Raw genomic sequence first — 57,390 nt, forward strand, 5'->3', positions numbered from 1 at the left:
TCTCCAATAAAGTTTGTTACTGGTTCAAAGCTGGCAAATCATTTAATGATAGACTCATTAACGCTTTCGCTGTTCAGTTTTCAAAGAGCATTTTGCGCTATCAAGCGCTCCGTTTCTTACTACATAATATGTAGTGGTGCCGGCGATAGGACTTGAACCCACAACCCCCTGATTACAAGTCAGGTGCTCTACCAATTGAGCTACACCGGCATTTGATTTGTTTTCGCTGTGTGCGTTTCGTGTGTGTCCCGCTCACGAGATTTAATATAGCATGTATAATTTTTAAATGCAATAGAAAATCTAAAATAATTTCATTCAGAATAAAAATAAACGTAAAAAAGAGCAGTGGAACTAATCACCACCGCTCTTTTCTTCTATAATATTATCCCGCCCGAAAGCCCTCTCCCAACACTTCTTGAGCAGGGCACAAAATAATGAATGCATCTGGGTCCACCGAGCGAACCATGATTTTCAGCTTGCTCACTTCACTTTGACTGACAACTACCATGAGCACCTTACGCGCGTCTCCGGTATATCCACCAGCACCATCCAGCAAAGTGACACCACGGTCCAAATCATACAAGATGGTTTCTCTCAGCGTCTCGGTTTCATTTGAAATGATATAAGCGACTTTGGATGTATTCCAGCCCATCTGAACAATATCAATCGTCTTGCTGGTCACAAACAATGCGATAAGTGCATACAATGCTTTTTCCGGATCGAATACGATTCCCGCAAACAAGATTACTAGCCCATCAAACACAGCAACACATGCACCCAAGCTAAAACCTGAATATTTGTGGAGGATCTGCGATGCAATCGAAAAACCGCCGGTCGACCCTCTCCCCCGAAACACGATACCAATCCCAAGCCCTACCCCGATTCCTCCATAAATACTGGCCAATAGGAGATTCGTCGTTAACGGCTGTAGGTGACTGGTCAGCATAACGCACAAAGGGAGAATGATCGAACCAACCGCCGCCTTCATACTGTATTGCCGATCAAGAAGTTTAAATCCTAATAGAAACAAAGGGATATTCATTGCCCATTGCACCACTGCCGGAGAAAAACCAAACAAGTTATGCAAAATCGTAGACAGGCCAGAAACGCCTCCGGAAGCAATTTGGTTTGGATTCAGAAACAGATTGAAACTAGTTGCCAATATTAGCGATCCTAGAACCAGCATGCCATATTCGAGCACTTTTCGCTGAGGACTGTTCATCTGGATTGCGGTTCGTCTTTTTCGTGCCACATGGTTCCACTCCTGACATTTTCACGTAAGCAAAATCCGCACATACACTACCATGTTTTGGTGGAAAAGAAAACCCCTATTTCCTCATCCCTCTTATGTAAGATTTACGCATCCTTCCGAAACATGCACACTCACGCCATGAACCGGATAAGATATGGAAGAAAAAGTTGACTGCACACAAAATAAAAAGGATAATTATAATATAGTAATAATTATAATCTAAGAACGGAGTGACCTGTAATGGATCATCATATTGTCAGTGTCACACAACAAGTAAAGCATCTAGGAAAAAGGTTAACCATCCAAAGAAGAGCCGTACTCCTGCTTATGCTTACCACTCGGAAACATCATACAGCCAAAGACGTTTACCATACTTTAAAAAACGAAATGCCAAACATCACACTCTCAACCGTCTACACCAGCCTGCGCTTTTTCGTGAAAATGGGTATTCTCAAGGAGCATGTTCACCACGACTCCCCCAATCAATTTGAATGTATCGTAACCATTGACGACATTCCGTTGCCAAAAGTCATTTAAACGATAAACAAAGAGGTAGCCACCATCTGCGTGGGCTACCTCTTTCATTTGTGCTCAATATTCGTTACTGCGCTGTACTCGTCAGCATTTTTTGTATGACTTCAGCTATTAAAAATCAAAGTTATCCGGGTCTGGACCAACTCGAAGATTTTGGTTCAACGTATGAATCATTTCCATGTCTTCCTTGGACAGTTCAAAATCAAATACGGATGCATTCTCGATGATTCGATGCTCCTTGGTCGATTTTGGAATGGTCACGACTCCATTTTGCAAATCCCAGCGTAAAATGACTTGGGCAACGGACTTCTCGTATTTTTCTGCAATGCCTTTTAGTACTGGATCGTCCAATAGCTGTCCTTGCATAAGCGGAGACCATGCTTCAAATTGAATTTCTTGCTCCTTGCAGTAGGCACGCAGTTCATCTTGGGACAGGCGGGGATGGAATTCCACTTGGTTCACCATCGGCTTAATCTCAGCGTCTTTCAACAGTTCCTCTACATGATGAATGTGGAAATTGCTTACCCCGATAGCTTTTACCAACCCTTTTTTGTACAGCGTCTCCAATGCTCTCCATGCTTCTTTGAACTTTCCTTCTACCGGCCAGTGAATGAGGTACAAGTCCAAGTATTCCAGCCCAAGTTTTTTCAGGCTCGTCTCAAATGCATCCAACGTGGACTCGTACCCCAAATCCGCATTCCATACTTTCGAGGTAACAAAAAGATCTTCTCGAGTGATGCCCGCTTCCTGCAAACCTGCACGGATTCCACGTCCGACACCTTCTTCGTTGTTATAAATGGCGGCTGTATCGATACTGCGGTAGCCGTGCTTGATTGCTGTTTTCACAGCTAGCTCGAGCTCCTGACCTTCCTCTACTTTAAAAACACCCAGACCCAACCAAGGCATTTTTACTCCGTTGTACAGCGTAGTCGTATCTTGCAAATGTTGTGGCATAGCTTGTCTCCTCCATCCTTGTACTCTATGTTAGTATGACTGTCTCCAGTCGCCCAATGTGCTTCATGTCGTTTGACAAGTGTTATTATGAGAGAGACTAACCAAAAGTAAAAGTACGCACTTTTTTGTGTGATAGGCACCAAAAAGTACCTATCATTCAGGAGGAACTCAACAATGAAGAAGAAGTATAACATATCAGTGGAAGCCACACTCGAGGTCATCGGCGGTAAATGGAAATGCGTTATTTTGTGTCACCTGACTCACGGAAAAAAACGGACGAGTGAGTTGAAACGACTAATGCCTGGCATTACGCAGAAGATGCTGACTCAACAACTCAGAGAGCTAGAGGAAGATGGCATCATCAACCGGATCATTTACAATCAGGTTCCGCCAAAAGTGGAGTATGAACTCAGCGAGTACGGCTGGACCTTGAAAAGTATTCTCGATTCGCTCTGCTTATGGGGCGAAAAGCATATCATTAAGGAATACGGCGACAAGTATGCTGTATTGGAAGAAAGTATTTTAAATCAATAACAGAATGAGAGTAGGTGAAGTGGCTTGGGAGCATTCGAAACACCTGTCTTGCGTAAATTGGGGAGCTCAGACCTGATGCTTTCTCCTCTAGGTCTCGGCTGCTGGCAGTTCAGCAATGGACACGGAATGGTCGGGAGGTTTTGGCCTGTCATTGAACCCCACGATGTAGGAAAAATTGTGCAGACGAGTTTGCAAGGGGGCATAAACTGGTTTGATACTGCGGAAGTATACGGCAGAGGTCAATCAGAACAAATGCTAGCGAAGGCCCTAAAAGACGCTGGGACATTAGCTGATTCTGCTTATACTGCGACCAAATGGTGGCCCGTCCTGCGCACCGCAAAGAGCATCGGGAACACGATCGACGAGCGCATTCGTTTGCTCGACAACCGCACCATCCATTTGCATCAAGTCCACCAGCCCTACTCCTTGTCTTCTGTCGCAAGCCAAATGAAAGAAATGGCCAAGCTCGTCAAGCAAGGCAAGATTCAGAACGTGGGCGTCAGTAATTTTTCCGCCAATAGCATGCGAGAAGCCGATCGCGTATTGCGTGAGCATGGTCTGCGTCTCATCTCCAATCAAGTGAAATACAGTCTGCTGGACAGAAGGATCGAACAGAATGGGATTCTGGATACGGCAAAAGAGTTGGGCATTGCCATTATCGCCTACTCTCCGCTTGAGCAAGGGATTCTAAGCGGCAAATTCCATGCAAATCCAGCCCTTGTCCAGTCCATAACAGGTCCCCGAAAATGGACATCAGCCTTTCGTTCCGCTGGGCTAAAAAAGTCTCAGCCGCTCATCACGGTCCTAGAGGAGCTGGCGCACAGATACAATGCATCCGCTACACAAATCGCCCTAAACTGGCTGATTCACGCTCATGGTGAAACGGTCTTTGCGATTCCAGGCGCTTCCAAAGTCCATCATGCAGAGGAAAATGTCAAAGCCATGCGCTTTTCTCTCACATCTTCAGAATTGCAAGAGATCGATATTGTTTCCAAACAAGTCCTAGCCATTCGCAATTAAAAAAGCTGCCGACTTAATCGACAGCCTGAATGGCGTAATCATACACAGCTCTTCCCAGTAATCCTAATGTATTCAGCGCGGCTTGAGCATTTACATCTTTGGATAAGGCCGTAATGGAAAAGCAGCGATTATTCGTATACAGCAAGCCTACATCATGCTGTCTTCCCGTATCCCAGCCCGATTTACACGGCAGCTCCCATGCAGGATGATTGGATTCTTCCTGACTCGGCAATCGGGACGGAAGACCATTACGGACTTGCTGCTTTTTCATGATGCCGATCATCTCTTTACAGGCACGCTGAGATAGATAACTGCCTGTTGCCATTTTACCTAGCATACTCGCAACATCCCCAGCGGTTATCCGATTGTTTTCTGTGATGTCGAGTGGATAAATCATCAGCTTGCGAGAATAATAGCTTCGTCGCATACCCAAATCAATCATTGTCTGGTCGACCTGCGCTTTTCCTACCAAATCAATCAGCATATTCGTCGCCGTATTGTCGCTCTGAATAATCATGAGAGTCACCAAGTCGCGAATCGTAAGCTTCAAGCCAGGAGAGAGCGCGTACAAAATGCCCGAGCCTCCCACCAAATCCTCTTGGCGTAGAGCAAGCTGATCATCCAATCGAAACTGCCCCTGCTCACTTGCCGCGAAAACGGCTGCCATGATTGGCACTTTAATCACACTCTCCGCAATAAACAGCTCGTCTGGTACATGTTCAAAACGGGTCCCTTTAGCTGAACCCTGTTCCTCCACAACGACTCCCCAAGTCCCCTCCGCTTGTCCGATAATGGCCGACAACCTTTTTTCCAACTCCACAGCTTTCCTTCCCTTCTTCCGTTGGCTCGTAGTTTCTTGCCGCTCTCCCTTTATCATACAATTCCGAAAATGAATCAGACAAGAGAGGGTAGCTGTCCAAGAATCGTTTATCCATCCTGAACTTGGCAATAATACGTAAGATAAACCTGCAGACAAGGTGAGAAATCATGCAGAACTCCGATAAGATTGGCACCCGCCAATTTGTCATCCTCGTAACATTCATCACCATAGGAGATTCCATCCTGATCTTACCTTCCGTACCAGCGACTGAAGCGAGTCACGATGGATGGCTATCAGGAATGATAGGCATAGTGCTGGGGCTAGCCATCGTATACCTGTTCTGTGTAATCGGTCGTATTTATCCCGAACAAACGCTGATTGAAAAGAACAGGCTCATTTTTGGACGTTGGCTCGGCACCTTCTTTTCCCTCTTCTTTTTGGGGGCTGTGTTAATTAACGGCGCTATCTATATACGGACGATTGGGGAATTCATGACCACGCATATCATGAAAGCAACACCCATCGAAGCTGTCATGTTTTTACTCGTTGCCTGTGCAATATTCGCTGTTCGATTAGGCCTTGAAACTATCGCACGGACTAGCGAAATCTTTTTCCTCTGGTTTGTCTTTACGTTCGTTTCGTTTTTTCTTTTGTTAAGCCCTCAGTTCCAATTCGAGAACCTTTTACCCTTTTTGGAAAATGGCATAAAGCCCGTTATAAGAGGAGTATTTTCAGTCACCGCTTTTCCCTTCTCGGAGCTGGTTATTTTTCTCATGATTACTCCACTCCTCGATGTACACCAAAAGCTCACGTCTGCTTTTTTGCGTGGAGCCATTTATGGTGGCGTTTGTTTACTTGCCATTATTTTCATGTCGCTTTTGGTACTCGGCCCGGAAATGGTTTCCCGTGAGACCTTCCCGAGCTACTCCCTCGCCAAACGAGTCCATGTAGGAGAATTCTTTCAAAGGCAGGAAGCGATGATGGCTCTCATGTGGTTTGTCTCCATCTATTTCAAAGTGGTTCTGTACATGTATGGCTTCTGCGTGGGTATAAAGCAGCTTCTCCATTTAAAGGAGCATCAGGTGCTCACCTTGCCCATTTGCATCTTATTTGTCGCCATCGCGATTATCATCATTCCAAACGGAGCTTATTTATATGAGACATATACATTTTGGCCATTCTTTGATCTAACAAAAGGCTTCTTGTATCCGCTACTCCTCGTCGTGGGCTACTGGATACGGAAGCAAATGAACAACAAGCCGACCACCCTACAAAAGTAAGGTGTCGGCTTGTTGTAAGCTTACAGTAATTGTTTGATAGCAGTCACTCGCTCTACATCCACGTACCGAAGAGCCTGTCCCTCTTCTCGTACCGCCGATCCAAAATGGACTTCTTTGACACCTGTACGTTTCACGAGGTCTCCCACGTTTGCCAGTGATAATCCGCTGCCTGCCAAAATGGTAAGCTGTGTGTTCTCTGTCAGCTTGACGAGTTGCTCGATGCAATCAGCTCCATCGATGGCCGTTTTTTTGCCCCCAGAAGTAAGGATGGTACGGACCTGGGGATATTCCAGAAGAATACGCGCTGCTTCCATTTGATCGACAGCATCATCAAAAGCACGGTGGAACGTCACATTCAATGCACCTGACTCGCCAAGCAACAGCTCCAATCCCCGCTGATCGAGCCGATTTTCTGGAGTCAGCATGCCAAAAACTACTCCTGCTGCCCCAAGCTCACGAATGATCCGTACATCCTGCCGCATGACCGCAAGTTCCTCTGCTGTATAGCAAAACGATTGACTATGCGGTCGCACCATGACGTTTACCGGGATGGAAACCGCCTTAACCACTGCTTCAATCAATCCCCAACTCGGAGTAATGCCGCCCTCCAAAATTCCCGAGATGAGCTCCAGCCTATCAGCTCCGCCTTGCTCCGCACGTTTTGCATCCTCTACTGACGTCGCAATCACTTCCACTAGCATGATTCTTCGCCTCCGTTTATTAGCATTTGTTCAAGACAAAAACCGGTCGTTTCTCCCCTACCACCAACTGATTGTCATTTTTAATAGCTTTTGGTGCCAACGCATGCAGTCGGTCGATGGTTTCTTGGTTATCATACTGAATCTGCTCCAAGATCGAGGCGATAATAAGCGGCCATACTAATTCAGAACCATTGAGTACCTTAAGCGAGAAGCTGAGTCTCTCTTTTTTCAAAGCAAAGCCGTATACGCCCATCGCTCCGCCTTTTGCGATAATATTTTCATCCATTAAAAGCGCTGTGCAGATGAAGTTGTGACTGGCAATGATCTCGGGACTTCCCGTCATCCAGCCTGTCACTCTCACTACTGCCTCACGCGTCTTGTGAGCCTCGATCAAATCCGGGCAAGCGAGCTTCAGATATGCTATCGCCAGGTTCTTGAGCGGCAGCGCAAAAACTGGGAAGCCACAGCCATCGACGCTTAGCTGAATCTGTTCTTTTGGATAGTCAGCCAGGTTGGCAAACACCTCCACTGCCTCCTGTTGCGCTGGATGCTCAGCTTTGTAGTAATCATGAGTGGAATATCCTTGATCCTTCGACAGTGCCAAATATCCCAAATGCTTCCCCGCACAGTTGTGAAAAAGCCTGCGTTTTTCTATGCCTTGGGACAAGCAAGCAAACTTCGGCTCCTCGTTTAGCGGATAAGTCGGGCAAGTGAGCAATTCGTCTTCCTGGATGCCCGTCTTTCGTAAAATCGACTCCAAGCTTTCCATATGATAGACTTCACCACGATGTGAGGCCGCAAAGAGTGCTGCTTCCCTGTTATTCAGTCCGAATTTTTCATCAATTTTACGTTTGGCGATGGGAATGGCTTGAAAGGGCTTAGCTGCGGAGCGCAATAAGGTGATATGGTTCTCATCTCCTGCCCGATAAACCACCTCTCCTTTTTCATTCACGCCGCACACGATGCCGTTATGTACGTTCTCCAGAATGCCGCCACGATATTCTTCCACGAATGGGACATCTCTCATCAAAATCACCCACTCCACTCCATGTTGATCGATTATGAAAAAACACTAGCAGTAGCACCCGCCATCCGTCAATCATTTTCCAAACGATAATCCCCCACTTCGGTGCTGAGTATTGTATAATGTCTCAAGGTGCCCATTTGGGTGCCGTAAAATAAGAAATCCGTGCATCTGCACGGGAGAGGTTCGCGAACTCCCTCTATAAAAAACTAAGCCAGATAACAGTACCTTTCTTTGGTATTGTTATTGTTTTTTGCAGGAAAGTTCAAGAACTCTCTTTCTTCCAATTCAATCAAGAGGAGATGGAGAGCAATGAAAAAGGAAAAAGCCGTTGTTGTCTTTAGCGGAGGTCAGGACAGCACTACCTGCCTGTTTTGGGCGAAAGAGCAATTCGGCGAAGTAGAAACCCTCACGTTTGATTACGGGCAGCGACACAAGCTGGAGATCGAGTGCGCCGAGCAAATTGCCGCAGAACTCGGCGTCAACAACACCGTATTGGACATGAGCCTGTTAAACCAGCTCGCGCCCAATGCACTCACCCGCACAGATATTGACATTACCCAGGAAGAAGGCCAAATGCCATCCACATTCGTCGACGGACGCAACTTGTTGTTCCTTTCCTTTGCGGGCGTTTTCGCCAAGCAACGAGGAGCACGTCACTTGGTTACCGGTGTATGCGAAACGGATTTTAGCGGCTATCCCGACTGCCGTGACGCCTTTATCAAATCATTGAATGTGACATTGAATCTGTCGATGGACTATCCGTTTGTGATTCACACGCCGCTCATGTGGCTGAACAAAGCACAAACGTGGAAGCTGGCGGACGATCTGGGTGCCTTCACCTACATTCGCGAAAATACCCTCACCTGCTATAACGGTATCAAAGGAGACGGCTGCGGCGAATGCCCTGCCTGCCACCTGCGAAAAGCCGGACTGGACACTTATCTTTCCGAAAAAAATCAACCTGGAGAACAAGCCTGATGAGCGCGAACTTTGATTTTCGTATCGTTGATCGCATGCAGGCACTGGGTACCCATATTCAAAAATCACAGCTTCGCTACCATAACAAACGCGTTTTGGTGAGCAAGGAATTTACTTTTGACGCTGCACATCATCTGCACGCGTATGAAGGAAAGTGCAAAAACCTCCACGGCCATACGTATACCGTCGTATTTGGCATCAGTGGCTTTCCGGACGAGATCGGACTCGTCATCGATTTTGGTGACATCAAGCAAATCTGGAAGGAACACATCGAACTTTATTTGGATCACCGCTATCTGAATGAAATGCTCCCTCCGATGAATACCACCGCCGAAAACATGGTCGTGTGGATTTTCGAAGAGATGGAAGAACAATTGCAGTCGGATGCCTACCGTGATCGCTACAACGGCGCTCGGGTGGAGTTTGTTCGCCTGTTCGAGACACCGACCAGCTATGCTGAGGCAAGACGGGAGTGGATGATAGAATGATCCCGGTCTTGGAAATATTCGGCCCTACGATTCAGGGCGAAGGAATGGTTATCGGACAAAAAACGATGTTTGTGCGAACAGCTGGCTGTGACTATCGTTGCAACTGGTGTGATTCCGCTTTTACATGGGATGGATCTGCCCGTGATGAAATCCAGCAAATGTCGCCCGAGGCCATCTGGGAGGAGCTCACTCGTTTGGGCGGGAACCGTTTTTCCCATGTCACGATCTCTGGAGGCAATCCTGCGCTTTTGGCTGGCATCGGCGACTTACTCGCCCTATTGAAGGAACATGGCATTCGCACAGCAGTCGAAACACAAGGCAGCAAGTGGCAAGCATGGCTTCCACTGATTGACGACATTACGATCTCACCGAAGCCGCCTAGTTCCGGGATGGAAACAGATTTTCAAGCGCTTGATCGAATTGTACACGAGCTTTTGGAACAAAAACATCCAGGACTTAGCCTGAAAGTGGTTGTTTTCGACGACGCCGATTTTGCCTATGCACGCAACATTCATCAGCGTTTTCCAGAGGTACCTTTCTACTTGCAGCCAGGAAACAGTGATCTGTCGGACGCTGATACACCTCGGCTTCGGGATAAGCTTTTAGAGAGCTTTGAATGGCTGATCGATCAGACGATGGCGACACCTGACATGAATGACGCGAAGGTTCTTCCCCAACTACATGCGCTTGTCTGGGGCAATAAACGAGGCGTCTAAACGATATTTTACTCTCATCGAAGAAAAGAGGACTGTACTATATGGCACACCAACAAGAACGCGATTTATCCTCCCTCACTCTTTTGGGGAATCAAGGAACGACGTACAACTACTCCTATGACCCGAGCGTACTGGAGTCTTTTGACAACAAGCATCCGTACCGCGATTATTTCGTAAAATTCAACTGCCCGGAATTCACCAGCCTGTGCCCGATAACTGGCCAGCCAGACTTTGCGACGATTTATATCAGCTACATTCCCGACATCAAAATGGTAGAAAGCAAATCGCTCAAGCTGTATCTGTTCAGCTTCCGCAATCACGGCGATTTCCACGAGGATTGCGTCAATGTCATCATGAACGACTTGATCAAGCTGATGGACCCGCGCTACATCGAGGTATGGGGCAAGTTCACTCCGCGCGGCGGTATCTCGATCGATCCATATTGCAACTACGGGAAACCGGGGACGAAGTACGAGGAGATGGCGAGCCATCGGATGATGAATCATGATATGTATCCGGAAAAAGTGGATAATCGGTAGAGAATGATGAGTGAAAAACCCTTATTTTATAAGGGTTTTCTTTTTTACATCGTTCGGTTTTGGGCAAACGCACAGATTCACACTTCAATGCTCCATATATTTCTAGTTCCGCACGTGATATTCCCAGTCCCCTTAACCTTTGCGTTCATCTCAGACAGGTGTTGTTTTTACATGCAAGTCGCCTATAATTCTTGTAAAATCATCAAAATTCGTCATATTATATGAAATTTTTACATTTTTCTCCTTGTAAGATATTTACTTTTCTAAATTTATCTATTAATATTTTCTTGTGGTTAAAATATCAAATATTGGGAGGTTTTGAGATGAAGAAATTATTCACAGGTTTATTTGCTCTAACCCTAGTTTTTGGTTCAACAACCGGAGCTTTTGCAGCTACTATTTCAGAAAAAGAACCTAACGATTCCTGGGAACAAGCACAATCTATCACAATTGGCTCAACAGTCAAAGGTGTTGGAGATGAAGATAGATTTTCATTTGTTGCTAGTAAATCTGGTACTGTTACCCTTAAAACAACATTCAATGGCGAACCTCATACTCATTTCTCAGGAGTTTACGACGACCAAATGAATAGCATAGGCCAGTCTTCTTTTGGAGGCAGCATAACTTTCAATGTTGTGGCTGGAAAGACCTATAAGTTAGTTCAATTCGAAATGTTCTCTAATACCCCATATACTTTCACACTCAGCTATAATTAATTTAACGCAAATTTGATTATAAAAATTCCTGAGCTTGGTAAATGCCATTCTCAGGAATTTTTTTGTCGGCATTACTAAATGCTTCCCTTCACTGGCATCAGATCATTTCGTTCATACCAAACAAATTTCATTTTTACTTTCCTGCTAGTATGTCTAGCAAGTGGTCCACCCCTCCACGGTATCATTTACATATAACCCCCTCATTATATTAAGGGAGGTTCTAGTGGATATTTCCCTTTACTTATTTGTTGCCTTCGCTTTGGCTCAACTTACGAATAGAATCTACAGATACAAACTCACTCGGTACAACCTTGATTGCTTTGGAAAACACTGTTGTGATTTTATTCACTGTATTGGCCATTCTTTTTCTGTGTGGCTATCTTCAAAGTGGCATATGTGCATAATTACTGCTGTTCCAAACATGCTGCCCTCTCCTCAAACACCTAATTATCCTTCTTTCCTCTGTAACTATCCTATCCAGGTGAAGTCGGTTTAATCGCCAGATAGGAGCTGTATCAGTTGTAGGTGGAATGGGGTGCACCAAGATTCATTGCGGCGCATGCGGATTGTGCTATGGTTGAGGCAGGCACAGAGTTGACCGTACTGAAGAACGGTGACGGTCGCTTCGATTCATCCGGTTACATCGATGTGACTACTCGGAGAAAGTCGTGTGAGACACGAAAAACCCTTATTTGATAAGGGTTTTTCTTATTTTTCAACTTGGAAATCAAGGTCATGATTGTTGGTGTGATTCTACTCCTTCTGCTACGTTTTAGTGCGGAAGGAGGTGATTACCATGACCAAGCATCTGTATTTCTACGCAAGTTTCGAAGATGCAGCGCGACTCAATCGGGAGTTGATTCAGCTCGGCTACAGAAATTACTATCTGGAACCACATGAACACCTAGTAGCTTTTGTTTTCGAACCAGTGACCGAAATAAGTCAAGCGATCTTGAAACACTTGTTTCATGCTGATGGTCCGTCACAACTAGAAAACTAACTTTTCAGTACTGGTGCTCCTCATTTGAGGGGCATCGGTACCTCCATTTACACTATCGTTCATCTTATGTTCATGTTCAACGATTACACTTACAAACGTAGTCAAAAGAAATGAACAGGAGATGATCTTACGTGTTAGCAGCAGCCGTGATTTTTATAAATCTTGCTCTCATTGCCTATACGATTGGGGTATGGAGCGAAAAACGTACAGGAGAGCTAAAGTTAAAACACCTTATCTTTTTTGGTCTTGGCTTAGCATTCGATACGATCGGAACTACGTTTATGAAATTGCTTGCTGAGAACTCCAGTTTAAATTTGCATGGCATTACTGGGTTGATCGCTCTGATCTTGATGTTTTTCCATACAGTGTGGGCCTGTGTCGTCCTATGGAAAAAGAAAGAACATCAAATCAAGCAGTTCCATAAATTTAGCTTGATCGTATGGATTTTATGGCTTGTGCCTTATTCCATTGGCGTCGCTTTAAGCTTTATGAAATAGGAATGCTCTCTATTACGCACCGAGCGAAGGGGCAGCGCTCCCTACACAGGAAAAGGCAACCACCTACGCTTCCAATAAAAAAATCAGAAACGCCACGTATGGTGAAGAAATCTGGGTGTCGCTTACCTCACCTATTCCAGCCGGATGGGTTATCGTTAGAAGTTTAGGAACGCAGAATCTAATCAGGAATGTGAACGGTGCTTCTTATGGTACGGAGATAGAGGTGATGCTCGCCTCGCCTATTCCAATCGGATGGGTCATGGTTCGAGCCTTTGGAGGATCGAATGTAATCAGAAATGTTAATAATGCTTCGTACGGCACGGAGGTAGAAGTGATGCTCGCTTCGCCTATCCCAAAAGGATGGATCATTGTCAGTTCAGGTGGAAATTCGAAAGTGATCAGGAAAGTTGGCTAAAACAAAGCGCACATGGCATGCATCTAGTCCGCAGGCTGACGTCGAATTGCAATCGGCATCAGCTTGGGGCTTTTCTTTATTTCAATTACCGTTTTGTTCCATCATCGAAACCCATCATAAATTTCCATCAATCGTGGAATTATAAGGGAAGCAAACGTTCTAAGGAGGCCATTGATGAGCACGTTTTACGAGAAATATGGTGGGGAAGATACCGTCGCAAAAGTAGTGGACTACTTTTATGATTTAGTTTTAGCTGATGATACCGTGAACCACTTTTTCAAAAACACGGATATGGAAAAGCAGCGTAGACACCAAACAAAGTTCATCAGCTATGCCCTCGGTGGTCCGAATCAATATACGGGACTGTCCATGGCAAAGGTTCACGAAGGGATGAATCTGCAACCCATTCATTTTGATGCCATCGTTACGCATTTGCGTGCTGCCCTGACTCACTTTGGTGTCAGCGAAGAAGATATTGCCGATGCTCTCGGCAAAGTAGAGTCACTACGAGATGATATTTTGTATAAATAACGGAGTATCAAAACGCCTGTTGTAATGGTTCAGGGAACCCTTTCCGTTCCCGGACCAGAGCCAACAAACAGACTGACACCTCGACCAAGTAGAATTCGTTTCTCTCAGTGGCCCTTCGTTTTCGATTGGCCATTTTTGGTTTTTTCCTACACATTTTGTAAAAAGAGTAGCAACTCTATTTCCTTCCATACGTATATGATACGAGTAACATTTGAACACTGGAGGAAGATTCGAAAATGGATAATCAATATTTTGTTGGTTGGGGTACATTGGCCCTCATCAACGCTGGACTAGCTCAAGGAAAAAATCGTAGCGGTCTTAATTGGTTTTTTCTCTCTTTATTGCTCGGCCCTATCGCAACGCTAATCATTGTAGTTTGGGAAAAATTGCCTGAGCAGAAAGACTTGTCACAGTGAGCATTTGATAAGGAGGCACGCATGATGCAAATCCGAAATGTACAAGAGCAAGACTACCTCAAAGTTATTACGGTCCTCAACGACTGGTGGGGTGGGCGACAAATGTCTGATATGTTACCCAAGCTGTTTTTTGTCCATTTTCAGTCAACGAGCTTTATTGTTGAGGAGAATGGAGAAGTTATCGCTTTCCTCATCGGCTTCTTGTCCCAGACGTACCCTGGAGAAGCTTACATTCACTTCGTTGGGGTACATCCGGACAAACGAAAGGATGGGTGGGGCCGCGATTTATACCACCATTTCTTTCAAACTGTAAAACAAAAAGGATGCGATACGATTCGATGCATTACCTCTCCTGTTAATAAAGGCTCAATCTCCTTCCACACGAAGCTAGGTTTTGCGGTTGAAAAAGGGGATGCATTGGTGGATGGAATTGCTGTGACTTCTAATTATGCTGGAAAAGGAAACGACCGGGTTTCGTTTGTTAAAAAGATTTAATCTTATTGAAACGTTTTATCCTTTTAAACGTAATTACAGTTAAATTATCCAACAAATACCAGGTGGTTCTCATGCTTAAAGCACTTGGTTTTGGCGCTGCTTTGCAGTTTCTCTGTATGATCATAGCAATAACGACGGGGAACATCGATCAAGCTGGCAATTATGCTGAGTACCTTGCATTTCACTAGCTGGATTAATGGTTTATAACGCCCTTAGCGCCCCCTCAGCCTATTACAAAGAACATGAAGTGCAAGATTATAAAAGCAGATGGAAATGGACCTTTTATTTCCTGCTCGCCTCTGTTCCCAGTGGCATGTTTGCTGTCATCTTTTTCAGCTTCTTTGCTTAATTCCTTTTGCTTCACAAGCTTCTCTTTTCATTTACGTAACCAACAAGCACCATTTCACGTACTAATCAATAGCCACACAAAAGTAATCTTTCACGTGGAAGGATGCGGTCTGATTTGAAAAGCGTAAAAGAAATATGGGGCTGGACCAAAACGTTGGGCATCTCCCTTTCACTCGCAATGCTGGTAAACATATTTGTTCTCCAACCATTTAAAGTGAATGGACAATCGATGGAGCCCACTTTGCAAAACGAAGAACGCATCTATGTGTCGAAATTGTCCCACACCTTCTCTTATCTCCCTGAGTACAACGATATTGTCGTGATCGACAGCCGTGTAGACCGGGATCGTTCGTTAGAAGATGACATCCTTGAAAATCCTCTACTCATGCTCGCCATTGGGAAAAACGATGCCAAAACATTCTGGGTAAAACGAGTCATTGGTAAACCTGGCGATACTCTGGAGTTTAAGAACGAGATCGTGTATCGGAATGGACAGCCGTTAAACGAGCCGTACATAAAAGAAAAGATGGTCAACGTACCTGATGGCAAAATCGTCATACCGGAAAATCATGTGTTTGTAATGGGAGATAATCGTAACAATAGCGATGATAGTAGAGTCATTGGCGTGATTCCTCTCGATCATATCATGGGGAAACAACTGTTTTAATCAGATGAGAGCCATCTACTTTGGCAAGTTATTGAGCTCATAGACGAATGTCCGTTTCGAAACGCCTGGCAACCGCATTTACTAGTGATAAATGAAGGCAAAGGGGCGTTTCTTGATGAGCTCTCAGCACTCTCATTCATTACGCTTTATACGATTTGCCGATCGGCCCGGGCATTTTCATGGGTATGACACACTGACAAGCATTTCGGGTCGTCATCGTCACCGAATACGTGGCAGAACTTCGCCCCCAGAAGGAATGAGAGATCAGCATGTCCATTATTACGAAGGAACCACTACGTTTAATGATGGACATGTGCATCACTACATGGGATGGACGGGTCCACCTATTCCGCTGCCGGACGGAAGTCATTACCACGAGTTTTCAGGGCAAACCACTTATGATGACAGGCACACTCATTACTACCGAGGTGTAACCAGTGAAGCTCTATCTTAAGTGAAAACGGCTGTTCCTCTCCGGAGCAGCCGTTTTTCTTCTTCTTATTTTTCCAACTCTGACGCCAACGGACAGTCCAATGTATACAGGTTGCGATATCTTGGATTGTCCTGATACAACTGCTCATGTGTCCCTCGCATTGAGATGCTTCCCTGCTCCATAAAAATGACCTCGTCCATTTGCTCTACACCGCTCAAGTGGTGAGTCACCCAAATCAATGTTTTCCCGTGCAAGACACGGAAGACCGTTGCCATCAGATCGCGTTCAGTCAACGGATCTAATCCCACCGTCGGCTCATCAAGGAGAACAATTGGCTTGTTCTGCAGCAAAATCCGGGCAAGGGCTATACGCTGCCTTTCTCCGCCAGAGAAGCGCAGACCGGTTTCCTGCATCCTTGTTTGATAACCGTCTGGTAGGGATTCAATCAACTGATCCAGACCGACTTGAGCTGTCACAGCACGAACTTCTTCATCGGACGCATCGGATCGACCGAGTCTGATGTTATTGGCTACGGTTGTGTCAAACAAATACGGCTGTTGATTCAACACGGAAAACAAACCAGCAGAAGCCTCTTCTGACTGGACAGGCTGCCCATTTACAGTCACCTGACCTGCTTCTGGCTGTATGGCACCTCGAATCAAGTTCAGTATCGTGGATTTACCAGCTCCACTGCGACCGAGCAACGCAATTTCCCCCCCTTGAGGCACCTCAAAAGACACGTCCTGCACACTCCAATTGCTGGCTTGTGAGTAGCGAAAATGAACATGATCCAGCTTCAAACTGCCTCCAGCTTGATCTGCCACCTTTTCCGTCTGAGCTTCTACAATGGATGGACGACTGTCCTCGATCTCCCGAAGCCGCCCCAGAGACTCCCTGTATTCTGGCATACGCACAACAGCGTCAGAAATCCGAGCAAACGCATCCATCAACGGAAATGCGACCAGCCCAATCGCAGCAATCAACGTAACAGGAATCTGATTCGCAGTGGCAAGTCCGCCTGCCCAGATGACCAGTAAGACAATGGCTCCCCCGATTGCACACTGGGACATCCACTGTACTCGCCATTCTCCGCGTCGAATGGAGTTTTCAATCTGGGCAGTGGACTTTTGTCGTCTTGTAAACAACTGGAGAAACTGCTGCGTACGACCACTGAGAATCCAGTCACTCATACCAAAAACAGTATCAGTCAGCTCACGGTACGCTGCCTGTCTCTCTTGTTTGAACCGACGACTCTTGGCAATGGATGCCCACAAGACGAATGCGGGTGCAACAAACAGCAGAAAACCACAGTACAACGCCATTAATAGCGCGAACATCCCGTCCATTCTTCCCAGGGCCACAATACCTGCCGCGTAGAGGAGTACCGCCGAGACGGCTGGCAGCACAAAGCGCAGATAGACGTTCTGTATTTGTTCGATATCATCCGCTAGTACACCAAGCAAATCTCCCGTACGAAAACGAGTGCCCAGGAGCTGCGCTTGCGGCTCGATAGCCTTGTACAAACGCACACGCATACGCGACAACACACGCAATGCTGCATCGTGTCCAACCAAGCGCTCCAGGTATTGAATGACTGCTTTGCTAAAGCCAAAAGCCCGGACCAGTACGATAGGAACATAGACCATTAAGACGTTTTCAGGCTTGAGTGCGGAACGGGAGATCAGATAGCCGGACGTATAAAGCAAAGCGCCCGCACATGCCACTGCCAAGGTTCCCAGCAAAGCCGCTGCGGCAAACTGCCAGAAAAACTGGCGAAAGTATGGAAGAAACCACCCCTGATTGCCTTCTCGCGCTTCCTTCATCCTTTCTCCCCCTTGGCACCAGCTGTCAACAGCCGATAAAATACGCCTTTTTGTGCAACGAGCTGTTCATAGGTGCCCGCTTCTACCAGTTGTCCCTGATCAATTACCCAAATCCAATCCATGTCTCGCATCCAATGCAAACGATGTGTGGCCAAAAATACACGTCTGTCCCCCAACACTGAGAGCATGATTTGTTTTAGCTCCCATTCCGTTTCAATATCTAAGTGAGCAGTCGGCTCGTCGAGCAAAATCACTAGTCGGTTGCCAAGCAGCGCACGTCCCAATGCAACCCGCTGTGCCTGTCCGCCGCTTAACGTGCGGCCCCCTTCGCCAATGATCTCGTCACAGCCATTTGGCAAGCTGTCTACCAGCTCTCCCAGACCGACATCACGAATCACCTGCTCCACCAGTTCCTGCGTCGCTTCAGGCTCATAGAAGCGAATGTTATCCGCCAACGATTGACTGAATAAATACGGGTGCTGTGGAATGTAAGCGATTTGCCGCTGCCACTCCTGTTTCGCATCCCCCGTAATGGGTTGCCCATCTACTTGTAGCACGCCAGCTTCAGGATCAGAAAAGCCGCCTAGCACTCCGAGAAGAGTTGATTTTCCAGCTCCGCTCGCCCCAACAATGCCTACTCTTTTCATGTTGCTGTCCAATTCCGCAGATACCTCACCCAGTACCTGTCTTCCATCCTCACCGACGACACGAATATGGGACAAAGTAATCGTTCCATCCAATACGCCTGTCAGAGATGCCCGGTTATCCGTTGCTTGTTTTTCCTCCCTGTGTTCATCCGGAGCGCCATGATCAATAATGGTACGAATAGTCCCCAACGCTTCCTTGCCATCCAATGAGGCATGATAGTCCGATCCCAGCATCCGCACAGGCAAAAAGTATTCCGGCGCAAGAATCAGGATGACCAATGCCGTTTCAAATCCAAAGTTCCCTTCGATCAGCCGCAACCCAAGACCGACTGCCACAAACGCAACCGACAGCATGCTGAAAAAGTCGAGTGCCAAAGATGACAAGAAGGCGACACGCAACGTACGCATCGTAGCAGATCGATATTGATCGCTCACTCTTCCGACGGTCTCCCCATGGTCTTTGCTGCGTCCCAAAAACCGGAGCGTTTCCAGCCCGCGAAGCGAATCGGTGAAATGATGGGATAGCATTCGATACGAACGCCATTGTTTGTCTGCTTGTTTACGCGCCGCCAGACCGAGTACAATAAAAAATCCGATGAGAACAGGCATCGTTACCGTCAGGATCAGTCCAGAAATAACATCTTGCATGTAGACAAATACCAGAAGTGGAAACGTAACAAAAACCATATCCAGCGTGCGCGGAACAGACAACTCTAGGTAGGTACGTACACGATCAACACCTTCCAGGACAAGCGTAACAAGCTTTCCGCTTCCTTCGCTGGCGGCAAAACGTGGACCATGCTCGAACAATCGGGATAAAACTCGTTGTTGCAAAGACTCACTGGAAGCTTCGGCAAAACCGCCAGCGACTTTCTTTTGAAGCCAAACGATGGTATGACGAGCAGCTATCATGACCAAAAACAGTGCAAGCGGCTGGTACGCCATCTGGACCGCTTGACCTTCAAACAATATCGCGATTGATCTCGCCAAAAGCAGTGCCTGACCGATAATCGCCGCGCTTTGCAGGAAGGAAAGACCGGCTAGCAGCAGCATAACCGGTCGGATTCCCTGTAAGCGGAACAATTCCTTGTCCATTAGTACTCCAAATGATCCTTTTCAGTGACTCGTTTGTGGAAAACGAAGTAGCTCCAAGCCTGATAGGCTAGTACAAACGGTAAAAGCACTGCTGCAACAATGGTCATTGCTTTTAACGTATATGGACTCGAAGCTGCATTATAGAGGGTCAAATCAAACGCACTATCAATCGTGCTGACCATCACCCGTGGGAACAAACCAATGAACATCGAGACGAACGTCAACAGGATCATCGCACCTGTCATCCCGAAAGCCCATCCTTCCCTGCCTTGTCTCAAGAAGTGACGAGCCAGTACAAAAGCGATCACACCTAAGAGTACGGCTACTGTCAGCAGAACCCCCTGACGCTCAAACAGATCGGTTACCATGAATGTCCACCCTATAAGTACCGCCATGAGAACCGCTTGCATCGGCAACAGCTTCGCTGCCAGTACACGTGATTTTTCACGTAGCTCGCCTACTGTGCGCAGCGAGATGAAGTTGAGACCGTGCAACAAGCATAGTCCCGTTACTGTCAGACCTGCCCACACCGAGTATCCATTCACAATGTCAGAGAAGCCTGCAATCATTTCCATATTTTGATCAATCGGCACACCTTTCACCAGGCTGGCAAAGATCATTCCGAACAACATCGGCGGTACAAAGCTTCCAATCAGTATCGCTACGTCCCACGTCTTTTTCCAAGCCTCGCCTTTCCCCTTGCCTCTAAATTCAAATGCCACCCCGCGTCCAATCAACGCAAGCAAAATCAGCGTAAGCACGAGATAATACCCGCTAAACATCGTGGAATACCACTCTGGAAACGCTGCAAACATCGCACCAGCGGCTGTAATCAGCCAAACTTCATTGGCATCCCAGAACGGTCCAATCGTATTAATCAGAACCCGGGTTTGCAAATCATTTCGTGATAGCAGGCGCGTCGCCATACCGACACCAAAGTCGAAGCCTTCGAGAAAGAAAAATCCGGTAAACAGAACGGCAATGAGTAGGAACCACAGTTCATTAAGCTCCATAACGTTCACTCCTTACACGATCAAATGGATCCTGAACCTGTAAATCCTCTACATCCTCATGACTATCCATATCCGGTCCTTTTTTGGCCACACGAGCAAACAGATAAGCCAAGAGGCAGAGCAGGATTAGATAAATAGTCGTGAAGGCGATAAGAGAGAACCATACCTCTCCTGTGCTAACGCTTGGCGAAACCGAATCTTCAACACGCAGTAGCCCGAATACCGTCCAAGGCTGGCGACCTACCTCCGTCATGATCCACCCTGCCGAGTTTGCGATGAATGGTAAGGAGATACCCGCAACCATTAGCTGCATGAACCGCTTGTTTGGCTGTTCCAGCTTTTTGCGGAAAGTCAGATATACCCCGTACAGAGCCAGCAAAATCATTGCACTACCGCCAGCCACCATGATGCGGAAGCTCCAGAAAGTCGTCCGAACCGGTGGAATGTAGTTTCCTGGTCCATAGGTTTGCTCATACTCTGCCTGCAATTCCAACATGCCCGGTACAGAACCTGAAAGTGAGTTGTACGTCAGGACACTAAGCAAATAAGGAATTTTGATTTCAAAACCGTTTTCTTGTTTTTCCGGATCAATCGTTGCAAAAACCGTCCAAGGAGCTGGGTCCGAGCTTGTTTCCCACAGCCCTTCACTCGCTGCCATTTTCATCGGTTGGGTAGCAACCAAATACTGCGCTTGACCATGACCGAATTGAGCAATAGCAAGCGAGGAAATCAATGCTACCACGATCGCGATTTTGAACGATTGTACAAAGAATGTAACATCTTGTTTTTTCAACAGCTTCCATGCACTGATACCTGCTACCAAGAAGGCACCGGTCGCAAATGCCGCAAATACGGTATGCGGGAATTCATATAGTAATTGTCCGTTGGTAAGAAGGGCGAAGAAATCGACCATCTCTGCACGTCCGTTATTAATAGCGAAGCCGACTGGCTGCTGCATAAACGAGTTGGCTGCCAAAATCCAAAGGGCCGAAAGAATCGTTCCGATCGATACGAGCCAAATACATGCGAGATGCACACCTTTGGACAAACGATCCCAACCGAACACCCATAGTCCTATAAAAGTCGATTCGAGGAAGAATGCTAAGAGGGCCTCAATCGCTAGCGGTGTTCCAAATACGTCGCCGACGAATCGTGAGAAATCGGACCAGTTCATCCCAAATTGGAACTCCTGCATAATCCCTGTCACGATACCAACAGCAAAATTTATGAGCAAAAAGGTTCCCCAAAACTTGGCCATTTTTTTGTACAAGTCATTCTTTTTTACTACATACATCGTTTCCATAATGGCTACTAACAATGACAGCCCGATGGAAATCGGCACAAAAACAAAATGAAAGATGGTTGTTATCGCAAATTGAAGTCGTCCCAAATCCACTATATCCATGTAAAAGATCCCTTTCTATTCGCGTTTTGGCCTTTATGTACCGGAAGCATACCAGTGGGGTAACCAGCATTTATTACGACTTTGTGAAAAAATTCACAAATATATGTGAAAAAATTCACAATAGATTCCCTCTCGTGTAACCCCCTTTTCGTCTTCGTGAGAGAGTTTTTTGTTTTACCCTGTATATTCCCGGTCATGTATAATTGTAGCAGGACTTTTGACCCTAGAGGGTGTCCGATTCGTTACATGATTTTTAACAGTCTGTGACTGTTTAGGATTTTCCCTTGATTTGAGCTAGACTTATGCGCCTCCACTTATTTTATTGAATATGTAATTTGTTCATTTTCTCTTAAAATATCTCGGCAGTTATTGTACGTAGAAAAAATGGATACTGTTTTGACGTTTCATCCATATATAGCAGTACTTTTTGATCCCCTTTTTTACCATTTTACGAAAATACCCAGACGATCACCGACCTCGAAAAGTAATCGAAGCCGGTCGTGCCTGGGTACGTGGTGAAGTAACAACCGCTTATTTTTTGACGGATTTCGTTGACAAGGAATCGATGATGTTGCTGATGGTCGCAGCATCAAAGCTCTTCTCTGCCATCTGGTACAACTCGTACGTGAATCCTTCATGCTCCCAAATCACGATTCCGTTGGCGAAATATACCTTTTTCCCGCCAATGGTTTCGATCTTGACACCCTCTGTCGTGCTGATGCCGTTTTCGCCACCGTTTGAAATCAACAAGGAAATAAACTCTTTCTCTTTTTCATACTGAATTTCTACCATACCCTTGCCTTGAACGACCGTGTTTTTATAGGAATAATGCTCTGACAACCATGTCGGTGCGGGAAAGTCCATTTTACTGGCTGCGCGTGCTTCTTCCAATGTCATCTGTGGGGGGGCCTTGCGTTCTATAGGTATCTCGATTTCTTGGGTATTGGACTGTGTAGCAGGCAGCTCTTTATCATATTGGGTAATTTCCATGTTCCCGACTTGAAAGCGTGCCAAGATCGTCTGGAGCATTCCTTGGGCAAACGATGTAGTCGAGAATGCACCTAAAAGGCAAACAACAGCAACAGCACTAACTGTGGCAGCTTTCCATTTATTCGTTTTCATATAGATCCCGTCCTTTTTGCTAGTATTGGGTTGTATGTTTCCTGATTCCAATTTGAATTTCAGCCGATTGTATATGTTGGCTTTTGGAGTGGTGTCATCCAGCTCCAGATCAGTAAGCAAGTCGGTGAGTTCACGAAAATCGTCTAGATCATGCTTACTCTTCATAACGGAAGCCCCCTTTTTGCAATTCCATCTGCAGCTTTTTCAAGCATCTGTAGAGCACAACGCCAATATTTGAACCACTGACACCAAGAAGTTCTGCGATTTCTGCGTTTTTAAGACCAGCCGCATATTTCATGGCGATGATATTGCGCTCCTTGTCACTCAGCTTCGCCAGTGCTTGAAATAAGGCTTGATGATTATCGTCGCGGATCACGATATCCTCCGGGGAGGACTTCGGCAAGACCAAATTCAGAATCGAATCCAATGAAAAGTTGATTCTTTTCTTCTGTGAGCGGAAGTAATCTGTCACTGCATTTCTGGCGATCGCAAACAACCATACTTCAAAGTTTGATTTATCCGATGAGAAGCTGCTGTATTTTGATATCACCATTTCAAACACATGGCTGCATATTTCTTCCGCTGCGTAGTGATTGTTGATCCGATAGCAAATATATTTGTAGACGCGCTTATAATAAGCACCGTAAATTTGAGCAAACGTTTCGGTCGACATGCTTTCTGCGTGCCTATCGTTTTCTTCATTTTGGCAGAGACCTGTGTTCAGTTGTGCAATCTCCAACTACTTCCCCTCCCTTCTAAATGGTATAAACAAATTGCGCAATTTGTCTTGTTTGTGGGCCTCACGATAGTTAATACGGAGAAAGTTAAATTGTATTAACAACATTTTTCAAAGATCGGAGGAAATGACGTGTGGATACCCTATGAAGAAATAAGGAGGCACCCCCCTGTGGATTCTATTCCCCCATATGCGTAAAGAGGTCCACACAAAAAGAACGGAGCTTGGTGTGATCGGATATTTTATGGAAGGTCCAAGAAGGGTAGCGGTAGTCGAAACCATAGAAATAATCGGTCTACATTCGAATCCACACTCGTAAAAAATGCGACTGGTCTTGGAGGGAATCGCATGTCTGAGTTCATGGAAATTGCAAGCGCGCTGTTTTTTTTCATGCTTTGCAGATACTTCTTTTCAAAAGAAAGACTCCCTTGGCGAAACATGATTTTTGAGTATGTATCCATCGTCATTATTGTTTGGCTCATAAAATCGACGGTTCAGTTTTTTGGACGATTCTGAGTCCATTCACTAGCAAAAAAAGCAGGCTGTCAACGAATGACATCCTGCTCTTGCGTCATTTATTTGGCCCAGTGCGGTGGACGCGTAAACGAAGGTGGCAGCTTGGTGCTGGCATCGCCCTTCGCAGCGTTGAGCTGAACTTGGGTAAGAAACAACGTCTCCGTCAAGTTCGCTCCGCTCACATCTGCATCGCGAAAATCTGCACCAATCAGGTCCGCTCCCCGCAAATCTGCGCCTCTCAGATCAGCAGCAATCAAATAAGCTCCGCGCAAATGGGCTCTTCGTAAATCAGCGCCTTTGAGCTTAGCACCGATGAGATCAGCTCCTCGGCCATAGGTTTTTCCTTGCTTACCCCCTTTGTACTTAGCAACCGCGTCCTTACGTACCAGTTCACTTGTCTGCAATAATAGTTCGTTAACTTTTGCTCGATGAAAAGCGATGTCCAACTTCAGGATGTCCTCAGGACTGTGATCAGTCAGGCGCTGTGTTTCTTCCAACGCTTCCTTCAATGCAGGATGGAGGGACTCGGCAGCTTGTTTGGTCAAGGCCTCCGTTATATACCAGAGCAGCTCATGAAGCTGCCACATGATCGGAAATACTTCATACATTTGCTTCGCTGATCCGGGTACTATACGCCAATCTTGGCCACCATAAGTGACTTGAGACACCTTTTGACCAGCTCCAAAACAATCGTAGACAGTACAACCGCGAAAGCCGATCTTCCTCAGCTTTGTGTGAACACCACACCGGAAGTCTGCCTGTAAGTTACTACAGGGCTTGCCTGCGTCTTTATTGATGGCAAAGTCAGAGGAAGCCGCAAAAGGCAATGCCACACAGCACAAGCCAAAGCAGCTTTCACAGTCACCGTGAAGATGACCGCGACTTTTATCGTCAGTAGATTGTATGTGTTCTTGATGTGTAGCCATAAATTAGCCTCCTGGAAAAAAACACGATTCTCTCGCGCGTGGCGAAAAGAATCGTGCTACTTTTAAATAAGCGGTATTGACCGTTTATTTGAATGCGATTTGAGATTCGATCAGATAATTCCCGAAGACTTCGGCAAAGGCTTCTGCTGTATTATAGCCTTCTTCCAAGGTATTGTTCGTACCACCGAATTCCAAAAGCAAGGCTCCCTCGGAAATGGACTGATTATACACGCCGTTCCCTTGACTGGAACCTTTCAGGATAATCCCCCGCGACAAACCGGGATATGAGGCTTCGAGACGGGCATTCAGTTCTTCTGCCAGCTTTTTGTTCGCCAAATGGTTCGGATTCGCCGTTCCGATTACAAATAGCATGCGGGAATATGTTTTGCCATTGATCGTAATGGCTACCTTGCTGCGTGGCTCATCACTGTCCCGATGAATATCGAAAATGTACTGCAAGTGCGGACTGGTTGCTGCCGCTGCCGCTACCGCCTTGTACGACTCGGAATAAGACATCGAGTAGCTTTTATTTTGTTCCCTCAATTTTTGCGCGAAATCGTCCTGACTCGCCATAGCTGAAATGCCTCTTGCTTGCAACAGCTCGCCAAGCCTTTTCCCCACAAGCGTGATGTTGATCTCAGGATCATCTACGGAGCTCCCTTGTTGGTTCCGTGCAACATTTCGCCAAGACTCACGGTTATGGGTGTGATAGATATACACTTTCTCGTTTCCAATCATCCCGCTGTTGTATTCGTACGTTGCTCCTGTCGGTGGCAAAGTACCAGCTGGTTGAATCTTCTCTACGATCCACCCCGCGATATAGGCGGTCGAATTGTCTGCCAGTCTGATGATGTACCAGTCTCCTACTGTTTGCACAACCGGGAAGACTTGTCCGGGCTGAACGGTTCCGATGATTGCATGATCGGTTGAGGGACCGTTGCGGATGTTAGAATCAGGATTTTTCACGCGAACCTGTAGTTCTTGTACAGGGGGAGGCGTTGTTGCTGGCAAAGTCGCTGGTGCCCCCGGTGGTGGACTCGGCGGTGGCTGAACTGCCCCAGTCTGTTCCATTGGTTTGAAGATATAGGCATAGGTCCCGTTAAAGTTAATGGTGTACCAACCATTTGCATATCCGTAATGATTGATTGTCATCCCGCCGTGGATTTGACCAATGGCGGTACCAAGAATATCTGGCTGTGCATAAACTTCATAGCCTTCATTTAATACGATTGTCCCTTGTCCGAATTCACTTCCCGTATTGGATGGGAGTACAGGAGGGGGCGGTGCTGGAATTGTTGTCGGGTCTGGGATTGGTGTTGGCACTGGTACCGGAGTAGGCGCTGGTACCGGGGCTGGTTTTGGTGCTGGTGCTGATGTCTCCGTTAAGTAACTGGATTTCACCCAGCCGTTTTTTTGATCAGACAGCTTAATTTGTGCCCATTCCCCTTGCTTTCTCATTTGCAAAAACACACCGTTTTTGTCGATGATCTGCAAAATTTGTGAAGTGGCATCGGGTTCTGCCCGAACATTCAGCATGTCCACATTGCTTTTGACATATTTGATCTGTGGAACTTCTAACATCTTCACATACTTATTATTGACCCATCCTGTATTGCCGTTCGGCAGCTTTATCTGGGTCCAATCTTTTTGCTGTTTGGTGATGGGCAACCGCGTGGCTTTTTTGAGTGTTGCGACGATCTGGGTAGTTGTACCTGGCTCGCTTCGAATATTTAACTGATCGACCGCCACTTCTACATGGGTGGCCGCTTGCGCAATGGACAGAGGCATCAGCAAAATCAGGAAGAAAACAGCTAGCAAGCTGACATTTACTCGTAAAAGCAAGTTCCTCGTTCCCCTCTGTTTATTTCGTATTTTTGGAAAATCCAACTAATAGAAAGAACTTCTCGATTCGTCCGCATATTCCTTCATGTTTTGACATCTTTTGCTCTCAAAACAACAATAGCTTCACGATCAATCTATCTCCTGAAAATAGTGACGTTTTTAATAGAAAAAAGTTACAGAAAAAAAGGATGAAGCGACAAGCTTCACCCTTTTACTTTCTACTCTATTTCCTTCTTACCATTTTGCTGCCCAAGCTTCTATCTCCACTTTGAGCGAAGGGACTGCCAATGCTGGGACGTAAGACATTGTCATCGCCGGCGGTGTTCCTCCGTGAAACTTCTCCCACACCTGATTAAAATGCTTCCAATCCATTTGCTCCGTTGCCCATATATTGATTTTGATGATATGGTCGGCAGTTACTGACTCACTTTTAAAATTGCGCAGGATGTTCTGTAGCGTGTTTTCTACTTGTTCTTTCATATCTACTGGCAACTCTCCATGAATGTCCATCCCTACTTGTCCAGAAAGTACGAGCAAATCGGCCCCTTTTGGAACGACTGTCAAATGTGTATAGGGTCCCATAGGCGGAGCAACGGTGCTCGGATTTTTACGCTGGACCTTGGGCTTCACCTGGTCGATTTGTTCTTCTTTCACGATCGCCAGTGTTTGATGATCCTCCCACCGACCATTAATTTTCACGTTTTTCTTGGCAATCCCTTCCTTGTGAAAACCAGCTTTCAACAGCACTTTGATCGAGCCTATATTATGCGGCATCACCCCTGCTTCCAAACGGTGAAGACCTAATGTTTCGAATGCATAGGCAACGACGAGCTTTACAGCTTCGGTCATATAACCTTTTCCATTATGCTCTTGATCGAGAAAGTAACCGATCCAGCAACTTTGCAGAATGTCTCTTACGACCTCTGAAAGGATGACTTCCCCAATGATTTCATCCTGTCCTTTTTTCGCAATGACAAAGACGTACCCTCTGTCTTCTTCTTTTAATGCTATCGAGCTTTTGATCCTCTCGATTTGGCCTTCCAGCGTGTAAAACGAATCTTCTCTGGTCCCTGTGAAGCTTTGAAAGAAATATCGGTTTCTCACCTCAAGCTCCAAAAGGCTCTGTGCATCCGATTCCTGTACCAGTCTTACGTAAATGTTCTCTCCGTTTCCTTGCATACCATCCATCTCCCTTTTTCGAAATAAAAAAACACCACAGGAAATCCTGCGGTGCCCTAAAAAGAAAACCACAGGAAGCGACCTGTGGCGTTTTTCCACTGTATCCTGATGAATCCCACTACATCAAAGGATGGTCGCTATATCCGTTTTTGGACATACTTCTCCCGTGATTTAGCCAGATCAAAGAAAACAGCGGTGGAGTATCCAATTCCTTTTGACAAAGACATTAATGATCTTTTTTTCATGTGGATACCCTCCTTTCCGCTGTTTTCTGTGCATACAATTTCGATATAGAGACGGTCGTAGCAGCAACCGTTACATTATTATCCAGCTTCACCAGTATAGCTGCAAAAGACATTTGTGGCAACATTGTCAGCGTCCCTTTTTGCCGTTTCTCCAAAGCATATACACATTGGCGATGGAGGTCACAACGAGTAGACCCAGCAGGATGTTTGTGACGATCAATACATTCGTCAAATGCTGAATAGGTGCATGAATAATAGATAGAACGCTAATCAGCTTGTTCGGAATGTCATTGATCGTGGCGATAAGATTATTGAAATACTGCACATAGTCCCCCAAACCGAAAAACCTCCTCAGGCATACCGCATGCATTCCGTCCATAGCCTTTGATAAAATTCGCAGCCTTAGTCCTCTGCACAAGAATAGATCGATTTTATTGTGGAACAATGAAAAGGAGAGAAGATTGTCATCATTCATAATCCGATTGCAAGAAAGAAGGGAGCTACCTTTATGACGATTCAACGTTTTGTTCGGGAGTCGCGCACGTTCAAAGCAAGCCATGTGCTGCCCCCGGATACGAACAATCACAATACGCTGTTCGGCGGCAGGCTGATGGCGCATATCGACGATGTTGCTGCGATCTCTGCCATGAAACATGCACGGGGACCAGTCGTGACAGCTTCTACTGATTCCGTCGACTTTTTGCAGCCAATCCGAGTGGACAACGAGGTTGCGCTCGAAGCGTTCGTCACATGGACGCACAACACGTCGATGGAGGTTTTTGTCAAAATTGTCGCGGAGGATTTGCTAACGGGCATTCGAACCGTCTGTGCCACTTCCTTTCTCACGTTTGTCGCGATTGGCGAGGATGGGCGGCCTACCCCCGTGCCCAAGGTCGTTCCAGAAACAGAAGAGGAAAAATTCTTGCATGATGGTGCTGAAAAGCGAGCGGAGAAACGGAAAGTTCGTCGCAAGGACAATAAGCATCTCGCGGATATGCTCGGAACGAGACGCCCGTGGGAACCATGATTGGACACCATATAACGCCAAAAAGTCCCCTTACCTTTTACAGGCTGGGGACTTTTTGCTGTTTCTATCTTACTCTTTGGACGCCCACTTGTAATCGACGACACCGATGCTATCAATCACGACATTTTTGAGCTTTTCATTTTGCACCCACTGATCAGCAATATAGTAAATCGGAGCGACAGGCATATCCTCCATGAGGATCGCTTCTGCTTGCGCCAACAGTTGCTTGCGCTTCTCAGGATCTTTTTCGGTCGCGGATTGATTCAAGAGTTCTTGGTACTTCTTGTTTTCCCATCCGGTGTTGTTGGTGAACCCATCCTTGTCCTTAAACAGCTCCAGGAAGCTGACAGGATCATAATTGAAATCACTAATCCAACCCATCCGTCCGATCTGATAGTCTCCGGTGTTCCTTTCTTCCAGGTACACTTTCCACACTCTCTCATTGAGCGTTACGTCTACGCCGAGTGTTTGCTTCCACTGCTTTTGAATGGTTTCCGCTGCCAGACGATGATTCTCAGAAATATTAAAGGAAAGTGTGATGGGCGGGAGCTTCGTAATGCCTAATTCCTTCATGCCTTCAGCAAGCAGCTTTTTCGCCGTTTCCTGATCATTGTCCTTGAAGTAGCCTTCCTTTTTCAGCGTCATCATCGGGGGCAAGGCACCTGTAGCCGGTATTTGTACACCATTCTCCAGCGCATCATCGATTGCCTGACGATTGATCGCGTAAGCAAACGCCTTGCGAATTTTTGCGTTGGTAAACGGGGCCTGCTCGGTGTTGAACCCGTACCAGTAAACACCAGCTATTGGTCTGGTTTGCAATATTTCCTCGTACTCCAATGCTGGCAACGCTTCGATTGGCAAAAAACCAAAAGGAGCGCCTGCCCAGTCAGACTCGTCATGATCGAACATATACAGCTGTGTATTCTCATCTTGAATGACGGTAAATTCCAGCTTGTCCAGCTTCACAGCCGCTTTATCCCAGTACAGGTCGTTTTTGACCACCGTGATTTTCTCTTTATCTGTGGAAACTAATTTGAAAGGTCCGTTCCCGACATGTGTCGCAGCTTCTCTGAACCAACCTGGTTTTTTCTCATCGAGCTTTTTGTTCACCGGATAAAAAATCGGTGCGGCCGTTAGCTCTGTAAAATGTGGTGTAGGCTGCTCCAACTCTACGCGCAATGTCTTGGCATCGATGGCTTTTACTCCTACCTCATCCAGCTTCATCTCGCCTATGTTGGCTTGCGCGGCGTTTTTGATGGAATAGAGCAAATAGGAATACATACTATCTGTTTCCGGGTCTATTGCACGCTTCCAAGCGTATTCGAAATCGTGGGCAGTGACTGGATCACCATTGCTCCACTTCGCCTCGCGCAAATGAAACGTATATGTTTTCAAATCATCAGATACGTCTATTTTCTGGGCGATTGATGGCTGAACTTTTCCATCCGGGCCTAAGCGGACCAACCCATCAAACATCGTGTGCATCACAGAAAACATCGCTTCATCCTCAGCCATCGCGGGGTCCAATTGACCTGGCTGATCAATCAGGTTCAACCGCAAAACCTTATGAGCAGGTGTAGTGCTCACTTCTTGGGCTTTTACTTCGTTCGCCGAAGCATATCCTACGGATGAAGCCAGCATCCCTGTTGCCACTAGCATATTTGCAATCATTTTGCCTTGACGTTTCATCTCGATTCCCCTTTTTCTTTTTTCTAACAAACTTTCCACAAGATACCAAATTATCACTTATTCTACAACGTTCAGACGATAGTGAAGAAAGTCATCCTTTGGTTCCGGCTCCATGTCATAGGGTTCGAATCCATTTTTCAACAACACTTTTTGCGAGGAGATGTTATCCGCTGTTGTTTTGGCACAGACGATTTTGACAGCCAATTGGGGAACGTGCTCCGCTAAAAAGAGAGTGAGTGCTTGTGAAGCCACGCCTTTACCAGCTGTATCCTCCCCGACTCGATAGCCAAGATGTCCGATTCCTTCGTCTTTCTCGATGTCTACCAAATTCATTCTGCCCAAGATGTCACCTTGGCTGTTTTTTATGAGGCCAAAAAACGAGATTCCTTGTGCCTGCTCGTCGAGTAAGGCTTGCAGACCACGTAAAAAATGGTCATATTGGTAGTAAGCGTCTCCCCGGCTGGGAACTGATTTTTCGAAAAAGGCTCGATTGCGCGATTCAAATTGGAACAAACTCTCTGCATCATGTATGCTTAATTTTTCGATACCAATCATCATTCGAAAGCATCCTTTCTTGAATCGAGGTAGATTAATTATGGCTGTCGCTTATTTAGAAGAAGGTACGTTTATCGCCTTCATTGCCTTTACGATATTTTTCCTGGTCGCTTACAAGCTCGATCAGATTTCGTTTGTCTCATTCATTGTCTCCTTGGCGGTCACGGCTTTCGTTCACGCTGCCTTCTATATGTTAATTGTAAAATATTGGCCGTTTTTTTAATAGCACAAAAAAGGCGCAGGATGATCACCCGCGCCTGTACATTTATCTGCTCACAGCTTCGCTTCATAGGCCGCAAGCAATTGAGCCGCTTGCTTGTTGTACTGGTTGACCAAGACTTGAATGGCTTTCTGCCACTCGGCTTGCGGGAGCGGCACTGGCAGTTGATTGGCTGGCTTGCCGTTCACGATCAGTGCTGTTGTGAGCATTTGCTGTTGTGCGTCACTGAGTGTAGCCGTCGTTAACACCTTTGGCTTGAGCACTTTCTTTCCTTTCAGGGAACGCATGAGCTCTGTCATCAGGATGTGCTGATACTCCGCGTACAAATCCATCGTCATGTAGTAGCTCATTCCCTCTCGCACCGGCACAATTCCCCGCTTCTGTGCCCATTCCATTACCTGCGGCGGCGTCATCGCTTGACTTGTTTTGCCTGTCGCCATGAAATAAGCCACTCGGAACATATCTTCGTCGCTCATAACAGTGCGTTTCTCATCGTTCTTGATGATTCCCTTGGACACCAGTTCAGCGAATACCGCTTGCTTGCCTGCATCCTTCGGCATATTCAAATAGAGCGCCAGATTGGCAAAAAGCTTGCCCTCGCTGTCTCCACCTGCTGGCCAGCTATACGGCTTGCCGAAATCGATCAGCTCAAGCGGGCGTTGTCGCATCATATTCGAGTAGGCCGAAAACGATTGGAATGTAATCGGACTATAGGAGACCACTGGTTTTTTCGTCAGGAATCGGGTCGCAAACAGCTCTTGCCCACTTTGACTGAGATAACCGAACTGGTCTTTGGTTGTGAATACATAAGGTATCTGTTCGTCTGCCTTACTCCACCACACTTGTGAAAATACTTTATTTGTTGACAAAATCGCCTCATATTTGGCCGCTGTCAGAACCTTTCCTTCCAGCGACATAAGGCCGTACAATCCTGTCTTCTTATCCTGGTAGGCAATGGCACCCGTCTTGAGAGCCGGTAAGGGCAAATACTTCATGGACTGATAATCGCCCGTGCTTAGGCGGAGCAACTGCGGTGAATAGACATCCCATCCTGTACTTGACTGAATCAATACCCGATCAAAATAAGATTCCGTGTGTAAACCTTTCACGCTAGTGATCTTGTTTGCGAGCTGGTTCCCTTCTTGCGCCCATACATCCAGTGTGCCGTCCAATCGTGCTGTCACCACGATCTTTTGATTTTGTACCACCGTATCGTTTGCATCCCGATACACAAAATCGCTCACGACCTGAAGTTGCCCGCCATCGGCCTTGATCATCGCCATTCCAACATCCCCCGCTCTTACACCCATGGTGTATACGGAGTCAGCAACTTTGATCAAGGTGAGAGGCGGTCCGTCGTTGCCTGACTTCCACACCGCTACTTTGATCTCCGTCGTCAACAGCTTGCCCTCAGGGGTATAAAGATCCGCCCAATCGTGATCCATTGCAACGATGAGATTGGTATCGGATTCCGTGTAGACAGATTGGTAGAGCTTGCTGATTGGTTGGTTCGTCTTGCGGTCCACGATCATAACGCCTTTTCCCGGCTGATACATGGTCGTCAAATCATCGGACAACGGATTTGGATTGACAGCTTCTATTTCTTTCCCTCCGATGCTGTATCGCAGCACCTTTCCATCCGGCTCCGTCACCAGCACCTCACCCGTTACTTCCTCGTGGCGAATGATTCGATTCTCAACAGGAGACAGAACCAGGCCTTCATCTTCAGAATAAAGCCCGATCTTGTTTCCGTCTTTGATGCTAAGCATGCTGTAGCTGCCCAATGTCACAGACGAGTCGAACCAGAAATCAGGCTCCTTGACTTCTTTTCCCCAGCCAGGGAGGATCGCTTTTTTTCCGTCGCTACGGACGAGCAAGCGCGCCGCTGGCGGACCTTCTGCCTTCGGATACGCAAAGGGGATGACCGTCTCTCCCCCGACTTGGAGGACGCCGTACAGATTCGTTTTCGGGTCCTGTCCCAGCACATAGCTACCATGCAAAAACTCGGCACCTTTTTTCAATGGATGTGACGTACCTTTGGACCTGGAATGATACGTGATGACATCTCCAGAAACCGTGTAATACACATCCCGATTGTTATGCTCGAACCCGACTTCTTTGTAAATGGGCTCTGCCAGCATCCGTCCGTCTTTCCACAGCCCTTGTCCTTTTGGCCCAATCACCTGAAAGTATCCATTATTCCAAATGTAAATCGCGTTGTATTTGGGCTCGAGTACGTACTTGCCATTGCGATCAATCAAGCCTTCTTTTCCACCGGATCGTACCTTGAGATACGCAGTGTCAGAACCGCCTTCGTTCGGAATCAATTCTGCTTTTGCCAGCGCGAACAGCTTTTTGCCGGAAGCAGGATCGTACATGATGAGCTCTTTTGGAGTAGTCGCGACGAAATAACGCACTTTTTCTGCCTCTTTATTTTCCGTCTGATCAGGAGCAACTAGTTGCACCATCGACAGCTTGCCCGCAAATGGCGGAATCAGGACCTTTCCATCTGTATGAACCAGCATCGATGATTTTCCCAGCAACATAATCGCCGTCCCTTGCTCTGGGGCCAAATAATACGGATGCGCTCCAGCAAACTTCATGGTCGACAGCTTGTGCGTTTTTAAATCGATATATTGGAACCAGCCGCCTTTTTGAACAATCGCGATATTTTTGGAATCGGGGATGTCAATGTTGTCCCAAATCGCAGGGGTTATTTCTTTCCCAGTTCGTGCGTCGAGAATTCCTTTTTTACCGCCCTTTGTTACGATCATGTCTTTGGAAGATAGCTCAAAATCATCATAAATGGCCTGAGTGACCAGCTTGTTACCGTCCGTAAAACCGATCTTGTAGTCTGTTATATACGGCTGAATCTGGGAAAACGCAGCAGCATGGACAGAAGTAGTCAAAGCACTTGCCCCGAGTATGACAGCGGTAACCAGACTGATGGTTTTCGTTTTTATTTTCATTTGTGATTAGCCTCCCTTGGAAACATTTCCCTTCCTTTGACGCTTCGTAGGGTGAAATAGTTTCGTTACACTTTTTCAAACAACTGGAACCTTTTCTTTCCCTCCACTCGCTTTTAAGCGTGCTATAATTGTTCACACCGACGCAGTATAATCATCGTATACGGATGGGAGTGCTTATAAGAGCACTTGGAAAGGATGTTCCCATGAATTTCTTTGCTGCCGCCTTGCAAAAGCCGGATGTAAGACGATTTGGGATTTTGGCGTTGTTTTGTTTGTTGCTTTACTCCTTGGGAAGTATGCTGAACATGGTTTTGCTAACCTTTTTAGTTACCTATTTAATGAATCGGCTGCATCAATATCTCACACGTCTCACACACAAAGTCGTGCCGATCCATCCCAAGCTGATTCTTATTTTCCTCTATATTTTGCTGACGTTCTTTCTCGTAGTGGGTGGGATGAAAGCCATTCCGGCGCTTATTCATCAAACCGGACAATTGTTCCATGTCATCGAGCAAGTGTACCACCAAAATCAGCACAATGAGTTTGCCCCTTATCTTATGTCTGTTGTTGGGAAACTAGATATGAAGGGCATTGTTCAAGGCAGTCTTGATTTTCTCGCAGTGGTCAGAAACGTTGGGTTCAATGTCTTTCTGGCGATTATTCTGAGTCTGTTTTTCCTGCTAGGCAAAGACAATGTCGTCACGTTTACCGCTCAATTTCGCACGAGCAAATTATCCTGGCTGTACAACGAAATCGCCTACTTCAGCCAAAAATTCATCCTGACCTTTGGTAAAGTAATCGAAACACAGCTGTTGATCGCCTTATTCAATACGACTTTCACCGTCATCGGTCTATGGATCATGGGCTTTCCGAATCTATTGGGACTCGCGATCATGGTCTTCATACTGGGGCTCATTCCGGTTGCAGGTGTCGCCATTTCATTGATTCCACTCAGTGCCATCGCTTTTAGCGTCGGTGGTATCGCAACCGTTGTTTATTTGCTCGTTTTCATCATGTTGATTCATGCGCTTGAGGCATATGTGTTGAATCCTCGCTTAATGGCAACGAAGACTCACTTACCGATTTTCTACACGTTTGTTGTTCTGATCTTTTCCGAGCATTTCTTTGGTGTATGGGGACTGATTGTCGGGATTCCGTCCTTTGTTTTCTTGCTGGACATCCTAGAAGTGAAGAAAATGGAACAACCCCCGTCCAAAAATAAATCCGTTTCAAAAGATGTACGAGATGTACAAGTCAACACGCAACGGATGAACACCATAGAGAAGGAGCCCTCATGAATAGGGCTCCTTTTTCCTTTACTTGTCTTCAAACCATTTGATCAAAGCTTGTGTACCGCTATCTGCCTCGCCGTTTGCTGCCAGTTCTTCATAGAGCGATTTGGAGAGCGCGAGTCCTGGTGTCATCAGCCCCATTTCCTCTGCTGCTTCCAATGCGATTCCCATGTCCTTGATAAAGTGTTTCACGTAAAAGCCAGGTGCGAAGTTGCCTGCGATCATGCGCGGCGCCAGATTCGACAGCGACCAGCTGCCTGCGGCACCCGCTCCAATACTCGTCAGCACTTTCTCCGGGTCCAGACCTGCTTTTTTCGCATACGCGATCGCTTCACACACACCGATCATGTTCGTGGCAATACAAATTTGGTTGCACATTTTGGTATGCTGACCTGCACCTGGTCCCCCCTGCAAGACGACGTTTGTCCCCATGATCGTAAACACAGGCTCCATCGCATCAAATACTTCCTGATCGCCACCAACCATGATGGTCAGTCGCGCTTCCCGTGCCCCCACATCTCCACCGGAGACAGGGGCATCCAGGGAATGCAGCCCGTGCTTTTTAGCTTCCTCATAAATTTGTTTGGCCAACGACGGCTTCGATGTCGTCATATCGATCAAATAAGTGCCCGGCTTCGCATTCGCCACAATTCCGTCCGCGCCGAGATACACTTCCTCGACATCAGATGGGTAGCCGACCATTGTGATGATGACGTTTGCCTCTTTTGCCAGCTCACTGACATGTTCCTTCCAGATAGCACCTGCTGCCAGCAAATCTGCTGCTTTTTCCTTAGTGCGCGTGTACGCCAGCACTGTATATCCTGCTTGCAGAAAATGGTTGGCCATGCTTTTCCCCATGACACCCGTTCCTACAAATCCAATTATTCTTTCACTTACAGTCAAAGTCATGTGAACCACTCCTTCGTTTCTCTCTTTCTATTATCTCGACAATTGTACTTCTCGAATCTATCCGAATATTCCTGCTTCGCGTCTTTTGTGTTTAAATGGGATAAAGGACATATGTCCTTTTTTTTCGCGCGCAAATGCCTTTTACTATAGAAGGTATAGCCTGCAAGCAAACTAGCAGGAGGCTTGATAGATGAAAGAACTTCACGACCATACACTTTTGCATACGCTGGTGCAAAATAGTCCCTTGCCCACTATTTTTGATGCCGCTACCCTCCATGAAATGCGCCTGTATCAGGCTGAGAAGGGCGACATCCTCTGTTCGAAGGGCGATCAGCTTCACCACATGTACTTCATCTTGAAGGGAAAAATCAAAATTTTCACGACGCTTCCTAACGGAAAATCTTTGTTGCTGCGCTTTAACAATCCACTCGCGATTATCGGAGACGTAGAGTATGTCACTCAATGCGAGGTCCGCAATACGGTTGAGTTTGTCCATCGCAGTCTCGTGGTCAGTCTCCCCTTCAAGGTATTGCAGGAGCGCTATCAGAACCACCCGCCATTTTTGCAATTCATTCTTCAGAAAATCAGTCACAAGCTGCATACATCATCGAACTCTACCAGCCTGAACCTGCTGTATCCCGTTGAAAATCGCTTTGCCAGCTATTTGCTCTCTACGTTGTCCAGCGATACAGGGTCGACTTCTTCCGAGGAGCTAAAGACGGCGAAGCTGACGGAGGTTGCCGAGCTGTTGGGTACCAGCTACCGACATTTGAACCGAGTCATCCGCAATCTTTGTGGAGCATCTGTGATTGAACGCAAAAAAAGCGCACTGATTATCAAAGATCGAGAAAAAATCAGTGAGCTTGCGAGCGGAAACATCTATGAGTAATCAACCATATAGGAGGTCATATTGTGCAAGGCATTCTCTTTTCGTTACTCGCTGGCGTTTTTATTTGTCTACAAAGCGTGTTCAATGCGCAAGCCAGTACAAAGCTCGGACTGTGGCAAACCAATGCGATTGTTCACGCCGTGGGCTTTCTCGTATCGTTTTCGATCTTTCTCGCCGTTCGTGATGGCGATTGGAAAAGCATCGGCGAAGTGAACAAGGTGTATTTGCTCGGAGGCGTTTTCGGGGCGATCATCGTTTTTAGTGTCATGAAAGGCATTACTGCCATCGGCCCTGCCTATGCAGTATCGATTCTGCTCATCTCACAATTGCTCGTCGCTCTCCTTATCGATTCTCTCGGCCTGTTCGGTGTGCAAAAGGTTCCACTCACCTTGAACAAGATCATCGGAATCGGCATCATGATCGCAGGCGTAGTAGTTTTCAAATTCAAATAAAGAAGGAGGGCATCATCGCCCTCCCCTACAGGATCAATTGCTCCGGATTCAGCCCCAGTAGCGCCTCATGCACAAACCTTCCGTCTTTTCGAATGAGTACATCGTCAAACCAGATTTCGCCGCCACCGTATTCCGGACGTTGAATGCAGATCAGGTCCCAGTGAATCGCGCTGCGGTTGCCGTTATCCGCCTGTTCATAGGCACGACCCGGTGTGAGATGGAAGCTGCCAGCGATTTTTTCATCAAACAAGGTATCTCCCATCGGGTGCAAAATGTACGGATTAAACGCAATGGCGAATTCACCGATGTAGCGTGCGCCTTCGTCCGTGTCCAATATTTCCATTAGCTTGTCCGTATGGTTAGCAAACGCCTCGACAATCTTTCCTTCCCGAAAAGTAAACCGGACATTTTCAAACGTCGTGCCTTTGAAGTTGCTGAGCGTATTGTAGCTGATCGTCCCGTGAATCGAGTCGCGCACTGGCGATGTATACACTTCGCCATCGGGCATGTTTCGTTTGCCTACGGCTGTCCGCGTCCCAATCCCTTTGATCGAAAACGTCAGGTCTGTCCCCGGTCCACTGATGCGCACCTTATCCGTTTTGTCCATGAGGTCGTACAACGGCTGGCACGCTTCAGCCATTTTCCGATAATCGAGTGAACATACGTTGAAATAAAAATCCTCAAACGCTTCTGTCGTCATGTTGGCCTTTTGAGCAAGGGCCGAGGTCGGGTAGTTAATGCGCAGTCCCGTAACCTGATTGTCGACATAATGAAAAATGGAATCATACGCTTCTGCATACAGACGGTATTTCTCCTGCGGAACATCCTTCATCTCACTGTCATTCGTCTCGCCATGAATTCCAATATAGCCTTGCATGCCAAACCACATGTCCTTTTCCCACTGAACGGTCTGGGCAAGCTGCTCTTCCGTTAGTCCTTTCAACCATTCCCGCTGGACCTTTGGCCGTACAAAGCGCAAGTGGGGATAAGCTCCCTTCGCATACAGTCGCTTCACCAATTCCATTGCCAGCTGTTCTCCTTCATCCACGACCATGATCATAATATGCTGTTTGGCTTGCACATTCAGGCTGTACGAAATTAAGTTGTCTGCTATTTTTCCTAGTCTTGCATCTCTCATCCGCGCACGCATCCCTTCCAGATTTTCATTGCCCTTCCAGCATAACGCGCGTTTGTCAGAGGAATATCATCGGAAACATCGTGACCTTTACGGCGTGGGACTGTACTTGTACGTGACATAGCTTGTACTGGCTGCCAAAAATAGGAAAGCCACCGCAGAAAGAGCCATCAAGACAAAGGAAGGCGAGGACTGCGTGCTGGTATACATCTGGGGAAGAGAAAAATAGAGCATTTCATATACGAGAAAATGAGATCCGAGCAACCAGATAATTCCCCTTATTCTCTGGTCTCGCCTTCTCCATTCAAGTCCTTTCTTCTCCAGACGTTTTTTGACTTGAAATAAATAAAGGCGATACAAAAAGGGATTCACGAATAACACCACATAAAAGATCATGCCAATACCGATATTCCCTTTCAGGATACCGATTCCTTGGGGGATCCCCACCAATCCAAATGGCGTCAAGGCAAGCATCATCAAATATACGTACACCGAACTCCATATTTGAGCAAGCATGGACTCTCTTCCTCTTCCTCTTGAATGGTTTTGCCTCCATACTAGCAAAATCGAGGAGAAAGAGGATCCAACCAAAGTTAGGGCTCACCTAAAAAAGCCGAGCTGAGTTGCAAGCATGATGGCATGCGTCCGGTTTTTGGCCCCGAGCTTGCTGTACAATTGGTTATTGTATCCTTTGACAGTACCAATCGATATTTGATAATGCAGGGCAATTTCCTGATTCGTATACCCTGCTTTAATCATGTGCAGCATCTCTAGCTCTCGTTTGGTCAAGGGCTCAATCAGTCCTTTTGGAGGCAACATAGCTTTGCTGTTCTCTCCTTGGATGCTCCTCCTGCGCAAATGCGCTTTCACCCGTGAAATCAACAGATTGGGATCAAAGGGCTTGGTCATATAATCATCACCACCAAGATCAAGGCCTGCGATCATATCCTCCGTGTCATTTTTGCAGCTCAAAAACAAGACAGGCACATGAATTCCACTCTGCCTCCATGTCTGACAAAGTTCTAGACCCGATCCATCCGGCAGCAAAATGTCCAGAAGGACCATATCCGGCTGTTCACTTAGCACCATGGCCTGCGCTTGCCTCGTATCCTCTGCCTCTCGCACCTGAAAACCACTCGCCTGCAAATAAAGCCTGACCAATTCGCGAATACTCTCATCATCTTCTACCAACAGGACTACCTCGTTGCCCATTTCACCCTCTCTCCTCTCTCGTCACTCTCTTCCTCCCAACGGATTGGAAGCGAAAACCAGAAGAGGCTCCCCTCTCCCTTATTACTTTGTACGCCGATTTTCCCGTGATGATTATCGATAATTTCTTTGGAGATGGCCAGACCTAGCCCTACTCCTGCCGTCCGCAGTTTTCTGGATTCACTCCCCCGATAAAATCGATCAAACACAAAAGGAAGCGCCTCCGCCTGTATCCCGGCCCCTGTGTCGATTACCTTGATCGTAGCTTCGCCTGTCCCATCCAGAGCCATTTCCCACTCCACCTGTAGCTTGATTACCCCGCCCGGTGGCGTATACGCTTGTGCATTTACGAGCAAATTGCTCATGACCTGCTCCAGACGAATCGGGTCAGCCACCAGCAAAAGCTTGCCCACTGCTTCTGGCTCCGCCTGTGCTTCCCACACAAATTGCAGCTGTTTCTCCTGCATATCGAGTAAATGCTTCTCGTACAAGCCACGGAAAAATCCAACCAGTGACAATGGCTGAAAATGAAAGCGAAGCTGACGCGACTCCATCTTGGACAACTCAAACAAATCCGTGATGATACGATGCAAATAGATGGTTTTTTCGTAGATGATCCCCAAGTATTTCGGATCATGCGGCTTGACCACACCGTCAATCATCGCCTTGATGAACCCTTGAATCGACGTTAGCGGCGTCCCCAGTTCATGCGAAATATTGGAGAGCAGCATGCGCCGTGACTCCTCCATCCTTTGCAGCTCCTGATTCTTGTCCGCGAGTGCCTGTGTCCGTTGCAGTACTTTTTGCTCCAACCATTCATTTGTTTGTGCAAGCTCTTCGGAAAGCTGCTCGACATGAGCAAAGGAACGGGCGAATACCATGGACAAATTCATCATTTGGGTGAGTAAAAAAACAAGCAAGCCGAACGGAATTGCATTTTCAAACGGAGACAGATGTGCGTAAAACAACACTTCATTGACAACTGCGGCAAAAAATACGAGCAGACCGATTCCATTTAAGACAGACCCTGGCTGTTTTTGTAGGATGGCTCGTCCATAAACGAATAGCATGTAGCTATAGCTAAGCAACAAATACGCTTCCCCTACGTAAAGCCATTCGGTATAGATTCTAGCAGGGGTAACGAACACGAAGAGAATCAAGAGAAGCCCTGTCCAGACGCAAGCTCTCAGAATGAAACGATTGAATAATGCCCGATACTGCGAATGGACAAAACAAGCGAGCATGATCAGCGTGAAGAGAGAAGACATGTACTCCAGCTTGACCACCAGCTCCCATGGGATTTGTGGAAACAAGCTAACAGCCATTGTCTCCCCCAAAAAGATAATGCGGACGGCGACTGCTATGCTAACTCCACAAAAATAGAGAGTCGAACTCTCTCTTTTGCGTGTCATATACAAACCGAAATGATAGATGCCCATGACTAACAAGGATGCAGCAATCATGCCTGCGTAAATAATGTTGGCTTCACGCTTCCGCATGATTTGCTCAGCATCCCCCAACTCAATGGCTTCCCACAGGCCGCCTTTTCGCTGGACAAAATTAGAGACGTGAATAACGAGCTCCACTTGCGGTTGATCCGGCTGAAACACGACGACCTTCGGATAATTTTTCGGGATCATCCCCGCCAAATCCTCACCGACTACACCGTTTTCGGCCATAACCTTGCCATTTATCCACAGCTTGTAGGCCGTTGCGACGCTGGGCATATAGAGTTCGAAGGGCCTTCCTGACTTTTGCTCATCCAGTTGTATGAGCAGTCGGTAAGTGGCGTATCCCTGATTGGATATATCCGTTCGATCACCAGCCCCCTGCTTCCACGATGAAGGTACTTGCATGAACTCTCGTACGGAAACATGCGATTGAAAAGTACCTGGGGTCAATAGCTGCCGCCAGTAAAAACTCCATTCCCCATCCAGCCATATCGTATCACCGTCTTCCCAATGCACACCACGCAAATCCAGCACGCCTTGTTTGGCTTGGGGTGGTTGTTCCATGGCATAAGCGAATGGCGTCAAGGCGAGCATTCCGATCACCATGATAACGATAAGATTGCATAAACTTGCAGACCACTTCCTCATTTAGGCCACTCATCCTATTTGAAATATTCTAACGCTAGCATATTATGGAATCGAATTAATCAAAACCCCTAAGTTGATGTCATCCTAGCTGTTGTGGTCGGGAGAAGCCCTGCCACATGTTTTCCAGTCGCCTATATCCTCTCTTCGTTCGGGCGGTCTCCTTCCAAACATGTGACAGTGCTTCCGTACAGCTGTGGATTCTTTCGTGCGTTTAAAGCGTTTTGCTAGTTAACGCAGGGAAGCTTCTGAAAGTCAATTCAATTCGATTAAAACATCTTAGAACCGCTTTCAAACGAATGAACGAAAAGCTTCTTCCCCCCACAACAGTCCCATTTCATACACAAAAAAGCGATGCTAATGCACCGCTTCTCTATGATTCACTTTCCTAACCGCTTGTGCTGGACATCTTCCACACGCTGACTGATCCTGGCGAGTACAAAGGCGATGATGACCGAGAATATCACGATGCCGTAAAATCCGGCTCCGATCCCTATGCCAATTCCTCCAGCGAAAAAGATCATGGCTGCGGAGGTCAATCCTTTTACTTTCAAGCCGTCCTTCAAGATGACGCCTGCTCCCAAAAAACCAAGACCTGTGACAATCTGAGCAGCCAAGCGCATCGGGTCCATCATCGTTCCGTTGCCAGGCGAACTGTATAGCTTTGTGCTGTAAATGGACACAAGTGTGATGAGCGTGCAGGCTACGGACACATACATATACGTTTTCAGCCCGGCAGGCTTGTTTCTGTGTGAGCGATCCCACCCTATGAACAAACCGAGAATCGCGCTCACCACTACCCGCACATACATTTCCAAGTCATACTGCACATACAACCATTGTAGAGTCTCCATCCTAGTCACCTTCTTATAGCGATAGAGACATGATATGTGCAGATTCGGAAAATAGACCGTCTTTTTCTAAGAATTACTCCCTTTCAATCTTTACTTCTGTCCCAACAAAAACCTCAAACAACCGCTCCCAAGGAAGCTTGATCTCTATGTCCGCTAATTCTTCGATTTCGCCTTCAAACGTATTCTTGCCTCGCTTCCAAATCACCAGCGATTGATTGGCAAAGTAGTTTTCGTACCATTCTTCCGCATGTGGTGTCAGCGCATCCCTCACAAAATCATTGACTTCGTCGTAGTCATCTCCGAGATTCCATTCATTCCCTTTTAACTCTTTTACGAGGTTGCGTGCTTCTGCCATCACTTCATTTCGGTAATGATGGTCATTCACAAACGAAGATAAGAGCAGATTGATATGGGCTTCTGCAGCATCCACTGTTAAGGGCACACCGAACTGATTTCCTTTTTCCAAAAAGGCCGATCGTTGCAGCGCTTGTCCCAACGCGCTTCCCATATTGTTTCCGTTCCCCATGCCGTGTACGCGAACAGTTCCGGCAGCTTTACTTCTTCTTGTAATCGCTCGATCAGCTCAGGGTCAGCTTTGTTTGTAATCGTAACGTCTGTAACCGCGACCTGCTTTCCTTCCTCCAGAAAATCATTGATATCTTCGACGAACTCATCCAGGTCTTCCCGTCTTTCCGCGTTGCTCTGTCCTTTTTTCTTCGGCGAATTGATCATTAATACGATATCTGCATCGTCTTCATCCCGTACTGGTTTGCCACCTGCTGCGATAATATGTTTCTCGACATTTACATCAAAGGTCGTGTCTTCAAACGGGGCCGTCCACTCACTGCCTTCTATACCCGAATACTCGACTGCTACTTTTGGATGGATGCGCATTTCGTTCAAGGCGAGTCTGCTCAACAAGACGGTTCCTACTTCATCCGCTCCGGGGAAAATTGCTACACGATCCTCTACATCCAGCTCCCTTGCTTTTTTGACCAAGGTCTCCCGCTCTGCCCGGTGAAGTCCATGGGGAGCAGCGTCATCCTGAGCCAGCACTAAATAATCAATGGTCCCATCCTCTACCCAGTCAATCAACAAGGAGTTAATCTTGTGGTTACGCTCGCGAGCGTTCAAGTAATCTTCCAGCACAGACTCGGGAATCTCCCTTTCCAACTGATCGAGTCGATCCTTTTTTTCCGTCATGCCAAGGTTATGCACTTCATCGTATAAAATGGCCCATTCTCTGATTTGCTCATAGTACTTCAATGTTTCCGGATCCGTCGCCGTCACCGCCAAGCGTTGAATCGTATCGAAGACGTAGATCGGCTTTTTGGAATCTTTGTCTCTCAATTTCTTGATGGCCTTGATATTCGAAAGGGCATCTTCATAGGACTGTTGATCCGTACGGGACGCAATCAGCCCGCCATATGCCAGCATGCTGACAGAGATGACCGAGCCCTCAACTTTACTTGCTTGTTTGATCAGCCAATCGCCAATTTCTTCACCGTCGCCTGGAGTCATAAAGTGACCAAGCATGTCTTCATCCGGCATAATCGCCTCCACCCCGCCTGCCCGTGCTGACATTTGCGGAAAATACGTATTGACTGGGCGATCATCGAGGGGGACAAGGGCGAATTTAGCAATTGGCTTTGGTGACGCATTTTTTGCCGCAACTGTACTCGTCTGCGTAAAGGGAACCATGCCTGTTACTAGTGCTGCCATAGCCAGTGTTGAAATGACAACGCGCAACTTTTTCATAGATCAAATCTCCTTTCAAAATGAAAAGGTTTAATCGAGGACGGCATTCGTTAGACGTAACTGTTCCTGTAATCTCGCCACGTGAATCAAACGCGGAATGGTCTTGTCATGAAACGCGATGGCCGCTGCCGTACCTGCTGCTTGCCCTGTCGCCATACAGCTCGGGGTAAGCCTAGTCGTAGCCAGCGCCTCATGTGTCGTAGAGATACAACGCCCCGCCGCAAGCAGGTTGTCGATAGACTGAGGGATCAGGCATCGATACGGAATGTCATAGGCGCCCTCCCCTTCAATATCTGCTGCCACCACGCCTTTGCCAGAAGGATCGTGAATGTCCACCGGATAGCCGCTTCGTGCGATGACATCCGGAAAACGTCTGCCCGCTACCACGTCTTCTATCGTCAAGCTGTACGCCCCGACGATTCTGCGTGTCTCACGGATTCCAATTTGCGTTCCGACTGCGGAGATGGATGCTTTCGCGAAGCCTGGAACCTTGTTTTTCAAAAATTCAGACATCAAAAACACTTGACGTCTCCCTTCTTCCTCCGCTTCCGTCAAATCCTCGACATCTGTTCCATCCAGCCCCTGCACCCGCGTGCAATTGATCAAAACCTCATCGCTCTCGGGCCCTGTGAAAAGCAGGACTTGATCCCGATTAATCGGAACACCTGACATCTTCCAATGCGTATAGAAACCTTGGACACCCGTCAGTGGAATGGACGGCAATTGTGCAAACGGAGTCTTATGGTAGAACTCCTCGGGATGATCAAGCATGTACTGCTTCACCTGCTCCAGATCGACGCCGCGCATGCGAAACTTCATCGTCATCGGCTGTGTCAGCCCATCTGCATCCCGTCCTTTACACGTCAGCGCTCCCGATAGATAAGCGATATCTGCATCTCCTGTCGCATCGACGAACACCTTGGCCTTGATCTCATACTTGCCCGACTTGCTAGTGAGCGTAACAGAAGTAATCTCTGTCCCCTCTACCTTCACCTGATCGACAAAGCTGTGGACAAACAGCTTCACGCCCGCTTCCTTGAGCATTTCCACAGCGACCAGCTTGTAAATTTCCGGATGATAGGGTGTGACTGTGCTGACGAATCCCACCGTATCCTGCAAATGTCCAGGCGATCCCCCCTTTTCTTGCAAGCGGTCGACGATTTCCTGTGCAAGTCCTTTGATGACTTGCTCGCCTTTCTCCGTATGAAACGTCATCCATGGATAAACGAGCGCAATCGTTGACATTCCTCCGAGAAAGCCATAACGCTCGATCAGGATCGTTTTGGCTCCCAACCGTCCGCTGGCGAGAGCTGCATTGATTCCTGCCGGTCCCCCGCCTACCACGACTACATCTGCTTCCACTACGCGATCCATCTGCCCTCACTCCTTGTTGAAAAAGTCGATATTTTGAACTTCCTTTCATCATTTCATCATTTAATCTTTTAGGCCCGTCATCGATACTCCTTCGATGAACTGCTTTTGGGCGAAAAAGAACACGATCAAAAGCGGCAAGGTCGCCATGACGGACGCACTCATCAGATGATGCCAAGCCGTCCCTACTTCATCGGTAAACAAGGACAAAGCGAGCGGCAGCGTCATCAGCTCTCTGTCGTTGATGAAAATGAGCGGATCGTAAAACTCGTTCCAACTCGTCAAAAACGTAAAAATCGTCAGCGTCGCGATAGCTGGCTTCGCCAGTGGCAGCATGATGCTCCAATAAATCCGCCAACGCGAGCAGCCATCAATCATCGCCGCCTCCTCCAGTTCTTTCGGAATCCCGAGGAAAAACTGCCGCATGACGAACACACCAAAAATTCCGCCTGCCCCGAAAATAGGGAGCACAATCAACGGCACATGCGTATTGATAAATCCAAGCATGCGCATGAACAAGAACATCGGAATGGACGTCACTTCATGCGGGATCATCATCGTAGACAGCAGCACCAGAAAGACGATATTACGTCCGCGAAACGGAATTCGTGCAAACGCATAGCCCGCAATCGAGGCAAATAATACCGTTCCAACCGTGACCAGAATTGCAATGTACAGGCTGTTCCAATAAAACAAATGAAACGGCGTATTCGCCAAAACCTCCGTGTAGTTCTCCAAGCGGATCGACGAAGGGATAAACTCTGGCGGAAAGACGAATATTTTGGCCGGCTCTTTTAACGATGTAGAGAGCATCCACAAAAATGGCACCAGCATCAGTAGGGAGATCGCTCCTAACGCCACATAGTGACCGCCGATTCCCAATAACTTGCCCGCTTGTAATCCGTGGCGATTACTCTTCATGGAACACCCACCTTTTTCTAAACTGCCACTGCAAGAGCGTAAAGACTAAAATGATAAAGAACAACACAAAGGCAAGTGCAGACGCATAGCCGAATTCAAAGTTTTTGAAGGCACGCTCCCATATGTAATAGACGAGCACCTTTGTACTGTTATCCGGACCACCTTGCGTCATGACGTAAATCTGTCCAAAAACCTTGAGCGAGCCGATGATTGTCAACAACGTGGTTAAAAAAACTGTCGGGCTGATCATGGGGATCGTAATCTGAAACAATTGACGCGTACGACTGGCCCCATCAATGAGCGCTGCCTCGTATAAGTGAACGGGCACCTGCTGTAAGGCAGCGATGAACAGAACCATGTTCAAGCCCACATTTTTCAGGACACTGGTCACGATCACGACCGGCATCGCCAGCTTTGGATTGTAAAGCCATGAGGGCCCGGTAATTCCGAAAATCTGCAAGATTTGATTGATAAACCCTGTGTCTGTCGCAAACAAATACTTCCACACAATCGCCCAAACGATCAGCGATGTCATGACCGGCACAAAAATGGCCGTACGGAAAATCCCAATCCCCGGCAGCTTGCGCACGAGCAGTAAGGCCAGCCCCAACGCCAACACGATGTTCAGGGGGACAAGTCCGGCAGAGAACATAAATGTATTGCCCACGACCTTCCAAAATTCGGCATCCTGAAAGATCGCTCTGTAATTTTCCAAACCAATAAACTCGGCTTCCCCCAGTAACGGCCAATCCGTAAAGCTCATGTACAGCGCGAGCAAAAGCGGGCCAAGCAACAGCGTCACAAACCCGATGACCATCGGGCTGACAAACAACCATCCTGTCATATTCGCTTCCCGGTTGAAAGATTTCTTCCTTGTGCCACTTGTTCTCTTGTCAGGAGAGAGCGGGACATTCAACTTGCTCTCCATACGATCCCTCCTTAGTTGTCAATCGCATTCCGCAATGCATGGATGGAACGGCGAATTTCATCCTCGGTCCTCCCGATCGCCATCGCTCCGGCTAACAGGACACGAACTCCTGTTTCCCGCAAAGCTTTTATATCTTCCGCCACAATTTTTCGCTGTGTCGGGACAATGATGGGAATGCCTGCCTTCTCTACGATATACCGATAGGTGAGCAGGTCGGAAAAAGTAAGCCTCGTGCCATACTCACTCCCCGGAATAATCGACGCCTCCAATGCGGTCATCGGAAAATGCTTCACGGCTTCCAATCGGGACAACTCAAACTGATCATCGATGGCAAACGTACTCGCCACCCCTTCGATTTTCAAAAGGGACGAGGGCATATGATGCCCATAGATGGAGAGGAAATCGATTCCCAGCGAATCGAACTGCTTGATTTCCTCGGGATTGAGCTCCTCCATTGACCCGCCCGGAACAATGCCAATCGGCCCTGCAAACTGGCTGCGTATCGTTTGGAGAAAGTCCGTATATTCAGCCAGAGGACCGAACCAGTTGCCACTGGCACGATGGTACACATTGATGTGCATCTTCAAGCCATCTGCGCCTTCCTCTACCGCTGCCCTAGCTAAGGTCTCATCGTTTTGCGGGAGACTGACCATGAGCAGAAACGGCTTCTCTTCTAACGCCTGTTGAAAACGATTCATCGTAACCTCCCTCTCAAGTCACAACGGCCTGTATCCCAGACCGTTGTGATGAGCTTACTTTTTCATGATCGGATTGACTTTCTCTTCCAGCGCCTTCACGATATCCGCAGGCTGTGCCGTTTGACCGAATAATTGATCGAATCCAGCCAGTATCGCTGTATCGATTTTTTGCCATTCCACATGCCCTGGCTGCAGGTGTGCCTTAGGCATTTCATCGATAACCGCCTGCTTGATGTGTGCAGGATCAGGGTTGCCTGGAACATTCAAAAACGGATCAGAATTCAGCACAGACAAGCGAGGCGGTACAAAGTAAGTCGAGGTCTCCTGGACACCCTGCTCACTGGCGAGGAACTTGAGGAATAGCTTGGTCTCCTCCAAATGTTTTGTTCCTTTGAAAATCGAATACCCTGCCTGACCGAGCATCGGTGCCGAGCCTTGTGAACCCGCTGGCATCGGAGCAATGTCCCACTTGAAGTCCTTGATCGTCCTCGCCTTCGAAACGTAGCTGTACACATCAAAGAACATGCCAATTTTGCCAGATTCAAAGCTGACTTGTTCTCCCGCCTTCGGATGCGACCCCTCTGTAAACATCATCCGTTGGAGCATACTGAGTGTCTCTACTCCGTATTGGTCGTTCCACGTAAACTGATTCATTTCTTTGTTGAAAGGGCCGCTGCCATTTGACCATGAATAGGAAGACAGGATGATCCACGTTTTCCAATCGCGGAAGAAGTTGGCCCCGTAGATTTTGCTCGCCCCGATTCCACTCGAGATCGCCTGTGCCGACTTCTCGAATTCCGCCCACGTCCATTTCCCTTCTTTCGCTAGGTCGTTTGGCGATTTCAAGCCTGCCTTGTCAAACAAGTCTTTGTTGTAAAACATCACGGTAGGCGGGGTAGAAAACGGCAGTCCGTACAATTTGTTGTCTTTTTGGAACAGCTCAAGCGTCGACGGAATAAAATCGTCCAGCTTAAAAGCAGCGTCGTTCTTTACATCCGAAACATCTTCCAATATCCCATTCTCCATAAACTGCGGGACCATTCGCTCAGACACCCAACCGATATCAGGCAGCTCCTGCCCAGCAGCGAGCACTGTCACCTTTTGCTGGTAATCGGGGAATGGCACAGATTCCAGCTTCACCTTGATGGTCGGGTTTTGTTGCGTGAATTTTTCAGAGAGCTTCGTATACAGGTCGAGGTGGGCTTGGTTGCCCCATGTCAAAAACGTAAGCTCGACTGCTTCTTTCTTGCCCGTTGCGGAGTCACCGGGAGTCGTCGCGGTGTTGCTGCAACCAAATGTAAACGCTGTCAAAGCAGTAGACAATGCCAACAAGATTGCCTTTTTCATGGCGAACCTCCTTATCTATTTTCCCTATCCCCAGTATAAAGTTGAGTGAATAGTAAGATAAATCACGTGAAATTTAGATTTGGTATGAGATTTAAAGATCTTCACTGCCTACGAGATCTCGGTAGCTCCCCGGTGTCATTCCGACTTCCTTTTTAAAAACCAGCATGAAATGCTTCGAGCTCTGATACCCTACCAAGCGGGCGATATCATACACCTTCAGGCTCGTCTCGTGTAACAGCTGCTTGGCCCGTTTCATCCGCACCTGCGTGATGTAGTCAGAGACATTTTCCCCTGTCTCGGTCTTGAACAATTGACTCAAATATATGGGATTCAAATGAACAGACTCTGCCAGCGTCTGGAGTCTCAGATCGCCGTCCAGATGATCGTGAATGAATGCTTTTACCTTGCGAATGATTTGTCGTTCTTCTCTATGGCTGCCATCGACGCTGCTTTCTTCTTCCCGAACATTCTTTTTGCGATCCAACACTTGCCTGATTTTTGCGAGCGTGCTCACCAGCTCTAATCGATCAATGGGCTTCAACAGATAATCGGAGACTTTGTACTTCAAGGCTTTCTGTGCGTAGTGAAAATCACCATAGCCACTAATAATCACGATGGGCAGCTCCTCGTACATCTCCCGAATTTTCCCGATCAGTGCCAAGCCGTCGACTTCCCGCATGCGGATATCTGTCACAATCAAATCAGGCATTTCCGTGCGAAGATAATGCAGGGCATCCTTTCCATTTTCCGCTTCTGCCATGACGGCAAAACCAGAGGTTCCTTTTTCAATTAACGTTTTTAAGCCTTCCCGAATCATTCGTTCATCTTCCACCAGCAATACTTTGTACATGGCGTGAATCTCCCTTCTGGAAATCGAGTGGAATCTTCATCGTAATTTCCGTGCCTTGATCTCGTCTGCTCACAATCGTCAGCCCGTACTCTTCCCCGAACAATAAGGTCAGCCGCTGGGAAATGTTTCGCAATGCTGTCCCATTATGTGCGCTTACTGTCACCTCATGTTGTTGCATAGGCGTACGCAGATTTGCGAGCAGGCGACTCAATGATTGTTCGGACATCCCCTTGCCATTGTCCCTCACACTAATTTGCATCACATCCTCCTGACAATGCGCTGTGAGCCATATCGTCCCTCCCGCATCCTGATGCTCAATCCCGTGTGCAATCGCATTTTCAAGTAATGGTTGGAGCAGCAGCTTGGGAATACGCTGATCCGACAGTTTCTCTTCCACGTCCATGTACACCTGAAGGCGATCTCCCAGACGAATCTTTTGGATACGGACGTAGGATTTCAACGAAACAATCTCTTGCGTTAGCGTGACGTGCCCATCCTCTCGAGCGACCGTATAGCGCATTAGTTTTCCGAGCGAAGAAACCATGTCGGACACATCGTAATTATCTGAGCGAATCGCCATCATATTGATCGATTCGAGTGTGTTGTAAATAAAATGCGGATTGATCTGGCTCTGCAAGGCAGCCAACTCCGCCTCCCGCTCACGCAAGCTGCTGAGATAGACCTCATTGACTAGGCGGTTGATTTCCTCGACCATCTGGTTAAATTGCTCGCTCAGCTTCCCAATCTCGTCTTGGGAATCGACAGGAACTCGTTCATGGAAGTTCCCTCGCTTGACTTGCAGCATTTTTTCTTTCAATTGAACGAGCGGCTTGCTGAGCGAATAGGAAAAATAAATCGCGAGTCCGCCAGCGACGAGCAAAAACATCGCCGCAATCAGCATCGTAAAACTGCGCAAGCTATTGGATTCTGCGAGCAGGACGTCAAGCGGAATTAAACTAATCACCACAAGCCCCGTCTCTCTCGATTGATGATCCACAAAGAGATATCGCTGTCCCTGAATCATCATCTGATTCGCATCCCCGCGATTGATCCCGTCAGTTTCTTGCAGCAAAGTACGATAGCCCGGCGAGCCTTCGCTCTCCCTCTTTTCATAAAACAGCTCGTTCCCCTCATTTACGATGATCAAGCTCCCGTCCTTAGTAAAAGGCAAATCGGACAAGATCTGGTCAAACATGTCCATTTTCATATCGATTTTCATGATTCCGAGCGGTACTTTCGTATACGGCTCTCGCAATAACCGAGCCACGGACACATAGCGCTCACCAGAGGCATCCAAGTAATAGCCGGACCGATGCTGTGGAATAAGGATGGCTGCTCCCTGTTCCTTGATCACGCGCGAGTACCATCCCTCTTCTGCCCAATTTCCCTTGCTCTTCATGATCGAAGGGTCCAGATTGGAAAAAATCATGCCATTCCCCGCGATGATTTGAATGCCTTTTACTTCTGGTCGGCTATAGGAAAGACTGGATATATACAGCGTCATCTTCTCCCTTTTTTCCATGGAGAGAAAAGAAGTAGCAGACGTACTCGTACGAATTTCTTTTAAAATGGACAGGACTTCTGGATCGTAGAGCGGCATGAGTGATAAACGCTTCATCTCCCGTACATTGCGCTCCAGGTTGCGATTGATCTGACCCACTATTTGCCCCGTATATTCAGCCGTTCTCGACTCCGTTGAAGCTGAAAACTGGCTGTACGTGATGATTCCTTGCAAACTTAACGGGATTGCAATCAAACAGAGAAAAAGCGTGAGAATCTTCGCCCGCAGTGTTCCTTGCAAAAAAACTGTCGCGACTTTCCTTTTCATGATGGCCCCTTTTCACTTGTTTGAATAATCAGTATTTTATTCATCAAAAAATCCGTCAGGTCAAAATCCTGACGGTCTACTCCTCAGTCTATTTCGATGCCCATGTAGAGACAATCGTAGAATGTATCCTCAATCAAAAATTCTCTCGTCAGCGTACCGAATTCCTTAAAGCCCAGCTTTTTGTACAAACGAATGGCTGAATCGTTGTCTGAACGGACTTTCAAATTAATTTTTCGTATCACATTTGATTGCTTTGCCCAGTCCAGCAGGGACTCCAATAGCAGTTTCCCAATCCCTGATCCCCAAAATTCTTTCAAGACGCTAATCCCAAATTCACCTACATGCTGCGTTCGCGATCGGATACCCCCTCGAAAAGTCAGGTTCCCCACAATCCTCCCGTCCACTTCTGCAATCAAAAACAGTTGATTCTGAGTTTCTAGACATCTTTTGATGTTTTCTTTTTGCTCATCCGGGGTGACTGTCAATTCTTGCGGTCCAAATGACAAATTATCCGTCTCTCCTGACACGCGATGTACGAATGCAAGATAGGTTTCTGCGTCAGCAATTTTTCCTAAACGGATGATGACCTCTTGGCCAGATTTAAGCTTGGATACCTTCATAAGAACCTCCCAGCATCGGAAACTTTTCCTATTATTAAAACAAAAAAACGGACACCTGTTAACCGTCCGTTTGTCGCTTGTACGACTATTCCATTGTTTTAAAGTAAAGCACGGTATCATGTAAGCTGCCATCAGCTGATCGGCAAATTGCGGGATGCGTCCTGCTTCCTGATAGCCCATCGACTGATACAACTGGTTAGACGGATCGTCCGCTCTTGTATCCAGTACAATAAGGCTGCGGTTTTCAGCAAGTGCCCTTGCCTCCACCAGCAGCATCAGTCCACGCCCAATCCCTTGACGCTGCGCTGTAGGATGAACCATCAGCTTGGCGATTTCTGCCCGATGCAATCCATTTGGTCGACTCACCAGATGCAACTGGATGGTTCCGACGATAACATCATCCTGTTTTGCTACCCAAATTTTCACATGTTCACGGGGTAATGAAGTCCAGTAGGCGCTTGCTTCTTCCAGCTGCACAGGCGGTAAAAAGCCAAGAGAAGCCCCATCCTCTACGATATCGATCAGCAACTCGGACAGCTGACGCAGTTCTTCCTCTGAAAACTCGTTACCTTCCCGATAGCAAAGCGCTGACTTCATAATAACCCCTCCGAATTGTTTTTAAGGTCGATATCCGTACATACTGAAAACAAACAGCAAGCATAGGTAGATAATCGCGGCGGGTACAATGGTAAGAGCAATGAAAAACCTTTTCTTCACACTGTTGGCTTTTCGAAACAGCCAAAAGTAGATGAACAGCAGGATGAGGAAAAATGGGACAAAATAAAAGCCGAGCATGAATCCCACCCAATCCGAGTTGGTCTCCCAGAACTGCTCCGGCACTGGTACCCGATGATATTCACTATAAATCTGTTCTTTACGAGAGATAAATACGTAGGAAAGCACTAGATAGTAACCGAATATAACGAATTTCAACCAAGGCTTGATTAGTTTCGCGGCGAGTGTTATAGAAAAAACGATCCCTACAATAAACCATAATGCCATGTATTCCATCTGGATCCCTCCTACGAAGCATTATAGGGATCGGATCTGCTGGAGATAAGTACCAACATTTTTTGGTACCTCTCCCTCACGTGATTGCAAGAGTCGACAAAATTTGGAATACTTCCTATAATAGACTTGTCAAACAACACCGTATGCGAGTATCTTTTCAATAGAAAGCTCACTACCTGTAGGAGATGGTCACGATAACGTACGTTCTTTCGTTTTTGATGTCGTTTTGTATCGTTATGGTTCTGATTCCGCCTCTGGCTAAATTGGCATTTCGCCTTGATTTTGTGGACAAGCCTCGTAAAGACGTGGAAAGAAAAATTCACCGGGAGCCTATCCCATTGACAGCGAGCTACGCTATTTTTGTCGGCTTTGCTGCATCGTTTTTGCTCTTCTCGAAAGAATCACCCGGGCAAACGATCGCTGTTCTGTCAGGCTCACTACTGCTGCTTATTATCGGTACCATTGATGACTGGTACAAGACGCAAGGCAAGGATTTTTCCGCACTGCCCAAGCTGATCGTCCAAGTATCTGCCGCCGTGATTGTCTACCTGTCGGGTATTACTTTTTCCGGTTTTTACAATCCATTGAGTGGCGAATACATATTGCTCCCGGAATGGTTGCAATTCATCCTGACCATCCTTTGGATTTTCGGAGTAACGACGGTCATCAATTTTTCGGATGGCATGGATGGCTTGGCTGGAGGGCTTTCTGCGATCTCCGCAGGCACGCTCTTCGTGGTCGCCTTGGTAAAAGGTCAAAGCACATCTGCGATTATGGCAATCAGTCTGATCGGCGTTGCCTTGGCTTATCTGCGGTACAACAAGCCGCCGGCCAAAATTTTCATGGGAGATGCAGGCGCGACCTTCCTCGGCTTTATCTTGGCGGTCATTGCGTTGGATGGTGCCTTTAAGCAGGCGACGGTTCTCTCCTTGTTCATACCGATTTTAGCACTCGGTGTGCCGATTTTCGATAATCTGTTTGTGGTGACCAAACGCTTCCTGCAAGGAAAGCCGATCTATCAAGCAGATGCCAGCCAGGTTCATTATCGCCTGCTGCGTTCTGGACTCAATCCGAAGCAAGTCGTCACTTTCCTGTGCTTGATCAGTGTTTGCTTTAGTCTGACGTCCATTATCCTGCTCCTGCTCGGGGTATAGGTTATCGGTCTCAACGAAAAATGCCGCTCGGGTCTAATCCCTGCGGCATTTTTTTATGAGTGGATTACGCCCACGTCTCTCTTTGCTGTCGTGGTCGTCTGAAACGTCTGAAAGCCTGTCCGTTCATACAACGCAATCGCAGGTTCGTTGTGGGTACCTGTGACGAGATACGGCTTCAAGCCTTTTTCCAGCGTTCGGTTCACAAAAAACCGAACAAGCTCTTTGCCGTAGCCTTTGCCTTGATGCACGGGATCTACGAACACATCGTAAACCTCGCCATGTCCTGTGATGATCAAGGACCCGACAAATACTCCCTCATGCTCGAATAAATATATATCTTCTCTCATTTCGTTCAGCAGCCATTTCTTCCATGCGTTCATCGTTTTCTCAGGATAATCCGCCAAACGATATGGCTGAAGATCGATGCCTTTGCGCACCTCATAGTACGCGTCGCTCTGCGATTGGATGTACATATCTATATCGGACTCGATGAATTTTCGCACGTGAAGTGTCGGCGCAGGCCCGATCTCGCCTGTGTATTTCATCAGATGATGTCCCCAGATAGACGAAAAACCTCTTTTGGCAAAAAAATCAGCACCGTGTCCGTGGTCTACTCGATAGGTAGCCATGACTGCCGTCGGCTTCTCCTCGTGCTGTTGCAGTTCCACCCAGATCTTATCAAAGAGGCGAGAACCGAT

At 47.1% G+C, this 57,390-nt stretch carries 56 protein-coding genes, 1 tRNA gene, 2 pseudogenes and 1 riboswitch (1 of these 60 only partly in view); of the genes and pseudogenes, 22 read left to right on the forward strand and 37 right to left on the reverse strand.

Going from position 1 to position 57,390, the window contains the following annotated elements:
* Positions 1-134 precede the first annotated feature (134 nt).
* Together ACFYU8_RS28105 and ACFYU8_RS28110 are read right to left on the reverse strand one after the other, a co-directional pair.
* A tRNA-Thr gene (locus tag ACFYU8_RS28105) sits at positions 135-210 on the reverse strand.
* 172 nt (positions 211-382) lie between these two features.
* Positions 383-1,252: a YitT family protein gene (locus ACFYU8_RS28110; protein ID WP_390306137.1), complete on the reverse strand. Its 870-nt coding sequence runs from the start codon at positions 1,250-1,252 to the stop codon at positions 383-385.
* A gap of 240 nt (positions 1,253-1,492) precedes the next feature.
* On the opposite strand from ACFYU8_RS28110, the gene ACFYU8_RS28115 reads away from it, so the two are divergent.
* Positions 1,493-1,789, forward strand: coding sequence for a Fur family transcriptional regulator (locus ACFYU8_RS28115; RefSeq protein WP_390306134.1), 297 nt, complete (start codon positions 1,493-1,495; stop codon positions 1,787-1,789).
* Between the two features lie 108 nt (positions 1,790-1,897).
* On the opposite strand, the gene ACFYU8_RS28120 is transcribed toward ACFYU8_RS28115, so the two are convergent.
* Entirely contained in the window at positions 1,898-2,740 is an 843-nt protein-coding gene (locus ACFYU8_RS28120; protein WP_390306132.1) for an aldo/keto reductase, read from the reverse strand.
* 174 nt (positions 2,741-2,914) lie between these two features.
* Between ACFYU8_RS28120 and ACFYU8_RS28125 the strand changes: the two genes are divergently transcribed.
* Together ACFYU8_RS28125 and ACFYU8_RS28130 are read left to right on the forward strand one after the other, a co-directional pair.
* A complete protein-coding gene (locus tag ACFYU8_RS28125) occupies positions 2,915-3,274 on the forward strand; it encodes a winged helix-turn-helix transcriptional regulator (RefSeq protein WP_047074085.1) in 360 nt (119 codons plus the stop codon).
* Positions 3,275-3,349: 75 nt separating this feature from the next.
* Entirely contained in the window at positions 3,350-4,294 is a 945-nt protein-coding gene (locus ACFYU8_RS28130) for an aldo/keto reductase (protein WP_390306143.1), read from the forward strand.
* 13 nt (positions 4,295-4,307) lie between these two features.
* Here the strand turns inward: ACFYU8_RS28130 and ACFYU8_RS28135 are convergent, their stop codons facing one another.
* Entirely contained in the window at positions 4,308-5,114 is an 807-nt protein-coding gene (locus tag ACFYU8_RS28135) for a serine hydrolase (protein WP_390306130.1), read from the reverse strand.
* A gap of 167 nt (positions 5,115-5,281) precedes the next feature.
* Between ACFYU8_RS28135 and ACFYU8_RS28140 the strand changes: the two genes are divergently transcribed.
* Positions 5,282-6,394 (forward strand): GerAB/ArcD/ProY family transporter, encoded by a 1,113-nt coding sequence (locus ACFYU8_RS28140; RefSeq protein ID WP_390306128.1) that lies wholly within the window; start codon positions 5,282-5,284, stop codon positions 6,392-6,394.
* A gap of 20 nt (positions 6,395-6,414) precedes the next feature.
* On the opposite strand, the gene ACFYU8_RS28145 is transcribed toward ACFYU8_RS28140, so the two are convergent.
* A complete protein-coding gene (locus ACFYU8_RS28145) occupies positions 6,415-7,095 on the reverse strand; it encodes a copper homeostasis protein CutC (protein ID WP_390306125.1) in 681 nt (226 codons plus the stop codon).
* Between the two features lie 19 nt (positions 7,096-7,114).
* A complete protein-coding gene (locus ACFYU8_RS28150; RefSeq protein ID WP_390306141.1) occupies positions 7,115-8,122 on the reverse strand; it encodes an asparaginase in 1,008 nt (335 codons plus the stop codon).
* Positions 8,123-8,294: 172 nt separating this feature from the next.
* Positions 8,295-8,338: riboswitch (PreQ1 riboswitch) on the forward strand.
* 93 nt (positions 8,339-8,431) lie between these two features.
* Here ACFYU8_RS28150 and queC point away from each other — a divergent pair.
* From queC to ACFYU8_RS28210, 12 genes are all read left to right on the forward strand, one after another.
* Positions 8,432-9,100 (forward strand): 7-cyano-7-deazaguanine synthase QueC, encoded by a 669-nt coding sequence (gene queC, locus ACFYU8_RS28155; RefSeq protein WP_390306123.1) that lies wholly within the window; start codon positions 8,432-8,434, stop codon positions 9,098-9,100.
* Positions 9,100-9,588 carry a 6-carboxytetrahydropterin synthase QueD gene (gene queD / locus ACFYU8_RS28160; RefSeq protein ID WP_390306121.1) on the forward strand — a complete coding sequence of 163 codons (489 nt, stop codon included), beginning with the start codon at positions 9,100-9,102 and terminating at the stop codon, positions 9,586-9,588. Before queC ends, queD begins: the two co-directional genes overlap by 1 nt.
* A complete protein-coding gene (gene queE / locus ACFYU8_RS28165; RefSeq protein ID WP_390306119.1) occupies positions 9,585-10,304 on the forward strand; it encodes a 7-carboxy-7-deazaguanine synthase QueE in 720 nt (239 codons plus the stop codon). The genes queD and queE overlap by 4 nt, the downstream gene beginning before the upstream one ends.
* Positions 10,305-10,345: 41 nt before the next feature.
* The gene (gene queF, locus ACFYU8_RS28170) at positions 10,346-10,843 is read left to right on the forward strand and encodes a preQ(1) synthase (protein ID WP_007729714.1); all 498 of its coding nucleotides are present in this window, start codon (positions 10,346-10,348) and stop codon (positions 10,841-10,843) included.
* A gap of 323 nt (positions 10,844-11,166) precedes the next feature.
* A complete protein-coding gene (locus ACFYU8_RS28175) occupies positions 11,167-11,559 on the forward strand; it encodes a hypothetical protein (RefSeq protein WP_390306117.1) in 393 nt (130 codons plus the stop codon).
* Positions 11,560-12,355: 796 nt separating this feature from the next.
* Entirely contained in the window at positions 12,356-12,559 is a 204-nt protein-coding gene (locus tag ACFYU8_RS28180) for a hypothetical protein (protein ID WP_390306115.1), read from the forward strand.
* Positions 12,560-12,690: 131 nt separating this feature from the next.
* Positions 12,691-13,056, forward strand: a complete 366-nt coding sequence (locus ACFYU8_RS28185; RefSeq protein WP_390306113.1) for an HsmA family protein — start codon at positions 12,691-12,693, stop codon at positions 13,054-13,056.
* Between the two features lie 589 nt (positions 13,057-13,645).
* Positions 13,646-14,002: a group I truncated hemoglobin gene (locus ACFYU8_RS28190; RefSeq protein ID WP_390306110.1), complete on the forward strand. Its 357-nt coding sequence runs from the start codon at positions 13,646-13,648 to the stop codon at positions 14,000-14,002.
* Between the two features lie 236 nt (positions 14,003-14,238).
* Positions 14,239-14,418, forward strand: a complete 180-nt coding sequence (locus ACFYU8_RS28195; protein WP_390306108.1) for a hypothetical protein — start codon at positions 14,239-14,241, stop codon at positions 14,416-14,418.
* 24 nt (positions 14,419-14,442) lie between these two features.
* Positions 14,443-14,913, forward strand: a complete 471-nt coding sequence (locus ACFYU8_RS28200; RefSeq protein WP_390306139.1) for a GNAT family N-acetyltransferase — start codon at positions 14,443-14,445, stop codon at positions 14,911-14,913.
* A 451-nt stretch (positions 14,914-15,364) separates the two neighbouring features.
* Complete coding sequence (gene lepB, locus ACFYU8_RS28205; RefSeq protein WP_390306106.1) at positions 15,365-15,928, forward strand: signal peptidase I; 564 nt, start codon at positions 15,365-15,367, stop codon at positions 15,926-15,928.
* Positions 15,929-16,043: 115 nt separating this feature from the next.
* Complete coding sequence (locus ACFYU8_RS28210) at positions 16,044-16,382, forward strand: YmaF family protein (protein ID WP_391365917.1); 339 nt, start codon at positions 16,044-16,046, stop codon at positions 16,380-16,382.
* Between the two features lie 44 nt (positions 16,383-16,426).
* Here ACFYU8_RS28210 and cydC read toward each other — a convergent pair whose 3' ends face one another.
* The 10 genes from cydC to ACFYU8_RS28260 all read right to left on the reverse strand — a co-directional run bounded on the left by cydC (position 16,427) and on the right by ACFYU8_RS28260 (position 29,247).
* The gene (gene cydC, locus ACFYU8_RS28215) at positions 16,427-18,184 is read right to left on the reverse strand and encodes a thiol reductant ABC exporter subunit CydC (protein WP_390306101.1); all 1,758 of its coding nucleotides are present in this window, start codon (positions 18,182-18,184) and stop codon (positions 16,427-16,429) included.
* Positions 18,181-19,926: a thiol reductant ABC exporter subunit CydD gene (cydD, locus tag ACFYU8_RS28220; protein WP_390306099.1), complete on the reverse strand. Its 1,746-nt coding sequence runs from the start codon at positions 19,924-19,926 to the stop codon at positions 18,181-18,183. The genes cydC and cydD overlap by 4 nt, the downstream gene beginning before the upstream one ends.
* A complete protein-coding gene (gene cydB, locus ACFYU8_RS28225; RefSeq protein ID WP_390306097.1) occupies positions 19,926-20,939 on the reverse strand; it encodes a cytochrome d ubiquinol oxidase subunit II in 1,014 nt (337 codons plus the stop codon). Before cydB ends, cydD begins: the two co-directional genes overlap by 1 nt.
* Positions 20,929-22,344, reverse strand: coding sequence for a cytochrome ubiquinol oxidase subunit I (locus ACFYU8_RS28230; RefSeq protein WP_390306095.1), 1,416 nt, complete (start codon positions 22,342-22,344; stop codon positions 20,929-20,931). The genes cydB and ACFYU8_RS28230 overlap by 11 nt, the downstream gene beginning before the upstream one ends.
* Before the next feature lie 531 nt (positions 22,345-22,875).
* The gene (locus tag ACFYU8_RS28235) at positions 22,876-23,631 is read right to left on the reverse strand and encodes a hypothetical protein (protein WP_390306093.1); all 756 of its coding nucleotides are present in this window, start codon (positions 23,629-23,631) and stop codon (positions 22,876-22,878) included.
* A complete protein-coding gene (locus ACFYU8_RS28240) occupies positions 23,621-24,205 on the reverse strand; it encodes a sigma-70 family RNA polymerase sigma factor (protein ID WP_390306091.1) in 585 nt (194 codons plus the stop codon). Before ACFYU8_RS28240 ends, ACFYU8_RS28235 begins: the two co-directional genes overlap by 11 nt.
* A 572-nt stretch (positions 24,206-24,777) precedes the next feature.
* Entirely contained in the window at positions 24,778-25,644 is an 867-nt protein-coding gene (locus ACFYU8_RS28245; protein ID WP_390306089.1) for a pentapeptide repeat-containing protein, read from the reverse strand.
* An 84-nt stretch (positions 25,645-25,728) separates the two neighbouring features.
* Positions 25,729-27,486: a stage II sporulation protein P gene (gene spoIIP / locus ACFYU8_RS28250; protein WP_390306087.1), complete on the reverse strand. Its 1,758-nt coding sequence runs from the start codon at positions 27,484-27,486 to the stop codon at positions 25,729-25,731.
* Between the two features lie 234 nt (positions 27,487-27,720).
* Entirely contained in the window at positions 27,721-28,665 is a 945-nt protein-coding gene (locus ACFYU8_RS28255; protein WP_390306085.1) for a GNAT family N-acetyltransferase, read from the reverse strand.
* Positions 28,666-29,037: 372 nt separating this feature from the next.
* Positions 29,038-29,247 (reverse strand): hypothetical protein, encoded by a 210-nt coding sequence (locus tag ACFYU8_RS28260; RefSeq protein ID WP_390306083.1) that lies wholly within the window; start codon positions 29,245-29,247, stop codon positions 29,038-29,040.
* A gap of 171 nt (positions 29,248-29,418) precedes the next feature.
* Here ACFYU8_RS28260 and ACFYU8_RS28265 point away from each other — a divergent pair, with 171 nt between their 5' ends.
* A complete protein-coding gene (locus tag ACFYU8_RS28265) occupies positions 29,419-29,937 on the forward strand; it encodes an acyl-CoA thioesterase (protein WP_390306081.1) in 519 nt (172 codons plus the stop codon).
* 69 nt (positions 29,938-30,006) lie between these two features.
* Here the strand turns inward: ACFYU8_RS28265 and ACFYU8_RS28270 are convergent, their stop codons facing one another.
* A complete protein-coding gene (locus ACFYU8_RS28270; protein ID WP_390306079.1) occupies positions 30,007-31,626 on the reverse strand; it encodes a peptide ABC transporter substrate-binding protein in 1,620 nt (539 codons plus the stop codon).
* 57 nt (positions 31,627-31,683) lie between these two features.
* Entirely contained in the window at positions 31,684-32,184 is a 501-nt protein-coding gene (locus ACFYU8_RS28275) for a GNAT family N-acetyltransferase (protein ID WP_390306077.1), read from the reverse strand.
* Positions 32,185-32,221: 37 nt separating this feature from the next.
* On the opposite strand from ACFYU8_RS28275, the gene ACFYU8_RS28280 reads away from it, so the two are divergent.
* Positions 32,222-32,404, forward strand: coding sequence for a hypothetical protein (locus ACFYU8_RS28280; RefSeq protein ID WP_390306075.1), 183 nt, complete (start codon positions 32,222-32,224; stop codon positions 32,402-32,404).
* Positions 32,405-32,454: 50 nt separating this feature from the next.
* Here the strand turns inward: ACFYU8_RS28280 and ACFYU8_RS28285 are convergent, their stop codons facing one another.
* Complete coding sequence (locus ACFYU8_RS28285; protein ID WP_390306073.1) at positions 32,455-35,370, reverse strand: WG repeat-containing protein; 2,916 nt, start codon at positions 35,368-35,370, stop codon at positions 32,455-32,457.
* Between the two features lie 203 nt (positions 35,371-35,573).
* On the opposite strand from ACFYU8_RS28285, the gene ACFYU8_RS28290 reads away from it, so the two are divergent.
* Positions 35,574-36,668: an AI-2E family transporter gene (locus tag ACFYU8_RS28290; protein WP_390306071.1), complete on the forward strand. Its 1,095-nt coding sequence runs from the start codon at positions 35,574-35,576 to the stop codon at positions 36,666-36,668.
* Positions 36,669-36,686: 18 nt separating this feature from the next.
* Here ACFYU8_RS28290 and ACFYU8_RS28295 read toward each other — a convergent pair whose 3' ends face one another.
* The gene (locus tag ACFYU8_RS28295) at positions 36,687-37,571 is read right to left on the reverse strand and encodes an NAD(P)-dependent oxidoreductase (protein ID WP_390306069.1); all 885 of its coding nucleotides are present in this window, start codon (positions 37,569-37,571) and stop codon (positions 36,687-36,689) included.
* A 190-nt stretch (positions 37,572-37,761) separates the two neighbouring features.
* Between ACFYU8_RS28295 and ACFYU8_RS28300 the strand changes: the two genes are divergently transcribed.
* Positions 37,762-38,460, forward strand: coding sequence for a cyclic nucleotide-binding domain-containing protein (locus ACFYU8_RS28300; protein ID WP_390306067.1), 699 nt, complete (start codon positions 37,762-37,764; stop codon positions 38,458-38,460).
* 23 nt (positions 38,461-38,483) lie between these two features.
* Complete coding sequence (locus ACFYU8_RS28305; RefSeq protein WP_390306065.1) at positions 38,484-38,912, forward strand: DMT family transporter; 429 nt, start codon at positions 38,484-38,486, stop codon at positions 38,910-38,912.
* Positions 38,913-38,937: 25 nt separating this feature from the next.
* On the opposite strand, the gene ACFYU8_RS28310 is transcribed toward ACFYU8_RS28305, so the two are convergent.
* The 16 genes and pseudogenes from ACFYU8_RS28310 to ACFYU8_RS28385 form a co-directional block, all read right to left on the reverse strand.
* Positions 38,938-40,050, reverse strand: a complete 1,113-nt coding sequence (locus ACFYU8_RS28310; protein ID WP_390306063.1) for an aminopeptidase — start codon at positions 40,048-40,050, stop codon at positions 38,938-38,940.
* 87 nt (positions 40,051-40,137) lie between these two features.
* Positions 40,138-40,563: a hypothetical protein gene (locus ACFYU8_RS28315; protein WP_390306061.1), complete on the reverse strand. Its 426-nt coding sequence runs from the start codon at positions 40,561-40,563 to the stop codon at positions 40,138-40,140.
* Between the two features lie 84 nt (positions 40,564-40,647).
* Positions 40,648-41,259: a response regulator gene (locus tag ACFYU8_RS28320; protein ID WP_390306060.1), complete on the reverse strand. Its 612-nt coding sequence runs from the start codon at positions 41,257-41,259 to the stop codon at positions 40,648-40,650.
* Positions 41,244-43,355, reverse strand: a complete 2,112-nt coding sequence (locus ACFYU8_RS28325; protein ID WP_390306058.1) for a sensor histidine kinase — start codon at positions 43,353-43,355, stop codon at positions 41,244-41,246. Before ACFYU8_RS28325 ends, ACFYU8_RS28320 begins: the two co-directional genes overlap by 16 nt.
* 377 nt (positions 43,356-43,732) lie before the next feature.
* Positions 43,733-44,206 carry an MgtC/SapB family protein gene (locus ACFYU8_RS28330; protein ID WP_390306055.1) on the reverse strand — a complete coding sequence of 158 codons (474 nt, stop codon included), beginning with the start codon at positions 44,204-44,206 and terminating at the stop codon, positions 43,733-43,735.
* A gap of 73 nt (positions 44,207-44,279) precedes the next feature.
* Positions 44,280-45,964: pseudogene (locus ACFYU8_RS28335) on the reverse strand (DUF4127 family protein).
* 30 nt (positions 45,965-45,994) lie between these two features.
* Positions 45,995-47,338: an FAD-dependent oxidoreductase gene (locus tag ACFYU8_RS28340; protein WP_390306053.1), complete on the reverse strand. Its 1,344-nt coding sequence runs from the start codon at positions 47,336-47,338 to the stop codon at positions 45,995-45,997.
* 60 nt (positions 47,339-47,398) lie between these two features.
* A complete protein-coding gene (locus ACFYU8_RS28345; RefSeq protein WP_017251189.1) occupies positions 47,399-48,256 on the reverse strand; it encodes a carbohydrate ABC transporter permease in 858 nt (285 codons plus the stop codon).
* Positions 48,246-49,184, reverse strand: a complete 939-nt coding sequence (locus ACFYU8_RS28350; protein ID WP_390306051.1) for a carbohydrate ABC transporter permease — start codon at positions 49,182-49,184, stop codon at positions 48,246-48,248. The genes ACFYU8_RS28345 and ACFYU8_RS28350 overlap by 11 nt, the downstream gene beginning before the upstream one ends.
* Before the next feature lie 11 nt (positions 49,185-49,195).
* The gene (locus ACFYU8_RS28355) at positions 49,196-49,882 is read right to left on the reverse strand and encodes a beta/alpha barrel domain-containing protein (RefSeq protein ID WP_390306049.1); all 687 of its coding nucleotides are present in this window, start codon (positions 49,880-49,882) and stop codon (positions 49,196-49,198) included.
* 54 nt (positions 49,883-49,936) lie between these two features.
* Positions 49,937-51,229: an ABC transporter substrate-binding protein gene (locus tag ACFYU8_RS28360; protein ID WP_390306047.1), complete on the reverse strand. Its 1,293-nt coding sequence runs from the start codon at positions 51,227-51,229 to the stop codon at positions 49,937-49,939.
* A gap of 91 nt (positions 51,230-51,320) precedes the next feature.
* Positions 51,321-52,079: a response regulator transcription factor gene (locus ACFYU8_RS28365; RefSeq protein ID WP_390306045.1), complete on the reverse strand. Its 759-nt coding sequence runs from the start codon at positions 52,077-52,079 to the stop codon at positions 51,321-51,323.
* A complete protein-coding gene (locus tag ACFYU8_RS28370) occupies positions 52,051-53,907 on the reverse strand; it encodes a sensor histidine kinase (protein ID WP_390306042.1) in 1,857 nt (618 codons plus the stop codon). Before ACFYU8_RS28370 ends, ACFYU8_RS28365 begins: the two co-directional genes overlap by 29 nt.
* Before the next feature lie 83 nt (positions 53,908-53,990).
* Complete coding sequence (locus ACFYU8_RS28375; protein WP_391365918.1) at positions 53,991-54,659, reverse strand: GNAT family N-acetyltransferase; 669 nt, start codon at positions 54,657-54,659, stop codon at positions 53,991-53,993.
* A pseudogene (locus ACFYU8_RS28380) lies at positions 54,613-55,124 on the reverse strand (N-acetyltransferase family protein). Before ACFYU8_RS28380 ends, ACFYU8_RS28375 begins: the two are co-directional and overlap by 47 nt.
* A 21-nt stretch (positions 55,125-55,145) precedes the next feature.
* Positions 55,146-55,538, reverse strand: coding sequence for a hypothetical protein (locus ACFYU8_RS28385; protein ID WP_390306038.1), 393 nt, complete (start codon positions 55,536-55,538; stop codon positions 55,146-55,148).
* Positions 55,539-55,723: 185 nt separating this feature from the next.
* On the opposite strand from ACFYU8_RS28385, the gene ACFYU8_RS28390 reads away from it, so the two are divergent.
* A complete protein-coding gene (locus tag ACFYU8_RS28390) occupies positions 55,724-56,692 on the forward strand; it encodes an MraY family glycosyltransferase (protein ID WP_390306036.1) in 969 nt (322 codons plus the stop codon).
* Between the two features lie 53 nt (positions 56,693-56,745).
* On the opposite strand, the gene ACFYU8_RS28395 is transcribed toward ACFYU8_RS28390, so the two are convergent.
* Positions 56,746-57,390, reverse strand: the 3' portion of a protein-coding gene (locus tag ACFYU8_RS28395) for a GNAT family N-acetyltransferase (protein ID WP_390306034.1). The gene runs 231 nt beyond the window's last position; only the last 645 of its 876 coding nucleotides appear in the window; the start codon falls outside the window, past its right edge — the gene reads right to left on this strand; the stop codon is at positions 56,746-56,748.

Origin of the sequence: Brevibacillus sp. NPDC003359 (assembly GCF_042878995.1) — a bacterium.
Taxonomy (GTDB): Bacteria; Bacillota; Bacilli; order Brevibacillales; family Brevibacillaceae; genus Brevibacillus.

Coding starts and splice junctions, on each gene's coding strand:
- ACFYU8_RS28115 (WP_390306134.1), top strand. CDS start 1,493: ATGGATCATCATATTGTCAGTGTCACACAACAAGTAAAGCATCTAGGA.
- ACFYU8_RS28120 (WP_390306132.1), bottom strand. CDS start 2,740: ATGCCACAACATTTGCAAGATACGACTACGCTGTACAACGGAGTAAAA.
- ACFYU8_RS28125 (WP_047074085.1), top strand. CDS start 2,915: ATGAAGAAGAAGTATAACATATCAGTGGAAGCCACACTCGAGGTCATC.
- ACFYU8_RS28130 (WP_390306143.1), top strand. CDS start 3,350: ATGCTTTCTCCTCTAGGTCTCGGCTGCTGGCAGTTCAGCAATGGACAC.
- ACFYU8_RS28140 (WP_390306128.1), top strand. CDS start 5,282: ATGCAGAACTCCGATAAGATTGGCACCCGCCAATTTGTCATCCTCGTA.
- ACFYU8_RS28145 (WP_390306125.1), bottom strand. CDS start 7,095: ATGCTAGTGGAAGTGATTGCGACGTCAGTAGAGGATGCAAAACGTGCG.
- ACFYU8_RS28150 (WP_390306141.1), bottom strand. CDS start 8,122: ATGAGAGATGTCCCATTCGTGGAAGAATATCGTGGCGGCATTCTGGAG.
- queC (WP_390306123.1), top strand. CDS start 8,432: ATGAAAAAGGAAAAAGCCGTTGTTGTCTTTAGCGGAGGTCAGGACAGC.
- queD (WP_390306121.1), top strand. CDS start 9,100: ATGAGCGCGAACTTTGATTTTCGTATCGTTGATCGCATGCAGGCACTG.
- queE (WP_390306119.1), top strand. CDS start 9,585: ATGATCCCGGTCTTGGAAATATTCGGCCCTACGATTCAGGGCGAAGGA.
- queF (WP_007729714.1), top strand. CDS start 10,346: ATGGCACACCAACAAGAACGCGATTTATCCTCCCTCACTCTTTTGGGG.
- ACFYU8_RS28175 (WP_390306117.1), top strand. CDS start 11,167: ATGAAGAAATTATTCACAGGTTTATTTGCTCTAACCCTAGTTTTTGGT.
- ACFYU8_RS28180 (WP_390306115.1), top strand. CDS start 12,356: ATGACCAAGCATCTGTATTTCTACGCAAGTTTCGAAGATGCAGCGCGA.
- ACFYU8_RS28190 (WP_390306110.1), top strand. CDS start 13,646: ATGAGCACGTTTTACGAGAAATATGGTGGGGAAGATACCGTCGCAAAA.
- ACFYU8_RS28195 (WP_390306108.1), top strand. CDS start 14,239: ATGGATAATCAATATTTTGTTGGTTGGGGTACATTGGCCCTCATCAAC.
- ACFYU8_RS28200 (WP_390306139.1), top strand. CDS start 14,443: ATGCAAATCCGAAATGTACAAGAGCAAGACTACCTCAAAGTTATTACG.
- lepB (WP_390306106.1), top strand. CDS start 15,365: ATGCGGTCTGATTTGAAAAGCGTAAAAGAAATATGGGGCTGGACCAAA.
- ACFYU8_RS28210 (WP_391365917.1), top strand. CDS start 16,044: ATGAGCTCTCAGCACTCTCATTCATTACGCTTTATACGATTTGCCGAT.
- cydC (WP_390306101.1), bottom strand. CDS start 18,184: ATGAAGGAAGCGCGAGAAGGCAATCAGGGGTGGTTTCTTCCATACTTT.
- cydD (WP_390306099.1), bottom strand. CDS start 19,926: ATGGACAAGGAATTGTTCCGCTTACAGGGAATCCGACCGGTTATGCTG.
- cydB (WP_390306097.1), bottom strand. CDS start 20,939: ATGGAGCTTAATGAACTGTGGTTCCTACTCATTGCCGTTCTGTTTACC.
- ACFYU8_RS28230 (WP_390306095.1), bottom strand. CDS start 22,344: ATGGATATAGTGGATTTGGGACGACTTCAATTTGCGATAACAACCATC.
- ACFYU8_RS28235 (WP_390306093.1), bottom strand. CDS start 23,631: ATGAAGAGTAAGCATGATCTAGACGATTTTCGTGAACTCACCGACTTG.
- ACFYU8_RS28245 (WP_390306089.1), bottom strand. CDS start 25,644: ATGGCTACACATCAAGAACACATACAATCTACTGACGATAAAAGTCGC.
- ACFYU8_RS28255 (WP_390306085.1), bottom strand. CDS start 28,665: ATGCAAGGAAACGGAGAGAACATTTACGTAAGACTGGTACAGGAATCG.
- ACFYU8_RS28265 (WP_390306081.1), top strand. CDS start 29,419: ATGACGATTCAACGTTTTGTTCGGGAGTCGCGCACGTTCAAAGCAAGC.
- ACFYU8_RS28270 (WP_390306079.1), bottom strand. CDS start 31,626: ATGAAACGTCAAGGCAAAATGATTGCAAATATGCTAGTGGCAACAGGG.
- ACFYU8_RS28275 (WP_390306077.1), bottom strand. CDS start 32,184: ATGATGATTGGTATCGAAAAATTAAGCATACATGATGCAGAGAGTTTG.
- ACFYU8_RS28280 (WP_390306075.1), top strand. CDS start 32,222: ATGGCTGTCGCTTATTTAGAAGAAGGTACGTTTATCGCCTTCATTGCC.
- ACFYU8_RS28285 (WP_390306073.1), bottom strand. CDS start 35,370: ATGAAAATAAAAACGAAAACCATCAGTCTGGTTACCGCTGTCATACTC.
- ACFYU8_RS28290 (WP_390306071.1), top strand. CDS start 35,574: ATGAATTTCTTTGCTGCCGCCTTGCAAAAGCCGGATGTAAGACGATTT.
- ACFYU8_RS28295 (WP_390306069.1), bottom strand. CDS start 37,571: ATGACTTTGACTGTAAGTGAAAGAATAATTGGATTTGTAGGAACGGGT.
- ACFYU8_RS28300 (WP_390306067.1), top strand. CDS start 37,762: ATGAAAGAACTTCACGACCATACACTTTTGCATACGCTGGTGCAAAAT.
- ACFYU8_RS28310 (WP_390306063.1), bottom strand. CDS start 40,050: ATGAGAGATGCAAGACTAGGAAAAATAGCAGACAACTTAATTTCGTAC.
- ACFYU8_RS28315 (WP_390306061.1), bottom strand. CDS start 40,563: ATGCTTGCTCAAATATGGAGTTCGGTGTACGTATATTTGATGATGCTT.
- ACFYU8_RS28320 (WP_390306060.1), bottom strand. CDS start 41,259: ATGGGCAACGAGGTAGTCCTGTTGGTAGAAGATGATGAGAGTATTCGC.
- ACFYU8_RS28325 (WP_390306058.1), bottom strand. CDS start 43,355: ATGAGGAAGTGGTCTGCAAGTTTATGCAATCTTATCGTTATCATGGTG.
- ACFYU8_RS28330 (WP_390306055.1), bottom strand. CDS start 44,206: ATGGAGACTCTACAATGGTTGTATGTGCAGTATGACTTGGAAATGTAT.
- ACFYU8_RS28340 (WP_390306053.1), bottom strand. CDS start 47,338: ATGGATCGCGTAGTGGAAGCAGATGTAGTCGTGGTAGGCGGGGGACCG.
- ACFYU8_RS28345 (WP_017251189.1), bottom strand. CDS start 48,256: ATGAAGAGTAATCGCCACGGATTACAAGCGGGCAAGTTATTGGGAATC.
- ACFYU8_RS28350 (WP_390306051.1), bottom strand. CDS start 49,184: ATGGAGAGCAAGTTGAATGTCCCGCTCTCTCCTGACAAGAGAACAAGT.
- ACFYU8_RS28355 (WP_390306049.1), bottom strand. CDS start 49,882: ATGAATCGTTTTCAACAGGCGTTAGAAGAGAAGCCGTTTCTGCTCATG.
- ACFYU8_RS28360 (WP_390306047.1), bottom strand. CDS start 51,229: ATGAAAAAGGCAATCTTGTTGGCATTGTCTACTGCTTTGACAGCGTTT.
- ACFYU8_RS28365 (WP_390306045.1), bottom strand. CDS start 52,079: ATGTACAAAGTATTGCTGGTGGAAGATGAACGAATGATTCGGGAAGGC.
- ACFYU8_RS28370 (WP_390306042.1), bottom strand. CDS start 53,907: ATGAAAAGGAAAGTCGCGACAGTTTTTTTGCAAGGAACACTGCGGGCG.
- ACFYU8_RS28375 (WP_391365918.1), bottom strand. CDS start 54,659: ATGGCAGCTTACATGATACCGTGCTTTACTTTAAAACAATGGAATAGT.
- ACFYU8_RS28385 (WP_390306038.1), bottom strand. CDS start 55,538: ATGGAATACATGGCATTATGGTTTATTGTAGGGATCGTTTTTTCTATA.
- ACFYU8_RS28390 (WP_390306036.1), top strand. CDS start 55,724: ATGGTCACGATAACGTACGTTCTTTCGTTTTTGATGTCGTTTTGTATC.